This window comes from Streptomyces sp. NPDC039423 (assembly GCF_055598725.1).
In genome coordinates this window covers 479,490-529,876 of record NZ_JBVKAH010000006.1, presented here as the reverse complement: position 1 = coordinate 529,876, position 50,387 = coordinate 479,490, and the positions used below count along the sequence as shown (strand labels likewise).

At 72.6% G+C, this 50,387-nt stretch carries 55 protein-coding genes (1 of these 55 only partly in view); 28 read left to right on the top strand and 27 right to left on the bottom strand.

All coding sequences use genetic code 11. The annotated features are described in order from the left end of the window. The first annotated feature begins 160 nt into the window (after positions 1 to 160). Together ACZ7LK_RS22275 and ACZ7LK_RS22270 are read left to right on the top strand one after the other, a co-directional pair. Positions 161 to 1,036, top strand: a complete 876-nt coding sequence (locus ACZ7LK_RS22275) for an aminoglycoside phosphotransferase family protein (protein ID WP_471142833.1) — start codon at positions 161 to 163, stop codon at positions 1,034 to 1,036. Between the two features lie 134 nt (positions 1,037 to 1,170). Next, entirely contained in the window at positions 1,171 to 1,737 is a 567-nt protein-coding gene (locus ACZ7LK_RS22270; RefSeq protein ID WP_471142830.1) for a GNAT family N-acetyltransferase, read from the top strand. Here the strand turns inward: ACZ7LK_RS22270 and ACZ7LK_RS22265 are convergent. The 7 genes from ACZ7LK_RS22265 to ACZ7LK_RS22235 form a co-directional block, all read right to left on the bottom strand. Further along, positions 1,727 to 3,391 carry a type VI secretion protein gene (locus ACZ7LK_RS22265; RefSeq protein WP_471142827.1) on the bottom strand — a complete coding sequence of 555 codons (1,665 nt, stop codon included), beginning with the start codon at positions 3,389 to 3,391 and terminating at the stop codon, positions 1,727 to 1,729. The genes ACZ7LK_RS22270 and ACZ7LK_RS22265 overlap by 11 nt on opposite strands. Before the next feature lies 1 nt (position 3,392). After that, positions 3,393 to 4,793: an ATP-binding protein gene (locus ACZ7LK_RS22260; protein ID WP_392274888.1), complete on the bottom strand. Its 1,401-nt coding sequence runs from the start codon at positions 4,791 to 4,793 to the stop codon at positions 3,393 to 3,395. A 15-nt stretch (positions 4,794 to 4,808) separates the two neighbouring features. Then, positions 4,809 to 6,362, bottom strand: a complete 1,554-nt coding sequence (locus ACZ7LK_RS22255) for an SCO6880 family protein (protein WP_392274889.1) — start codon at positions 6,360 to 6,362, stop codon at positions 4,809 to 4,811. Then, on the bottom strand, positions 6,359 to 7,738 hold the full coding sequence (locus ACZ7LK_RS22250; RefSeq protein WP_471142824.1) for a hypothetical protein: 1,380 nt from the start codon (positions 7,736 to 7,738) through the stop codon (positions 6,359 to 6,361). Before ACZ7LK_RS22250 ends, ACZ7LK_RS22255 begins: the two co-directional genes overlap by 4 nt. Continuing rightward, a complete protein-coding gene (locus tag ACZ7LK_RS22245) occupies positions 7,728 to 8,573 on the bottom strand; it encodes a DUF8175 domain-containg protein (RefSeq protein WP_471142822.1) in 846 nt (281 codons plus the stop codon). Before ACZ7LK_RS22245 ends, ACZ7LK_RS22250 begins: the two co-directional genes overlap by 11 nt. Positions 8,574 to 8,672: 99 nt before the next feature. Next, a complete protein-coding gene (locus tag ACZ7LK_RS22240) occupies positions 8,673 to 8,981 on the bottom strand; it encodes a hypothetical protein (protein WP_017945892.1) in 309 nt (102 codons plus the stop codon). Between the two features lie 269 nt (positions 8,982 to 9,250). Then, positions 9,251 to 9,820 carry a TetR/AcrR family transcriptional regulator gene (locus ACZ7LK_RS22235; protein ID WP_392274892.1) on the bottom strand — a complete coding sequence of 190 codons (570 nt, stop codon included), beginning with the start codon at positions 9,818 to 9,820 and terminating at the stop codon, positions 9,251 to 9,253. A 105-nt stretch (positions 9,821 to 9,925) separates the two neighbouring features. Here ACZ7LK_RS22235 and ACZ7LK_RS22230 point away from each other — a divergent pair, with 105 nt between their 5' ends. The 4 genes from ACZ7LK_RS22230 to ACZ7LK_RS22215 all read left to right on the top strand — a co-directional run bounded on the left by ACZ7LK_RS22230 (position 9,926) and on the right by ACZ7LK_RS22215 (position 13,617). Further along, the gene (locus ACZ7LK_RS22230) at positions 9,926 to 10,846 is read left to right on the top strand and encodes an NAD(P)-dependent oxidoreductase (protein WP_471142819.1); all 921 of its coding nucleotides are present in this window, start codon (positions 9,926 to 9,928) and stop codon (positions 10,844 to 10,846) included. A 24-nt stretch (positions 10,847 to 10,870) separates the two neighbouring features. Continuing rightward, entirely contained in the window at positions 10,871 to 11,656 is a 786-nt protein-coding gene (locus ACZ7LK_RS22225; RefSeq protein ID WP_471142816.1) for an SAM-dependent methyltransferase, read from the top strand. An 83-nt stretch (positions 11,657 to 11,739) separates the two neighbouring features. Then, a complete protein-coding gene (locus tag ACZ7LK_RS22220) occupies positions 11,740 to 12,753 on the top strand; it encodes a C40 family peptidase (protein WP_392275297.1) in 1,014 nt (337 codons plus the stop codon). A gap of 138 nt (positions 12,754 to 12,891) precedes the next feature. Further along, complete coding sequence (locus ACZ7LK_RS22215) at positions 12,892 to 13,617, top strand: phosphatase PAP2 family protein (protein ID WP_471142814.1); 726 nt, start codon at positions 12,892 to 12,894, stop codon at positions 13,615 to 13,617. Between the two features lie 154 nt (positions 13,618 to 13,771). Here the strand turns inward: ACZ7LK_RS22215 and ACZ7LK_RS22210 are convergent, their stop codons facing one another. Next, complete coding sequence (locus tag ACZ7LK_RS22210; protein ID WP_392274896.1) at positions 13,772 to 13,954, bottom strand: hypothetical protein; 183 nt, start codon at positions 13,952 to 13,954, stop codon at positions 13,772 to 13,774. A gap of 130 nt (positions 13,955 to 14,084) precedes the next feature. On the opposite strand from ACZ7LK_RS22210, the gene ACZ7LK_RS22205 reads away from it, so the two are divergent. Continuing rightward, entirely contained in the window at positions 14,085 to 14,897 is an 813-nt protein-coding gene (locus ACZ7LK_RS22205) for an SCO4651 family lipoprotein (RefSeq protein WP_392274897.1), read from the top strand. 100 nt (positions 14,898 to 14,997) lie between these two features. Beyond that, positions 14,998 to 15,183, top strand: coding sequence for a hypothetical protein (locus tag ACZ7LK_RS22200; RefSeq protein WP_392274898.1), 186 nt, complete (start codon positions 14,998 to 15,000; stop codon positions 15,181 to 15,183). Positions 15,184 to 15,205: 22 nt separating this feature from the next. Here the strand turns inward: ACZ7LK_RS22200 and ACZ7LK_RS22195 are convergent, their stop codons facing one another. Then, on the bottom strand, positions 15,206 to 15,559 hold the full coding sequence (locus ACZ7LK_RS22195; protein ID WP_392274899.1) for a metal-sensitive transcriptional regulator: 354 nt from the start codon (positions 15,557 to 15,559) through the stop codon (positions 15,206 to 15,208). 193 nt (positions 15,560 to 15,752) lie between these two features. On the opposite strand from ACZ7LK_RS22195, the gene ACZ7LK_RS22190 reads away from it, so the two are divergent. Then, a complete protein-coding gene (locus tag ACZ7LK_RS22190; RefSeq protein ID WP_064067618.1) occupies positions 15,753 to 16,373 on the top strand; it encodes a DUF47 domain-containing protein in 621 nt (206 codons plus the stop codon). Positions 16,374 to 16,378: 5 nt separating this feature from the next. Next, positions 16,379 to 17,377 (top strand): inorganic phosphate transporter, encoded by a 999-nt coding sequence (locus ACZ7LK_RS22185; protein ID WP_392274900.1) that lies wholly within the window; start codon positions 16,379 to 16,381, stop codon positions 17,375 to 17,377. A gap of 209 nt (positions 17,378 to 17,586) precedes the next feature. Here the strand turns inward: ACZ7LK_RS22185 and pstB are convergent, their stop codons facing one another. The 11 genes from pstB to mshD all read right to left on the bottom strand — a co-directional run bounded on the left by pstB (position 17,587) and on the right by mshD (position 29,277). Further along, the gene (gene pstB / locus ACZ7LK_RS22180; RefSeq protein WP_392274901.1) at positions 17,587 to 18,363 is read right to left on the bottom strand and encodes a phosphate ABC transporter ATP-binding protein PstB; all 777 of its coding nucleotides are present in this window, start codon (positions 18,361 to 18,363) and stop codon (positions 17,587 to 17,589) included. A 21-nt stretch (positions 18,364 to 18,384) separates the two neighbouring features. Next, positions 18,385 to 19,464, bottom strand: coding sequence for a phosphate ABC transporter permease PstA (pstA, locus tag ACZ7LK_RS22175; RefSeq protein ID WP_471142808.1), 1,080 nt, complete (start codon positions 19,462 to 19,464; stop codon positions 18,385 to 18,387). Continuing rightward, entirely contained in the window at positions 19,464 to 20,453 is a 990-nt protein-coding gene (gene pstC / locus ACZ7LK_RS22170) for a phosphate ABC transporter permease subunit PstC (protein ID WP_392274903.1), read from the bottom strand. The genes pstA and pstC overlap by 1 nt, the downstream gene beginning before the upstream one ends. A gap of 112 nt (positions 20,454 to 20,565) precedes the next feature. Next, on the bottom strand, positions 20,566 to 21,696 hold the full coding sequence (pstS, locus tag ACZ7LK_RS22165) for a phosphate ABC transporter substrate-binding protein PstS (protein ID WP_392274904.1): 1,131 nt from the start codon (positions 21,694 to 21,696) through the stop codon (positions 20,566 to 20,568). Positions 21,697 to 22,293: 597 nt separating this feature from the next. Next, positions 22,294 to 22,683 carry an NUDIX hydrolase gene (locus ACZ7LK_RS22160; RefSeq protein ID WP_392274905.1) on the bottom strand — a complete coding sequence of 130 codons (390 nt, stop codon included), beginning with the start codon at positions 22,681 to 22,683 and terminating at the stop codon, positions 22,294 to 22,296. Next, complete coding sequence (locus ACZ7LK_RS22155) at positions 22,680 to 23,639, bottom strand: CHAD domain-containing protein (RefSeq protein ID WP_469461008.1); 960 nt, start codon at positions 23,637 to 23,639, stop codon at positions 22,680 to 22,682. Before ACZ7LK_RS22155 ends, ACZ7LK_RS22160 begins: the two co-directional genes overlap by 4 nt. Beyond that, positions 23,626 to 25,851, bottom strand: coding sequence for an RNA degradosome polyphosphate kinase (locus ACZ7LK_RS22150; RefSeq protein WP_469461009.1), 2,226 nt, complete (start codon positions 25,849 to 25,851; stop codon positions 23,626 to 23,628). The genes ACZ7LK_RS22155 and ACZ7LK_RS22150 overlap by 14 nt, the downstream gene beginning before the upstream one ends. A 174-nt stretch (positions 25,852 to 26,025) precedes the next feature. Beyond that, positions 26,026 to 26,973, bottom strand: coding sequence for a hypothetical protein (locus ACZ7LK_RS22145; RefSeq protein WP_469461011.1), 948 nt, complete (start codon positions 26,971 to 26,973; stop codon positions 26,026 to 26,028). After that, a complete protein-coding gene (locus tag ACZ7LK_RS22140) occupies positions 26,970 to 27,863 on the bottom strand; it encodes an ABC transporter ATP-binding protein (RefSeq protein WP_471142802.1) in 894 nt (297 codons plus the stop codon). The genes ACZ7LK_RS22145 and ACZ7LK_RS22140 overlap by 4 nt, the downstream gene beginning before the upstream one ends. After that, the gene (locus ACZ7LK_RS22135) at positions 27,860 to 28,246 is read right to left on the bottom strand and encodes a GntR family transcriptional regulator (protein WP_392275298.1); all 387 of its coding nucleotides are present in this window, start codon (positions 28,244 to 28,246) and stop codon (positions 27,860 to 27,862) included. Before ACZ7LK_RS22135 ends, ACZ7LK_RS22140 begins: the two co-directional genes overlap by 4 nt. 92 nt (positions 28,247 to 28,338) lie before the next feature. Next, on the bottom strand, positions 28,339 to 29,277 hold the full coding sequence (mshD, locus tag ACZ7LK_RS22130; protein WP_392274910.1) for a mycothiol synthase: 939 nt from the start codon (positions 29,275 to 29,277) through the stop codon (positions 28,339 to 28,341). A gap of 131 nt (positions 29,278 to 29,408) precedes the next feature. Here mshD and ACZ7LK_RS22125 point away from each other — a divergent pair, with 131 nt between their 5' ends. Beyond that, positions 29,409 to 31,217, top strand: a complete 1,809-nt coding sequence (locus ACZ7LK_RS22125; RefSeq protein WP_471142799.1) for a bifunctional metallophosphatase/5'-nucleotidase — start codon at positions 29,409 to 29,411, stop codon at positions 31,215 to 31,217. Between the two features lie 101 nt (positions 31,218 to 31,318). Further along, the gene (locus ACZ7LK_RS22120; RefSeq protein ID WP_471142796.1) at positions 31,319 to 32,233 is read left to right on the top strand and encodes a phosphatidylinositol-specific phospholipase C; all 915 of its coding nucleotides are present in this window, start codon (positions 31,319 to 31,321) and stop codon (positions 32,231 to 32,233) included. A 196-nt stretch (positions 32,234 to 32,429) separates the two neighbouring features. Here ACZ7LK_RS22120 and ACZ7LK_RS22115 read toward each other — a convergent pair whose 3' ends face one another. The 5 genes from ACZ7LK_RS22115 to ACZ7LK_RS22095 form a co-directional block, all read right to left on the bottom strand. Continuing rightward, a complete protein-coding gene (locus tag ACZ7LK_RS22115; protein WP_392274913.1) occupies positions 32,430 to 33,857 on the bottom strand; it encodes a HAMP domain-containing sensor histidine kinase in 1,428 nt (475 codons plus the stop codon). Then, positions 33,854 to 34,573 (bottom strand): response regulator transcription factor, encoded by a 720-nt coding sequence (locus ACZ7LK_RS22110; RefSeq protein ID WP_471142793.1) that lies wholly within the window; start codon positions 34,571 to 34,573, stop codon positions 33,854 to 33,856. The genes ACZ7LK_RS22115 and ACZ7LK_RS22110 overlap by 4 nt, the downstream gene beginning before the upstream one ends. Positions 34,574 to 34,592: 19 nt before the next feature. Beyond that, entirely contained in the window at positions 34,593 to 35,576 is a 984-nt protein-coding gene (locus ACZ7LK_RS22105) for a S1C family serine protease (protein ID WP_392274915.1), read from the bottom strand. 184 nt (positions 35,577 to 35,760) lie between these two features. Next, the gene (locus ACZ7LK_RS22100) at positions 35,761 to 36,789 is read right to left on the bottom strand and encodes a LacI family DNA-binding transcriptional regulator (RefSeq protein ID WP_392274916.1); all 1,029 of its coding nucleotides are present in this window, start codon (positions 36,787 to 36,789) and stop codon (positions 35,761 to 35,763) included. Between the two features lie 24 nt (positions 36,790 to 36,813). Then, positions 36,814 to 37,608, bottom strand: a complete 795-nt coding sequence (locus ACZ7LK_RS22095) for a winged helix-turn-helix transcriptional regulator (RefSeq protein WP_392274917.1) — start codon at positions 37,606 to 37,608, stop codon at positions 36,814 to 36,816. A gap of 268 nt (positions 37,609 to 37,876) precedes the next feature. Here ACZ7LK_RS22095 and ACZ7LK_RS22090 point away from each other — a divergent pair, with 268 nt between their 5' ends. The 8 genes from ACZ7LK_RS22090 to ACZ7LK_RS22055 all read left to right on the top strand — a co-directional run bounded on the left by ACZ7LK_RS22090 (position 37,877) and on the right by ACZ7LK_RS22055 (position 43,051). Then, a complete protein-coding gene (locus ACZ7LK_RS22090; protein ID WP_392274918.1) occupies positions 37,877 to 38,695 on the top strand; it encodes an alpha/beta hydrolase in 819 nt (272 codons plus the stop codon). Between the two features lie 42 nt (positions 38,696 to 38,737). Continuing rightward, the gene (locus ACZ7LK_RS22085) at positions 38,738 to 38,992 is read left to right on the top strand and encodes a MoaD/ThiS family protein (RefSeq protein WP_392274919.1); all 255 of its coding nucleotides are present in this window, start codon (positions 38,738 to 38,740) and stop codon (positions 38,990 to 38,992) included. A gap of 10 nt (positions 38,993 to 39,002) precedes the next feature. Beyond that, positions 39,003 to 40,184 carry a hypothetical protein gene (locus tag ACZ7LK_RS22080; RefSeq protein ID WP_469461021.1) on the top strand — a complete coding sequence of 394 codons (1,182 nt, stop codon included), beginning with the start codon at positions 39,003 to 39,005 and terminating at the stop codon, positions 40,182 to 40,184. Between the two features lie 107 nt (positions 40,185 to 40,291). Further along, a complete protein-coding gene (locus ACZ7LK_RS22075; protein WP_471142786.1) occupies positions 40,292 to 40,984 on the top strand; it encodes an LmeA family phospholipid-binding protein in 693 nt (230 codons plus the stop codon). A 274-nt stretch (positions 40,985 to 41,258) separates the two neighbouring features. Next, positions 41,259 to 41,339, top strand: a complete 81-nt coding sequence (locus ACZ7LK_RS22070) for a putative leader peptide (protein WP_350497993.1) — start codon at positions 41,259 to 41,261, stop codon at positions 41,337 to 41,339. A gap of 177 nt (positions 41,340 to 41,516) precedes the next feature. After that, positions 41,517 to 42,362 (top strand): sulfurtransferase, encoded by an 846-nt coding sequence (locus ACZ7LK_RS22065; RefSeq protein WP_392274922.1) that lies wholly within the window; start codon positions 41,517 to 41,519, stop codon positions 42,360 to 42,362. Positions 42,363 to 42,401: 39 nt separating this feature from the next. Further along, complete coding sequence (locus ACZ7LK_RS22060; RefSeq protein ID WP_064067594.1) at positions 42,402 to 42,689, top strand: DUF1416 domain-containing protein; 288 nt, start codon at positions 42,402 to 42,404, stop codon at positions 42,687 to 42,689. 101 nt (positions 42,690 to 42,790) lie between these two features. After that, the gene (locus ACZ7LK_RS22055) at positions 42,791 to 43,051 is read left to right on the top strand and encodes a DUF3099 domain-containing protein (protein ID WP_392274923.1); all 261 of its coding nucleotides are present in this window, start codon (positions 42,791 to 42,793) and stop codon (positions 43,049 to 43,051) included. Positions 43,052 to 43,097: 46 nt separating this feature from the next. Here the strand turns inward: ACZ7LK_RS22055 and ACZ7LK_RS22050 are convergent, their stop codons facing one another. Then, the gene (locus tag ACZ7LK_RS22050) at positions 43,098 to 43,460 is read right to left on the bottom strand and encodes a DsrE family protein (RefSeq protein ID WP_392274924.1); all 363 of its coding nucleotides are present in this window, start codon (positions 43,458 to 43,460) and stop codon (positions 43,098 to 43,100) included. A 257-nt stretch (positions 43,461 to 43,717) separates the two neighbouring features. Here ACZ7LK_RS22050 and ACZ7LK_RS22045 point away from each other — a divergent pair, with 257 nt between their 5' ends. From ACZ7LK_RS22045 to ygfZ, 3 genes are read left to right on the top strand one after another with little or no spacing between them, the layout of a single operon-like run. Next, positions 43,718 to 44,290 (top strand): heme-binding beta-barrel domain-containing protein, encoded by a 573-nt coding sequence (locus ACZ7LK_RS22045; RefSeq protein ID WP_392274925.1) that lies wholly within the window; start codon positions 43,718 to 43,720, stop codon positions 44,288 to 44,290. A 50-nt stretch (positions 44,291 to 44,340) separates the two neighbouring features. Next, on the top strand, positions 44,341 to 44,814 hold the full coding sequence (locus tag ACZ7LK_RS22040; RefSeq protein WP_392274926.1) for a Fur family transcriptional regulator: 474 nt from the start codon (positions 44,341 to 44,343) through the stop codon (positions 44,812 to 44,814). A 9-nt stretch (positions 44,815 to 44,823) separates the two neighbouring features. Continuing rightward, positions 44,824 to 45,804 (top strand): CAF17-like 4Fe-4S cluster assembly/insertion protein YgfZ, encoded by a 981-nt coding sequence (gene ygfZ, locus ACZ7LK_RS22035; protein WP_471142779.1) that lies wholly within the window; start codon positions 44,824 to 44,826, stop codon positions 45,802 to 45,804. Between the two features lie 42 nt (positions 45,805 to 45,846). Here ygfZ and dtd read toward each other — a convergent pair whose 3' ends face one another. Then, positions 45,847 to 46,272: a D-aminoacyl-tRNA deacylase gene (gene dtd / locus ACZ7LK_RS22030; RefSeq protein ID WP_471142776.1), complete on the bottom strand. Its 426-nt coding sequence runs from the start codon at positions 46,270 to 46,272 to the stop codon at positions 45,847 to 45,849. Positions 46,273 to 46,416: 144 nt separating this feature from the next. Here dtd and ACZ7LK_RS22025 point away from each other — a divergent pair, with 144 nt between their 5' ends. From ACZ7LK_RS22025 to ACZ7LK_RS22005, 5 genes are all read left to right on the top strand, one after another. Further along, on the top strand, positions 46,417 to 47,013 hold the full coding sequence (locus ACZ7LK_RS22025; protein WP_392274929.1) for an RsiG family protein: 597 nt from the start codon (positions 46,417 to 46,419) through the stop codon (positions 47,011 to 47,013). Positions 47,014 to 47,053: 40 nt separating this feature from the next. Continuing rightward, on the top strand, positions 47,054 to 48,016 hold the full coding sequence (locus ACZ7LK_RS22020; protein WP_392274930.1) for an asparaginase: 963 nt from the start codon (positions 47,054 to 47,056) through the stop codon (positions 48,014 to 48,016). 151 nt (positions 48,017 to 48,167) lie between these two features. Beyond that, a complete protein-coding gene (locus ACZ7LK_RS22015) occupies positions 48,168 to 49,409 on the top strand; it encodes a GNAT family N-acetyltransferase (RefSeq protein ID WP_392274931.1) in 1,242 nt (413 codons plus the stop codon). Positions 49,410 to 49,540: 131 nt separating this feature from the next. Further along, complete coding sequence (locus ACZ7LK_RS22010) at positions 49,541 to 50,023, top strand: HAD family hydrolase (protein WP_392274932.1); 483 nt, start codon at positions 49,541 to 49,543, stop codon at positions 50,021 to 50,023. A gap of 63 nt (positions 50,024 to 50,086) precedes the next feature. After that, a protein-coding gene (locus ACZ7LK_RS22005) for a TetR family transcriptional regulator (protein ID WP_392274933.1) crosses the window boundary here: on the top strand, positions 50,087 to 50,387 show its start. It continues 323 nt past the right edge of the window; only the first 301 of its 624 coding nucleotides appear in the window; its start codon is at positions 50,087 to 50,089; its stop codon lies beyond the right edge, outside the window.

Genomic DNA, 50,387 nt, shown 5'->3' with positions numbered 1-50,387 from the left:
GTACTGCAGGGGGGACCCTGTGGGAGAGTAGGACGCCGCCGAACAATCATTGTGGGAAAGCCCCGCACCTTCTGGTGCGGGGCTTTTCTGCGTTCCGGGGTCGGAATTCCGTGCAATAAATGTTTGACGGCCGGTGGCGGGCGCCGGTCGGATGGCGGGCATGGATTTCGAAGTGATCGACGAAGATCTCGTCCGCCAGCTGGTCGAGGGACAGTTCCCGCAGTGGCGGGGACTGGCGGTGCGGCGGTTCGCGTCCGGAGGCACCGTGAACGCGGTGTACCGGCTGGGGGCGGACATGGTCGTACGGCTGCCGTTGCGGGAGGGCGGGGCCCAGGACGTGGTGATGGAGCGGGAGTGGCTGCCGCGACTGGCGCCCCTGCTGCCCACGGCCGTCCCCGAGGTGCTCGGAGCCGGTGAGCCCGCCGAGGGGTTCCCGTGGGCGTGGTCGGTGTACCGGTGGCTGGAGGGGGAGAACCCCGTGGCCGGGGCGCTGGAGGAGCCCGGGCCACTGGCGGAGGACCTGGCGCGGTTCGTCACCGGAATGCGCGAGGTGTCCTTGTCCGGGGCGCCGGCGGCGTACCGCGGCGGGCCGGTCGGGACGCTGGACGCGGCGACGCGGGCGGCGATCGAGGAACTGCGGGGGATACCCGAGGAGGGCGTCGACTGCGACGCGGTGACCGCCCTCTGGGAGGAGACGCTGCGGGCGCCGGAATGGGACGGGCCGCCCGTGTGGCTGCACGCCGACCTGATGCCGGGCAACCTGCTGGTGCGGGACGGCAGGCTGGCCTCGGTCATCGATTTCGGCTGCATGGGTGTGGGGGACCCGGCCTGTGATCTCTTCCCGGCCTGGAACCTGCTGCCTCCGGACGCGCGGGAGGTCTTCAGAAAGCACCTGGGGGTCGACGACGCGACCTGGGTGCGCGGCCGGGGCCGGACGCTCTCGCAGGCGCTGCTGGCGCTCCCGTACTACCGGCGCGGAAACCCGGCGATGGCGGACAACGCGCGGCACGTGATCCGGGCGGTCCTGGGCGCGTAGGGCGGATGGGGCGTGCGGGGCCCAGCGGGGCGGCGTCCGGGCGGAGTTGTGGACGGCCGGGCTCTCCTCGGGCGGGGACCGGGTGTGAGGTGTATTGCGTTGCCGACGGCGGGCGGCCCCGTCAGGATCAGCTCATGGAACACCGCATACGAACCGTCCGCGCCGACGAGTGGCGCAAGGCTCGGGACATCCGGCTCGACGCCCTCCAGGACCCCCTCGCGCCCCTGGCCTTCCTGGACACCTATGAGGCGGCGGCGGCCCGGGACGACGCGCACTGGGAGCAGTGGGCCGGCCGGGCGGCGGAGGGCAGCGCCGACGCCCGTCAGTTCGTGGCCGAGGCGCCGGACGGCTCGTGGGACGGCACGGTGACCGTGCTGGTGGAACGGGCCGGTGAGGAGACCCTGTTGGGTTCGGTGCCGGAGGCCGACCAGACGCATGTGGTGGGGGTGTTCGTACGTCCCGGCGCGCGCGGCAAGGGCGTGGCGGACGCGCTGTTCCGGGCGGCCCTGGACTGGTCGTGGTCGTTGGGGGACGGGTCCGTGCGGCGCGTACGGCTGCACGTGCACGAGCGGAACGGGCGGGCGGAGTCCTTCTACCAGAAGGCCGGGTTCGTGCCGACCGGGGAGAGCCTGCCCGTGAAGGGTGATGCCAGCGGGGCGCGTGAGGTGGAGTACGAGTTCCGGCGGCCCGTCACGGCGTGAGCGGGCGGTCCGGCCAGCGGGCGCGGCCCTGCTCGGCCGAACGGAGCAGGACATGGGCCGGCAGGCCCAGTTCCTGACCGGAGTCGAGCAACTCGGGGAGCGCCGGGAGCGGGGCCACGGCGGCCACGTCGTCGAGGACGAGCGTGAGTGGTGGGTCGAGCCGACCGTCGGATGACCGTGCGGCCATGCGGCGGCCGTGCTCGACCACGTCTGAGGCGAGCGCGGTCAACAGGGGCATCGCGCCCGGGTGGGTCCTCGGGTCCTCGATCGGTTCACCCACCACATAAAGGGTGCCCGTTTCGGCGATGAATGATTCCAGTGCCAGCGAATCAGTTCGATTCGGTGTGCAGGCCTCGCGGATGTGGACCGAGGACAGCGAGGCCAGGGCCCGTACCGCCAACTCCTGGGCGACCTCCCGGCGTTCCGGATAGGCCGTGAGGGCCGATTCGAGCAGGCCGGCGTGGCTGTTGGTGGCCTTGGGGTGCGTGCGGAGGATGCGTACGGGTTCGTGGGCGCCGTTGTTCTGCGCCCAGCGCTGGACCTGCTTGAAGGGCCGCCCGTCTACAGCCGCCGCGTGCAGCCAGCAGCGGAGGAGCGTTTCGGCGGTGTCCGCGACGGCGGCGTCCATCCGGGCCCGGGTACGCACGGGCGCCAGGAGCGCGGCGGCACGGGCGGCGGCCGTGGTGGTGTCCTCGCAGCCCTGGATGGGCGCCCAGTGGAGGCGGGCGGGCGTGTCGCACAGGTGCCCGGGGTCGTAGACCAGGACGGGGCCGAGCTTGGCGCGGGCGTCCTTGGTGCCGGCCCACAGGTCCGGGTCGGAGGTGACGACCAGGACGGGCCCCTCGGCCTCCTCGACCGCCCGGCGGGCCACGGGGCGGCGGGCGGCCGCGTTTCCGTGGAGGAGGCGCGGTAGGGGCTCGGCGCCGGGTACGGGGGCGGTGGGCGCCCCGGGGGCGGTGGGCAACCCGGCGGCCGGCGCGGCGGTGTCGGCGGCCGTGGAGGCCGGCGTGGCGGGAACGGCGGGCGCGGGCGCCGAGGCGTCTGGGGGCATGGGCGCGGGGCCCGGCAGGTGCGCGGCCGGCGGGACGGTGACGGTCGCGTTCGGGCGCACGCCATCGGGCTGGACCGCCGCGGGCGCCGCGCCCCGGGCCGCCGCGGACGGGGCGCCGTACGGGCCACCGGCGGTGGCCGGACCCGGGCCCCCGGCGGTGGCCGGACCCGGGCCCCCGGCGGTGGCCGGGCCCCCGGCCGGGACGCGCGCCGGGCCCCTCCGTACGGCCGTGGCCTTCGACGTCGCCCGGACCGCGCGCCAGCGGGCCAGCGTGCCGATCACGAAGACCGCCAGCACCACCAGCACCAGCAGCGCGCCGATGAACAGGCCCCAGAACAGCCCGTACCCCGACAACTGGCCCGGCGGCGCGGCGGGCCACGCCCCGGCGAGGTCCTGGGGTCGGGACACCAGGCTCCGTATCGCGGCGGGCGCCTGGGAGAACGTCACCCCGTCCGGCCACGCCCCGTGCGCGAACAGCCCGGCCAGGCCGGTCGCCGTCCACACCAGCAGCGTCACGCCCAGCAGGAACCCCAGCAGGCCCACCAGCAGACCGTCCGGGATGCCCCGCTCGGCACCGCGTTCCTGACCGCGCCCGCGCTCCATCTCATGCCACCGTCGACTGTGAGGACTCGTTCATCTGCTGCTCGATGAGGGCCGCGCGCTGCTCCGCCTCCCATTCCGCGGCCTGGATGTCATCGGGTACGGACGACTCCGTCATCGCCCGGTCGGTGTACACCAGCGGCCGTTCCGCCTCGGTGATCAGGTGCTTGACCACCTGCACATTGCCGTTGACGTCCCACACGGCGATACCGGGCGTCAGCGTGGGGATGATCTCGACCGCCCACCGGGGCAGGCCGAGCACCCGCCCGGTGGCGCGCGCCTCGTCGGCCTTCTGGGCGTAGATGGTCCGGGTGGACGCCATCTTCAGGATGGCCGCCGCCTCCCGGGCCGCCGCCCCGTCCACGACGTCGCTGAGGTGGTGCACCACCGCCACGAAGGACAGCCCGAGCCGCCGGCCGAACTTCAGCAGCCGCTGGAAGAGCTGGGCCACGAACGGGCTGTTGATGATGTGCCAGGCCTCCTCCACCAGGAAGATGCGCTTCTTGCGGTCCGGCCGGATCCAGGTGTGCTCCAGCCACACGCCGACGATGGCCATCAGGATCGGCATGGCGATCGAGTTGCGGTCGATGTGGGAGAGGTCGAAGACGATCAGCGGGGCGTCCAGGTCGATGCCGACCGTCGTCGGCCCGTCGAACATGCCCCGCAGGTCGCCGTCGACGAGCCGGTCGAGGACGAGCGCCACGTCCAGGCCCCAGGCCCGTACGTCGTCTATGTCGACGTTCATCGCGGCCGCCGACTCCGGCTCGGGGTGGCGTAGCTGCTCGACGATGTCGGTCAGGACCGGCTGGCGGTCGGTGATGGTCTCGGTCACGTACGCGTGCGCGACCTTCAGCGCGAAGCCGGACCGCTCGTCCAGGCCGTGCCCCATCGCGACCTCGATGATCGTCCGGAGCAGCGCGAGCTGACCGGTGGTGGTGATCGCCGGGTCGAGGGGGTTGAGCCGGATGCCGCCGTCGAGCGCGGCCATCGGGTCCAGGCGGATGGGAGTTATCCCCAGCTCCTGGGCGATGAGGTTCCACTCGCCGACCCCGTCCTCGCCCTGCGCGTCGAGGACGACGACCTGGCGGTCGCGGAAGCGGAGCTGGCGCAGTACGTAGGTCTTCTCCAGCGCGGACTTGCCGTTGCCGGACTCGCCGAGCACCAGCCAGTGGGGGGCCGGGAGCTGCTGGCCGTAGAGCTGGAACGGGTCGTAGATGTACCCCTTGCCGCTGTACACCTCGCGCCCGATGATCACGCCGGAGTCGCCGAGGCCGGGCGCGGCGGTCGGCAGGTAGACGGCCTGGGCCTGCCCGGTCGACGTACGGACGGGAAGCCGGGTCGTCTCGACCTTCCCGAAGAGGAAGGAGGTGAAGGCCTCGGTGAGGGCCGACAGCGGATCTCGCATCAGAATCAGGCGCCCCTAACGGCGGATGCCGGTCGCGAACGGCAAGGTGTTCACAAAGGCCCGGTGGTGCTCGCGGTCGCACCACTCCAGCTTCAGATACGACTTGCCGGCCGATGCCCTGATCGTCCGCTTGTCCCTGGCCAGGGCCTCGGGCGTGCGGGACGACACAGTGATGTACCCGACGAGGTTCACTCCCGCCGCGCCGCTGGCGAGATCTTCACCCCGCTGGTCGAGCCGGCCGTGGGCGGCGATGTCACGCGGGTCGACGGTGCGGTTCATCTTGGCGGCGCGGCTGGCCTCCGCCTCGTCGTTGGTCTTCTCCGTCAGCATGCGCTCGATGGCGACCTCGGTGGGCTCCAGGTCCATGCAGACGGCGACGGTGCGGATGACGTCGGGGGTGTGGACCAGGAGCGGCGCGAGGAAGTTGACCCCGACGGGGGTCATCGGCCACTCCTTGACCCAGGCGGTGGCGTGGCACCAGGGGGCGCGGGTCGAGGACTCGCGGGTCTTGGCCTGGAGGTACGTCGGCTCGACGGCGTCCAGCTCGGCGGGCCAAGCGTTTCGTTTCGTCATCGCCTGGATGTGGTCGATGGGGTGGTCCGGGTCGTACATGGAGTGCACGAGGGACGCGAGCCGGGACTGGCCCAGCGGCTGGCGGACGCGGATGTCGGCCTCGGCGAGGCGGGCGCAGATGTCGGTGAGCTCACGGGCCATCACGACCGCGAGGCCGGCGTCCTTGTCGAGCTTGCGGCCGCCGGTGGCCTGGCGGGCGGCGCGGGCCATGGTGTGGGCCTCGGCGGCCAGTTCACGGGTGTAGTGCATGCAGGCGACCAGGTACGCGCGGTGCTGCTCGCTGGAGGTGGACACCATGGACTGGAGCTGCTCGTAGGAGTCGCGGAGCCAGCCGGGGGCGCCCGGGTCGCCGCGCTGGGCGACGTCCTTGGCGTGGGCGTCGGGGTCGGCGGGGAGGGTGCGGGCCAGCATCTGGAGGCGGGTGACGAAGCCGTCGCCGTTGGCCACGTGCTTGAGCAGGGTGCCGAAACGGTCCACCAGGGCTTCCTGGTCCTCGCTGTCGCGCAGGCCGACGCCGGGGCCCTCGATCTCGATGGCGGCGGTGACGGTGCGGCGGTCGGCGTGCAGGAGGACGGCGATCTCGTCGGGCCCGAAGGGCGCGGCGAGCCAGTTGATGCGGCCGATGCCGGGCGGCGGGCCCACCTCGATCTCGCGGCCGTCGAGCCGGGTGCCCGCCTCCATGGCGGTGGAACGGTAGGTGGTGCCCTGGCGGAGGACCCGCTTGTAGCTGCGGTTGATCTCGAACCACTTGTAGAAGGTGCGCCCCCTGTACGGGACGTACACGGCGGCGAGCGCGAGCATGGGGAAGCCCATGAGCGACACGATCCGCAGGGACAGGACGGGGACCAGCAGCCCGCTCATCATGCCGAGGAACGCGCCGACGATGATCAGTGCGATCTCGCCGGTCTCACGGTTCTTGCCGACGATCGCGTTCGGCCGGGCCCGGCCGATGAGGTACGTACGGCGGGGCGTGATCGGGTGGGACTGGGTCGTCAACGCCCTCCACCTCCTGTGTTTCCGGTGCTGCCTGTGCCTGAACCGCTCTTACGGTGGCTGTGCGGGGTGCCGGTGGTGCCGGGGCTCCGTGGCGGGGGTGCGGCGGAGGGGACGGATCCGCCGCCACCGCCGCCGCTTCCGCCGCCGCTCCCGCCGCCGGGCGGCTGGTTGCGGGAGCTGTGGGCGGCGACGCCGCCGGACATCGCGTTCGCGGGCCGGCCGCCGCCGCCCGTGCCGCCGTGCTGGTGGCTCCGGCTGCTGTGGGTCTTGATGCCCTGGGAGACGAGGGCGGCGGGGGAGGAGATGACGGCGGCGGCCTGGGAGCCGTCGGTGGCCTGCTTGCGGTTCGTCCGGGCGGAGGCGATCTCGTCGCCGAAGCCGGGGACGAAGCGGTAGATCATCGCGGAGGCGAAGATGGCCAGGAGGATGATGGCGAGCCCGGAGACGACGGCCGAGAAGGCGTCGGGGCCGTCGTCGGCGGACAGCGCCCCGGCGAGGCCGAGGACGATGACGATGACGGGCTTCACCAGGATCACCGCGATCATGATCCCGGCCCAGCGGCGGACGTGCCCCCACATGTTCTTGTCGACCAGTCCGGCGTAGACGACGGTGCCGAGCAGGGCGCCGACGTAGAGCAGGGCGGCCCGGATGACGAGCTCCAGCCAGAGGATGCCGGCCGCGAGGACCGACACCAGGGAGACCACGATCAGCATGATCGGCCCGCCGCCGATCCCGTCGCCCTTCTTGAGCGCCTCGGCGAACGTCCCGAAGAACGTGTCCGTCTGCCCGCCCGCGGCGCCGGCGATCACTTCCGTGACGCCGTCGGTCGCCGAGACGACGGTGTAGAGGATCAGCGGCGTGAACGCGGACGCCAGGACGGTGAGCCACAGGAACCCGATGGCCTCCGACATCGCCGTCGCCAGCGGTACGCCCCGGATGGCGCGCTTGGCGACGGCCAGGAGCCACAGGACGAGGGTCAGGACGGTGGAGGCGGCGAAGACGACGGCGTACTGCTGCAGGAACTTGGGGTTGGTGAAGTCCACCTCGGCGGTGTTCTTCACGGCCTCACTGAGCTTGCCCACGATCCACGCGGCGGCGTCGCCGCAGCCCCGGGCCAGGGAGGCGAGGGGGTCGAGCGCGGTGGTGGGGTCGGTGGGGGTGGAGCGGGCGCCGGAGCCGTTGGCGGCCTTCTCGCCGTCCTCGCAGTAGTCGCGCGCGAGGCCGACCACCAGGTCGCAGGGGTTGTTGCTGCCACTGGGCGAAGGCGTCGGCGCCGGGGGCGTCGGCGCCGCCGCGGCGCGTGTCGCGAAGACGAGGAGCACCGCTTGTACGGCCGCCGACGCGGCGGCGTATCGGGTGAGAGGGCTACCGCGCATAGGTGAAGCCTCCGTATCCGGCGACGGCACCGGCGATCTCGTCTGCGGTGGAGGCGCGGTTGTCACCGTTGACCGGTGTCGGCCCCTCCTTCTGGCTCGATGAGTCGATCTTCCAGTCGTTGCCGGTCCACTTCAGCTTCTCGGTGATGGTGAACCACGTCTCCGTCACCGGCTTGGTGGAGCCGTCCCCGGCGAGCCCGACCAGTCCGGTGCACCAGACCTCGACGGTGGCCGCGTCCGCGCTGTGCTCGACCACTTTGGTGCCGACCGGGACGGTCCGGGAGACGAAGGTCAGCCCCTCGGGGGTGGAGCCGTCCTGATTGAGGCCCACGTTCCGGAGGAACGCACCGGAGTAGGCGCTGTCCAGCTTGGTCAGCAGACCGTCGACGACGGCGGGGTCGTGCACGGCACGCACGATCTCGTGCCGCGTCGCCTGCCGGAACATCCCGTCCGAACCGAGCGCCACCGCGTAGTTCGCCGCCGCGCTCTGGGCGCCCTGCTCGTCGTGGGCGTAGCCCGACGGGACGGTGCCGTTCCTGCCGGCCACCGGTTTGACGCCCGTCGCGGCCGTGGGTGCGGCGTCGCGCCGGGCGGAGGCGTCCGAGGGGGTGTCGTCGCCGCCACCGCCGCGGTTCGCGAAGGCGATGGCGGCGATCAGCAGCACCACCACGCCCACCACCGTGATCAGCGACCGCGAGTTGCGGGCCGGGCGGCGGGCACCGCCGTAGACGCCGCCGTGGACGTCGCCGGCGCCGCTGTCGGGCAGGCGGGTGCGGGTCTGGCCCGTACCGCCTCCCGTGCTGCTGGCGCCGTCGTGCTCGTCGCCGAGGCTCATGACGGGTACGCCCCCTCAACCGGTTGCTGATCTGTATGGTGACTGGACATCAGGTGACGCGCCCTCAAGGACGGGGCCGGGGCGAAGCGGCTGACGGGGTCAGACGGCCATCCCGTACACGATGGTGAACAGCGTTCCCAGCGATCCGATGATGAAGACCCCGGTCAGGCCGGCCACGATCAGCCCCTTGCCCTGCTCGGCGCTGAACGTGTCCCGGAGGGCGGTCGCGCCGATGCGCTGCTTGGCCGCTCCCCAGATCGCGATGCCGAGGCACAGCAGGATGGCCACGGCCATCACCACCTCGATCATCACGCGGGCCTCGTTCCCCAGGCTCCCGAAGGGCCCCCAGTTGGGGGCGATTCCGCCAATGATGGTGGTGATGTCGCCTTTTTCGGCCGCCAGGTACATGTAACTCACCGCCCCTGTTGGGTAGTTCGACGCCCCTGCCCCATGGCACGGGTCACCGCACTATCTTCGCTGATGAAACCGCCCATGTGCGCAGACTTGGCGGGTCTCTTTACCCGATCACCGCAGCTTTGACCGGTCCGGGCGCCCTGACCTGCGAAGGCGGCGGATCGGATGTATGCGGGTACGCGTATCGTCACTCTGTGTATCACGGGGGGTGACTTCGGGCAATGACTGTCGTTTGTGCACTCTTGGGGCGGTTGAGCTACGGCTCAGCGGTACGTGGCCACCAGGCGCGCGAGCTGCCGGCCGGCCTGGAGCAGGGGCTCCTCGCTGCGGGTGACCTGGGCCGTCACCTCGGCGCCCTCCAGGGTGCTGATGACGGTGCCGGCCAGTTCGCGGGCGGCCGTCCGGTCGAGGCCGGAGCGGAGCAGCTTGTCGGCGACGAGGTCCTGCCAGCCGCGCAGCGCGTCGGCGCACGCCCGCTGGATCTCCGAGTCGGTGCCGAGCGTCTCGAGGGCGGTGGCGGTGACCGGGCAGCCGTCGAGCCAGTCCGAGGCGCGCAGGGCGGTGGCGAGGAGGCGGGCGCAGGCGTCGACCGCCGCGGCGGGGTCGTCCTCGCCGTCCAGCGCCTGGCGCAGGATCGCCGCGAACTCCTCGCCGCTGTGCCGGAGGGCGGCGACGGCCACGGCTTCCTTGCCGCCGGGGAAGAAGTGGTAGACGGAGCCGAGGGTGGCGTCGGCCTCCTTGGCGATCTGCTTGATGCCCGTGCCGACGTATCCCTGCCGCTGTACGAGGCGGGCGGCGGCGACGACGATGCGGTCGCGGGTGCTGGTCTGCATGACGGGATCCTACCGATCCGCTGAGTAGAGCGTTCGTTCTAGAGCTGTGCTACGGTCGGCCGTGCTCTGGATAGAGCGTTCGTTCTAGACAGCGGGGAGACTTCCATGAACGGCACCACCGGCATGACCACCGGCACCACCGGGACGATCAGCACCACCACCGCACCCGTCACCGTCATCGGCCTCGGCCCCATGGGCCACGCCATGGCGAGCACCTACCTCGACCGCGGCCACCGGGTCACCGTGTACAACCGCACCGCCTCCCGCGCCGACGACCTCGTCGCACGCGGCGCGCACCTCGCCGCCGGCGTGGAGGAGGCCCTCGCCGCCGCCGAGCTGGTGGTGCTGAGCCTGACCGGCTACGAGGCGATGCACGCCCTCCTGGACGGGGCCGACCCCGCCGCGTTCACCGGACGGGTCCTGGTGAACCTGAGCTCCGCCACCCCCGACGAGGCGCGCACCGCGGCGGCGTGGGCCGCCGAACGGGGCGCCACCCACCTCACCGGCGGCGTGCTCACCCCGCCCTCCGGCATCGGCGACCCGGCCTCGGCCACCTTCTACAGCGGCCCCCGCGCCGCCTTCGACGCCCACCGGGCCACCCTGGAGGTCCTCACCGCCGCCGACCACCGGGGCGAGGACCCGGGCCTCGCCGCGCTGCTCTACCAGCTCAACATGACCATGTTCTGGACCGCCCTGACGGGCTATTGGCAAACCCTCGCCATGGCCGGCGCCCACGGCCTGAAGGCCGCCGACGTCCTGCCCTTCGCCGTCGACGCCCTGGACCTCACGCGGTTCCTGGAGTTCTACACGCCCCGCGTCGACGCCGGCGACCACACCGGCGACGTCGACCGCCTGGCCATGGGCACGGCCAGCGCCGAGCACGTCCTGCACACCGCCCGGGACGCGGGCGTCGACACCTCCCTCCCGGCCGCCGTCCTCGGCGTCTTCCGACGCGGGATGGCCGCCGGCCACGCCGCCGACAGCGCGTCCAGCCTCGTGGAGATCCTCAAGCGGCCCGCCGCGTAGGCGCTTTGGTCCTACGTTGGTGCCGTGACCGACATCGAATCGAGGATCGACACCAGCCGCCCCCACACCGCCCGCATCTGGAACTACTGGACCGGCGGCAAGGACAACTACCCCGTCGACCGGGAAGCCGGCGACCGGATCCGCGAGCTCCACCCCGGGATCGGCGCCTACGCACGCGCCGACCGCCTCTTCCTGGGACGGGCCGTGCGGCACCTGGCCCGGGACGCCGGCATCCGCCAGTTCCTGGACATCGGCACCGGCCTGCCGAGCGCCGACAACACCCACGAGGTCGCCCAGCGCGTCAGCCCCGACGCCCGTGTCGTCTACGTCGACAACGACCCGCTCGTCCTCGCCCACGCGCGCGCCCTCCTCGTCGGCACCCCCGAGGGCCGCACCGACTACCTGGACGCCGACCTCCGGGACGCCGACGGCATCCTGGAGGCGGCCGCCAGGACCCTGGACCTGGACCGGCCGGTCGCCCTCATGCTGCTGGGCGTCGTCATCTTCATCGAGGACGACGCCGAGTCGTACGACGTCGTCCGCCGCCTCATGGACGCCCTGGCGCCGGGCAGCCACCTCGTCCTGTCCCACACGGTCGTCCACCCGTCGATGCCCGACGTCGACGCGGCGGTCGCCTTCTGGAACGAGCACGGCACCCCCCGGCTCACCCAGCGCTCCCCGGAGGCCGTCACCCGCTACTTCGACGGCCTGGAACTGCTGGATCCGGGCGTCGTCCCCTGCTCCCGCTGGCGCCCCGACACCCCGGCGGACGACGTCGCCATGTACGGCGGTGTCGGGCGCAAGCCGTAGCGGCCCGGATCACCCCCTGAAAGGGGGACCCGCCACCTACACTGTCGCTCGGTGGACTGCCACACGGCGAGGGGTGGTTGACGGTGCGTAAGGCGTGGCTGATCGCCGGGGTGTCCGTCGGGGCGTGCCTGAGCTTCGTCGCGCTGCTGGTCGTCGGGACGTACTCCGCCGCCGCGGGGCTCCTCGGCGGGGCCGGAGGCGCCCTCAACGGGGCCGTCGGGCTGGCCAAGGGCGCCGTGCCCGCCGCGTACCAGCCGCTGGTGCAGAAGTGGGGCAACCTGTGCCCCGCCATCAACCCCGCGCTGCTCGCCGCGCAGCTCTACCAGGAGAGCGGGTGGAACCCCCGGGCGGTCAGCCCCGCCGACGCCCGGGGCATCGCCCAGTTCATCCCCGGCACCTGGGCCGGGCACGGCATCGACGGCGACAAGGACGGCGACCGGGACGTGTGGGACCCGGCGGACGCCATCCCGTCCGCCGCCTCCTACGACTGCGAGTTGGCCGGGTACGTGAAGGACGTGCCCGGCGACCGCACCAACAACATGCTCGCCGCCTACAACGCCGGCGCCTACCGGGTGATAAAGGCCGGCGGGGTGCCCGGCATCAGCGAGACGCGGAACTACGTCCGGATCATCCGCTCCCTGGAGACCAGCTTCGCGCGGCCCGTCGGCCGGGTGGAACCCTCGCGCCAGGCGGCCGGGGCGATCCACTTCGCCCAGCAGAAGCTCGGCACGCCCTACCTCTGGGGCGGCAACGGAACGCCCGAGCAGCAGGGGCGGTTCGACTGTTCGGGGCTGACGCAGGCCGCGTTCCGTACGGTGGGCATCGACCTGCCGCGCGTCGCCAACGACCAGTACAACGCCGGTCCGCACCCCTCGCGGGAGGAGCTGCTGCCGGGCGATCTGGTTTTCTTCTCGGATGACTTGAACGATTCGCGCGCCATCCGCCACGTCGGGCTCTACGTCGGGGGCGGGTACATGATCAACGCCCCGTACACCGGGGCCGTCATCCGGTTCGACAAGATCGACACACCCGACTACTTCGGGGCCACCCGGGTGACCGAGGATGGCGCGAAAGCGCTCCCCACGGCACGGCCCTGAGCTGCGCCGTCGCATCACTCTTCGATAACGTCATGGTGATCGTTCCGTGGAGAGTGGAACGTACCCCTCCCGCGGGTCGTTCCCTGGACTGACCATGACGACACTGACCAGGTGACACAAGGCAAGGGGCCGCGGCAGATGGCTGGACTCGCATCGGACGGTTCGAACCCCGATGTCGGCCTGCTCTACGACATCAACGGCCTGGCGAAGGACGCCCCTTCCTGGTTCGACCGCGTCATGGAGTTCACCGGCGAGTACGGGATCATGCTGGCGATGGTGCTGGTCGTGCTCTGGTGCTGGTGGAGCGTGCGCCGCCGGGGGACGGCGGAGGACTCCGTCGCCGCCGTCGCGGGTCTCGTCTGGGCGCCTCTCGCCGCCGGTCTCGCCCTGCTCGTCAACATCCCGATCCGCGGGTTCGTGGAGCGTCCGCGGCCGTTCAAGGACCACCAGGGACTGGAAGTGCTGGTGGCCGGGAAGACCGACTTCTCGTTCGTGAGCGACCACGCCACCATGGCGATGGCCATCGGTGTCGGGGTGTTCGTCGCCGACCGCCGCTTCGGCTTCGCCGCGATCGGCCTCGCCCTCCTCGAGGGCTTCTGCCGCGTCTACATGGGCGTGCACTACCCGACGGACGTCGTCGGGGGCTTCGCCCTCGGTACGGCGGTGGCGCTGCTGCTGGCGCCCGTCTCCCTCGCGCTGCTGACGCCGCTGGTGTCGGCCGTCGCCCGCTCCGGGCGGGCCGCCCGGCTCGTACGGTCGCGGAAGGCGCCCGTGCGGGAGCGGCACGAGACGCTGGACATCGCCGAGCCGCGGATCGGCTCCGGCTCCGCCTCGGCCACCGGCGAGAACGACCTGGCGGCCTAGGGGGTTCTCGCCTGGCCCGCGGCGCCCTGTACGCGCGCTGACGCGGCCCCCACCCGGGCCCCCGGCGCACAGCCACGGGCCCGCTCGGTCCCGGCCCGCCCCGGGCCCCCGGTCCGGTCGCCTCGCCCGCCCCGCGGCGCGGACGCGCCGGTGCTCAGCCGGACGGGGGCGGGGGCGTCGCCGCGTGCGTGGCCGCGTCCAGCCGGGCCCGGTCCCTCGACCGCCTCGCCGGCCCGCTCCAGCCGCAGGTGCAGCGGGCGACGGCGAACGAACCGCGTTCCGTGGTCGTGGTGTTGTGGACGTCCTGGACGGCGGGCGTCTGGTCATGCGCGTGCACGGCTCCACGGTACCGGCGTGACGGGGCGCCCGTGCGGTCGTTAACCGGGTGCGGTATCCCCGACCCTCGGGGCGTGGGGAGGGGCGGGGGTCCCGGGCAGCCGGCGGCACGTGTTGGGGGTTGGCAGGCGATGGTGGTGCAGCAGGGGCGCAGGAGCGGCGCGATCGCCGTCGCTGCCGCCGTGATGGGCGCGATGGTCACCGGGTGTTCGGCCGCGGCCGACGCCTCGCCGGGTGCGGACCCGGGCGACGCGGTGCGCGAGGCCCCCGGGGCGCTGACGCGGGCGGGCACGTCCCAGGCGCGTACGTCCATGGAGATGGCGACCGGCGGGACGCGGGTCACCATCCGGGGCGAGGGCGCCTACGACTTCGTCCGGCGGTACGGGCAGCTCAAGGTCGTGCTGCCCGAGGACCCCTCCGGGGCGGACGGGCACCGTCCGATCACCGAGCTCCTCGTCCCCGGCGCGCTCTACATGAAGAACCGGGGTGCCGGCGTCCCCGCCGACAAGTGGGTCCGTGTCGACACCACCGCCCTGGCGGACGGCAACCTCGTCACCGGCGGGGCGACCGACCCGGCGGCCGCCGCCGAGCTGCTGCTCGGCGCGCGCGAGGTGACGTACGTCGGCGAGGAGGAGCTCGCGGGGGTGCCGGTCACGCACTACCGGGGCGTGAGCGACCTGGGCCGGGCCGCGCGGGCCGCCTCCCCGCAGGTGCGCGGGGCGCTGGCGGCGGCGGCGAAAGGGTTCGCCAGGGACACGGTGCCGTTCGACGCGTACCTGGACGCCGAGGGGCGGCTGCGCAAGGTGCGCCACCAGTTCAGTTTCACCAACCAGGGGCGGACGGTCGCGGTCGCCTCGACGACGCTTCTGTACGGGTTCGGCGCCCCCGTCACCGTACGGCTGCCGCCCCGCGAGGACATCTACGCGGGCCGGATCAAGGCCTGAGCGTCAGGGCCTGACCATCGGAAGAATGGTCCGGACGTGCCATGCGCGGTCCGTGTCGCGCTCCCTACGCTGGGAAGCCGACACCCGGCAGGAAGAGGTGATGCGCGTGGCCCCGCCCACTCCGACGACAGTCCAGGACCACGTGGCCCTCGCCGAGATCGAGCTGTGCGGTGAGCTGATGATCGCGGCCTCCGCCACGGACGGGGAGCGGCTCAGCGCGGACCTCATCGACGAGGTGCTCAAGGTGATACCCGAGGGGCGCGGCGGGTCCGCCGCGCCCCGGTGACGTCCGGCCCGCCCGCCCGGCTTCAGGTGCGCAGCATCCTCGCGATCGCCTTCGTGGCCTCCTCGACCTTGGCGTCGATCTCGTCCCCGCCCTTGACGGCGGCGTCGGCGACGCAGTGCCGGAGGTGCTCCTCCAGGAGCTGGAGCGCGAAGGACTGGAGGGCCTTGGTGGACGCGGAGACCTGGGTGAGTATGTCGATGCAGTAGACGTCCTCGTCGACCATGCGCTGGAGGCCCCGGATCTGGCCCTCGATGCGGCGCAGGCGCTTGAGGTGCTCGCCCTTCTGCTCGTGATAGCCGTGCACGCCGTGGTCGTGCTCCGTCCCGGCGGCGCCGGGCTCCGTGACCGGAAGGCCGGCCGCCTCGGTGGTCGTCATCGCGTCCTCCCGTTGTACGTAAGGGTTTGTATACCCCTCATGGGTATATGGTACCGATCCTTTGCCGAAGGTGGCGGGGGCCGGTTCTGTTCACTGTGCCTGATGGGCGACACTGAAGAACGCCGGTTAGCCGTGGCCGGATGATGCGCCTAGCATCAGCCTGACCGAAACCCATGCACCTAGAGGACCCCACGTGCGCTTTCGTCTGACCCCCAGGGAGACGAGCTTCTACGACATGTTCTCCGCGTCCGCGGACAACATCGTCACGGGCTCCAAGCTCCTGATGGAACTGCTCGGAGCGGAACATTCCGCCCGGGCCGAGATCGCGGAGCGGATGCGGGCAGCGGAGCACGCGGGCGACGACGCGACCCACGCGATCTTCCACCAGCTCAATTCCTCCTTCATCACGCCGTTCGACCGCGAGGACATCTACTCCCTCGCCTCGTCGCTCGACGACATCATGGACTTCATGGAGGAGGCCGTCGACCTGGTCGTCCTCTACAACGTCGAGGAACTGCCCAAGGGCGTCGAGCAGCAGATCGAGGTCCTGGCGCGGGCGGCCGAGCTGACCGCCGAGGCCATGCCGCACCTGCGGACGATGACCAACCTCACCGAGTACTGGATCGAGGTCAACCGGCTGGAGAACCAGGCGGACCAGATCCACCGCAAGCTGCTCGCCCACCTCTTCAACGGCAAGTACGACGCCATCGAGGTGCTCAAGCTGAAGCAGATCGTGGACGTGCTGGAAGAGGCCGCCGACGCGTTCGAGCACGTGGCCAACACGGTGGAGACCATCGCGGTCAAGGAGTCCTGAGCTTCGTGGACACCTTCGCACTGGTCGTGACCATCGGTGTCGCGCTCGGCTTCACATATACGAACGGCTTCCACGACTCGGCGAACGCCATCGCCACGTCGGTCTCCACCCGGGCCCTCACCCCCCGCGCGGCGCTCGCCATGGCCGCGGTGATGAACCTCGCCGGTGCCTTCCTGGGCAGCGGCGTCGCCAAGACCGTGAGCGAGGGCCTGATCGCGACGCCCGAGGGCTCGCGGGGCATGGGCATCCTCTTCGCGGCGCTGGTCGGCGCGATCGTCTGGAACCTGGTCACCTGGTACTTCGGCCTGCCCTCGTCGTCCTCCCACGCCCTGTTCGGCGGCATGGTGGGCGCGGCGCTGGCCGGCGGTACGGAAGTGATCTGGTCGGGCGTCGTCGACAAGGTCGTCATCCCGATGTTCGTGTCGCCGGTGGTCGGCCTGGTGGTCGGCTACCTGGTGATGTGCGTGATCCTGTGGTGCTTCCGCAAGTCCAACCCGCACAAGGCCAAGCGCGGCTTCCGTATCGCGCAGACGGTCTCGGCGGCCGGCATGGCCCTGGGCCACGGCCTCCAGGACGCCCAGAAGACGATGGGCATCGTCGTCATGGCGCTCGTCATCGCCGATGTGCAGGACGCGGGCGACGCGATCCCGATCTGGGTCAAGATCGCCTGCGCGGTGATGCTGTCGCTGGGTACGTACGCGGGTGGCTGGCGCATCATGCGCACCCTGGGCCGCAAGATCATCGAGCTGGACCCGCCGCAGGGGTTCGCCGCGGAGACCACGGGCGCGTCGATCATGTTCGGCTCGGCGTTCCTCTTCCACGCGCCGATCTCGACGACGCACGTCATCACGTCCGCGATCATGGGCGTGGGGGCGACGAAGCGGGTCAACGCGGTGCGCTGGGGCGTCGCCAAGAACATCATCCTCGGCTGGTTCATCACCATGCCGGCGGCCGCCCTGGTCGCGGCGGCGAGCTACTTCGTGGTGCAGCTGGTCTTCGGCTGACGTTCCCGCGAGCGTGACGTCAATGGGCCCGCCCCCGGGACAGGGGGCGGGCCCTGCGCCGTGCGGTGGCACCGCCATGCAGCACCGCAGGACGTGTGGGGGCCTTCGGGCGGGTGGGGCGGACGCACCCGCGCGCACCCCCCGCCCGCCACGGCCCGGGACGCCCCCGGCCCGCAACGCCCGGTCCGGGACGACCCCGGGGGCGGCGCCTACCCGAAGCGGCCCGAGATGTAGTCCTCCGTGGCCTGGACCGACGGGTTGGAGAAGATGCGCTCCGTCTCGTCGATCTCGACCAGCTTGCCCGGCTGGCCCACCGCCGCCAGGTTGAAGAAGGCGGTACGGTCCGACACGCGGGCCGCCTGCTGCATGTTGTGGGTCACGATGACGATCGTGAACCGCTCCTTCAGCTCGCTGATCAGGTCCTCGATGGCGAGCGTGGAGATCGGGTCCAGCGCCGAGCACGGCTCGTCCATCAGCAGGACGTCCGGCTCCACCGCGATCGCCCGGGCGATGCACAGGCGCTGCTGCTGGCCGCCGGAGAGGCCGGAGCCGGGCTTGTTGAGGCGGTCCTTGACCTCGTTCCACAGGTTCGCCCCCTTGAGGGACCGCTCGACGACCTCCGCGAGCTGGTTCTTGCGGTACGAGCCGTTGAGCCGCAGCCCCGCCGCCACGTTGTCGAAGATCGACATGGTGGGGAAGGGGTTGGGGCGCTGGAACACCATGCCGACCGTACGGCGCACGGCCACCGGGTCGACGTCCCTGCCGTACAGGTTCTCGTCGTCCAGCATCACCTTGCCCTCGACGCGGCCGCCGGGGGTGACCTCGTGCATCCGGTTCAGGGTGCGCAGGAAGGTGGACTTGCCGCAGCCCGAGGGGCCGATGAAGGCCGTCACGGAGCGGGGCTCGACGGTCATGGAGATGTCGTCGATCGCCTTGTGGGAGCCGTAATAGGCGGTGAGGCCGCTGACGTCGATTCGCTTGGCCATTTCACTCACTTCCGGGTGGCCTCAGCGGCCGGTCTTCGGGGCCTTCCAGCGGGCGATGCCGCGGGCGACCAGGTTGAGGATCATGACGAAGGCGATCAGGACGAGCGCGGCGGCCCAGGCGCGGTCGTACGACGCCTCACTGCCGACCCTGTACTGCTCCCAGATGTAGAAGGGGAGCGAGGACTGAGCGCCTTCGAAGGGGTTGGTGTTGATCAACTGGCTGCCGAAGACCAGGAGCATGATCGGGGCGGTCTCACCGGCGATACGGGCGATCGCGAGCATCACACCGGTGGTGATGCCGCCGATCGCGGTGGGGATGACCACCTTCAGGATGACGCGCCACTTCGGTACGCCGAGCGCCAGCGCCGCCTCCCGCAGCTCGTTCGGGACGAGCTTGAGCATCTCCTCCGTGGAGCGGACCACGACCGGGATCATCAGGATCGCCAGCGCCAGCGCGCCCATCAGGCCGGACGGCGCCAGCCCTGCGATCAGCATGATCGAGAGGATGAACAGGCCGGCGACGATCGACGGGATGCCCGTCATGACGTCGACGAAGAACGTCACGGCCTTGGCGAGCGTGCCCCTGCCGTACTCGACCAGGTAGACGGCCGTCAGCAGGCCGATCGGCGCCGAGACGAGGGTGGCGAGGCCGACCTGCTCCAGGGTGCCGATCAGGGCGTGGTACACACCGCCGCCGGCCTCGAAGCCGGGGACGCCGGCCATGGAGTGGCTGAGGAAGTACCCGTCGAGGACCTTCAGGCCCCGGCTGACCGTCGTCCAGATCAGCGACAGCAGCGGGACGACCGCGAGCAGGAAGCACACCCAGACGACGCTGGTGGCGAGCCGGTCCTTGGCCTGGCGCCGGTTCTCGACGGCCGAGGTCACGGTGTATGAGACGACGACGAACAGCGCGGCGGCGATCAGGCCCCACTGGATACGGCTGTGCAGCCCGGCGCCCGCGCCGATGCCGATGCCGAGGGCGACCGCCACGGCGGCGAAGCCGGCCGGCGCCCAGCGCGGCAGGTGGCGCTGGCTGAGGGTGCCCTTGCGCGGGGCCGTGGCGGCCTGGGCGGGTACCGCGTCCTGGATCACGTCGCTCATCAGGCGTTCGCCCCCGAGTACTCCTTGCGGCGCGCGATGATCAGGCGGGCCGCGCCGTTGACCAGCAGGGTGAGGACGAAGAGCACCAGGCCGGAGGCGATCAGGGCGTCCCGCCCCAGCTCGTTGGCCTCGTCGAACTTCGCGGCGATGTTCTGGGCGAACGTACCGCCGCCCGGGTTGAGCAGGTGGAGCGAGATCACGAAGCTCGGGGAGAGCACCGTCGCGACGGCCATCGTCTCGCCCAGCGCGCGGCCGAGGCCCAGCATCGAGGCGGAGATGACGCCGGAGCGGCCGAACGGCAGCACGGACAGGCGGATGACCTCCCAGCGGGTGGCGCCGAGGGCCAGCGCGGCCTCCTCGTTCATGCGCGGCACCTGGAGGAAGACCTCACGGCTGACACTGGTCACGATCGGCAGGATCATGATGGCCAGCAGGATCCCGACGGTGAACAGCGACCGGGCGACGCCGACCTCGGTCTTCTCGAAGAGGTACGTCCAGCCCAGGAAGTCGTCCAGCCAGAGGTTCAGGCCCTCCAGGTACGGGACGAGGAAGAGGGCGCCCCAGATGCCGTAGATGATCGACGGCACGGCGGCCAGCAGGTCGACCACGTACGCGAGGGGCGCGGCGAGCTTGCGGGGCGCGTAGTGCGAGATGAACAGCGCGATGCCGACGGCGATCGGGACCGCGATCACCATCGCGACGACCGAGCTCACGATCGTGCCGAAGAGCAGCACCGCGATGCCGAAGACGGGGGGCTGCCCGGCCGGGTTCCAGTCGAAGGTGGTGAGGAAGTTGCCGTCGTTCTCGGCGAGGGCCAGCGAGGCGCGGTAGGTGAGGAACACGGCGATCGACGCCATGATCACCAGGAGGAGGATGCCCGAGCCCCGGGAGAGGCCCACGAAGACCTTGTCGCCCGCGCGGCCGGTGGAGGTGGGGCCCGGCTTCCCGGCGACCGGTGGGGCCGGTGCGTTGTCAGTCGTTATAGCCATGGTCTTTCCGGTCTGTGTGGGGGAAGTCCGCCGTGGCGGCTCCCCTGGCGGCGGTGCACCGGATGGGGTGGGGGCCGGCCCGGCGAGCGGCCGGGCCGGCCCGTGCGGACGGTTACTTCAGGCCGTTGACCGTCTCGCGGACCTTGGAGTTGATCTCGGCGGGGATCGGGGCGTAGCCGGCCTCGGAGAGGACCTTCTGGCCCTCCTCGGAGGCGGTGTACGTCAGGAAGGACTTGACCGTGGAGAGGGTCTCGGCCTTGTTGCCGGTGTCGCAGACGACCTCGTAGGTGACCAGGACGATCGGGTACGCGCCCTCGGCCTTGGTCGTGTAGTCCAGGTCGAGCGCCAGGTCCTTGCCGGTGCCCTTTACCTTGGCGGCGGCGATGGCCTTGGAGGCGTTCTCCGAGGTGGCCGCGACGGGGGCGGAGGCGCCGGTGGCGATCTGGACGGTCGGGATGTTCTGCGAGGCGGCGTAGCTCAGCTCGAAGTAGCCGATGGCGCCCTCGGCCTGCTTCACCTGGGCGGCGACGCCGGAGGAGCCGGACGCGGCCTGGCCGCCGGGGGCGGGCCACTTCTTCTCGGCCTCGTAGGCCCAGTCGGCCTTGGCGGCCTTGCCGAGGTACTTGCCGAGGTTCTGGGTGGTGCCGGAGTCCTCGGAGCGGTGGAAGGCCTGGATCGGGGTGCTGGGCAGCTTGGCGTCCGGGTTGAGCTTGGCGATCGCCTCGTCGTCCCACTTCTTGATCTTGTCGTTGAAGATCTTGGCGATGGTGGGGGCGTCCAGGACGAGGTCCTTCACGCCGGGCAGGTTGTAGCCGATCGCGATCGGGCCGCCGACCATCGGCAGGTTGATGCCCTGCCCGCCCTTGCAGACCTTCTTCGACTCGGCGACCTCCTCCGGCTTGAGCGCGGAGTCGGAACCGGCGAAGCCGACGGTGCCCTGGTTGAACGCGACGATGCCCTCACCGGAGGAGGAGGACTTGTAGTTGATCTCCACACCGGTGCAGGCGGCCATGTAGTTCTTGACCCACAGGTCCATGGCGTTCTTCTGCGCGGAGGAACCGGAGGCCAGGAGCTGGCCCTTGGCGCCCTCGCACGCGATGTTCGACGCGGCCCCGGTCTTCTTGCCGCCGTCGGCGGTGCCGGTGTTGTCGTCCGAACCACACGCCGTGAGGACCAGGGCGCCGGAGACGGCGAGGGCGCCGAGCGCGGTGGCGCGAAGCCCGGTCTTGCGCTGAAGCTTCACTTTCGGGTGTTCCTTCCAGGAGCCGCCGGTCCGGTCTGGCGTCGCGGGGCGGCGTGTGTCGGGGAGTGGGTGGTGGGTGGCGCCCTGAGCGGAGCGGCGTCATTCACCGTGCACGGCTGAAATTAGGCAGAACAGGTGAAGCGGCCGACGGAGGAGAGTGAACGGCAGGTGAACCGTGCCGGAAGCCGTGGTGAGGGGGTGCGCGGCTCATTGTCCGGCGGCGCCGGGCCGCCCGGCGGTGCCCCTTGTGCGGGGCGGGGCCGTGTGCTGCGGGCCGCGCGGGGCGTCGCGGGACGGCCGCGACGGGGGCGTGCGCCCCGCGCGTGCGGTGCGCGGTTCGGTACCCGCGCCACCCGGGCGGGGGTCGGGCCCGTGGACGGGGCGTAACCCGCGGGTGTGACCCGGGCGCGTGGCCCCGGCGGGCGGGGGCGTGGCGTGGCCGGTGGGGCGTGTGGCCTTACGGCGGGTTGGGTTGCGCTGGGTGGGCCACACCCCCCCACCCACCGGCAGGCACCGCGCACGGGCCCCGGGCACGGGTGGGGTGCCGGGGCGCCGCGCACCGGGCACGGTGGGGCCGGACCGGGGCGGTCGTCCGGGTTATCGGGTCAGGAGGGCGGCGACCAGGGCCTTGTCCTTGGCGTAGGTGAGGCGGGCCCGGGCGGCGTCGGGGGCGAGCCAGAGAAGCTCGTCCACCTCGCGGTTGGGGCGGAACGTCCCGCCCGTCGCCTCGGCGGCCCAGTAGCGGACCTCCTTGGGGCGGCCGTTCACCTCGTACCGGGCGGTGGGCAGTTCCGCCCCCGGGGCGCACGTCATGCCGGTCTCCTCCAGCACCTCGCGGATCGCGGCCTGCCGGGATTCCTCGCCGGGCTCCAGTTTGCCCTTGGGCAGCGACCAGTCCTTGTGCTTCCGGCGGTGGATGACCGCCAGTTCGATGCCGTCGCCGGACGGGGCGTGGCGCCACAGTACGCAGCCCGCCGCCCGGATCACGTCGTCACCGCCGTGCGCTGCCAGGCGCGCTGGAAGGCGTACCGCGCCGCCTCCACGTCGTGCCGCTGGTCCGCGTGGAGCACGCCGAGCGCGTACGCGGTCGCGGGGGCGATGCGCGGCGTGCGCGCGGCGGTCGCGGCGGCGGCGGCCGCCTCGGCGGCGTCCCGGTGGCGGTCCAGCGCCCGCCCCGCCTCGTACAGCCGGGGCTCGGCGCCCCGCACCTCGCCCGCGTACCGGTGCAGTCGCAGCAGGAGGCGGGTGTGGTGCCAGGGCCCGTCGAGTTGTTCGCCGCCCACGGCGGGGGCCATGGGCAGGGCGGCCACCGCGTCCAGCAGGCGCCGCTCGACGGCCTCGGCGGGCGGGCCGAGCACCTCGGTGGCGGGCGCGGCAGCGGCGGGGCCGAGCGGCACGTCGGAGGCGAGCAGTGCCACGGCGTCGGCGACCGCGTGGAACCGGGACGAGCCCAGCGCCTGGAGCGCGGCGGAGTGGGCACGGGTCCGGGCGAGGGTGAGCTGCCGTTCCAGCAGCGCCCCGGCCCGCGCGGCGCCCACGGACAGGGCCTCGGCGCCGGATCCGTCGCCGCGGGGCGTCCGGGGCGTCCGGGGCGACGGGACCGTCGCCGTACCGCCGGAGAGCCGGGCGAGCGCGTCGACGAGCCGGACCAGCCGTGACGTGCAGGCGTGCTCGGCGGCGAGGGTGCCGGAGAGCCAGGCGAGTTCGGTGCGGAGCTGGTCCGCCCAGGCGGCGTCCAGCAGGGGCCGGAAGGTGTGCAGCGTCCCGCTGATGCGCCGGGCGGCGGCGCGCAGCCCCCGGGCGGCCTCCTCCGCGCCGGCGGTGTCGGCGCCGCACTCGGTGTGGTGGCGCAGGCTGCGGAGGAAGTCGGCCGCCCGGGCGTGGAGGTAGGGCGAGAGGACCTCGGCGGCGGAGCCGGCGGGGATGCGGTCAGGGTTGAGCACGTCGGCGCCTCCGCGCGTCGATCAGCATCTCCTGGACGTGCCGCAGGGGCTGGCCGTCGTGGTCGGTCGCGTGCCGCGTCCAGTCCCCGTCCGGTCCGAGGTGCCAGGACGAGGTGGTGTCGGACATGCCGGTGTCCAGCAGGTGGTTGAGGGCGGCCCGGTGGGCCGGGTCGGACACCCGCACCAGGGCCTCTATGCGGCGGTCGAGGTTGCGGTGCATCATGTCGGCGCTGCCGAACCAGACTTCGGGCTCGCCGCCGTTGCCGAAGGCGAAGATGCGGGAGTGTTCCAGGAAGCGTCCGAGGACCGATCGGACGCGGATGTTCTCCGACAGGCCGGCCACCCCGGGCCGTACGGCGCAGATGCCGCGTACCCAGATGTCCACCGGTACGCCGGCCTGCGAGGCGCGGTAGCAGGCGTCGATGACGGCCTCGTCGACCATCGAGTTGACCTTGATGCGGACGTGGGCGGGCCGTCCGGCCCGGTGGTGGACGATCTCCTTGTTGATGCGGGAGACCAGGCCGTCGCGCAGCGACTTGGGGGCGACGAGGAGGCGGCGGTAGGTCTCGCGGCGCGAGTAGCCGGAGAGCCGGTTGAACAGGTCGGACAGGTCGGCGCCGACCTGGGGGTCGGCGGTCAGCAGGCCGAGGTCCTCGTACAGCCGGGCGGTCTTGGGGTGGTAGTTGCCGGTGCCGACGTGGCTGTAGCGGCGGAGCGTCTCGCCCTCCTGGCGGACGACCAGCGACAGCTTGCAGTGGGTCTTGAGGCCGACGAGTCCGTAGACGACGTGGCAGCCCGCCTCCTCCAGCTTGCGGGCCCACTTGATGTTGGCCTGTTCGTCGAAGCGGGCCTTGATCTCCACGAGGACGAGGACCTGCTTGCCGGACTCGGCGGCGTCGATGAGGGCGTCGACTATCGGGGAGTCGCCGGAGGTGCGGTAGAGCGTCTGCTTGATGGCGAGGACGTCGGGGTCGCCCGCGGCCTGTTCCAGGAAGGCCTGGACGGAGGTGGAGAAGGAGTCGTACGGGTGGTGGAGCAGGACGTCCCGTTCGCGCAGGGCGGCGAAGATGTCGGGGGCGGACGCCGATTCGACCTCCGCCAGGTCGCGGTGGGTGCCGGCGACGAACTTGGGGTACTTCAGCTCCGGCCGGTCCAGGGCGGAGATCCCGAACAGGCCGGTGAGGTCCAGCGGGCCGGGCAGCGGGTAGACCTCGGCGTCGGAGACCTTCAGCTCGCGGACGAGGAGGTCGAGGACGTACGGGTCTATCGACTCCTCGACCTCCAGGCGCACCGGGGGCCCGAAGCGGCGCCGCATGAGCTCCTTCTCCAGGGCCTGGAGGAGGTTCTCGGCGTCGTCCTCCTCGACCTCCAGGTCCTCGTTGCGGGTCACCCGGAACATGTGGTGCGCGAGCACCTCCATGCCGGGGAACAGCTCTTCCAGGTGCGCCGCGATGACGTCCTCCAGGGGGACGTACCGGTGCGGGGAGGCCTCCAGGAAGCGGGAGAGCAGCGGCGGGACCTTGACGCGGGCGAAGTGGCGGTGGCCGCTGACGGGGTTGCGGACGACGACGGCCAGGTTGAGGGAGAGGCCGGAGATGTACGGGAAGGGGTGGGCGGGGTCGACGGCGAGCGGGGTGAGGACCGGGAAGATCTGCTGGCGGAACAGGGTGAAGAGGCGGGCCTGCTCCTTCTCGGTCAGCTCGGGCCAGCGGATGAGGTGGATGCCCTCGTCGGCCAGGGCGGGGGCGATGTCCTGCTGGAAGCAGGCGGCGTGCCGGGCCATGAGCTCGCGGGAGCGGGTCCAGATCAGGTCCAGGACCTCGCGGGGCTGGAGCCCGGACGCGGAGCGGGTGGCGACGCCGGTGGCGATGCGGCGCTTGAGGCCGGCCACGCGGACCATGAAGAACTCGTCGAGGTTCGAGGCGAAGATCGCGAGGAAGTTCGCCCGTTCGAGGAGGGGGGTCGCCGGGTCCTCGGCGAGCTCCAGCACCCGTTCGTTGAACGCCAGCCAGCTCCGCTCGCGGTCGAGGAACCGGCCGGAGGGGAGTTCGGCCCCGGCGCCGTCCTCCTCGTACGGGTCGAGATCGGCGTCGAGGTCCCGGGCCAGGTCGGACACGGGCGCGTGGGCGACGGTGTGCGGCCGGTGCGCGGCGATGGAACCGACGGACGGCTGGGAGTGCGGGACCTGGACCTCGGCGGGCTGCTGGCTCATGGCACCATTCTTCCGCGCGATGGGCTGGTCAAGCGCGTCGGAGGGGGCCGCGGACACGGCGGGCTTCATTGAGCGAGCTTCGCAAGCGTGTCTGAATGGTCGGTAACGGTGACGTGACGTGCTGGGGGCGGCCGCCCGGACCCGGGCCCTGGCCGTCCGCCCCCGCCGGCGAGGTCACGCGTGGTGACGGCGCAGCGCGCGGAAGGCGATCAGGGTGGCCAGGGCCGCGAGGGCGAGGACGATGCCGGTCTCGACGAGCTGGAGGGGCCAGAAGTGCGAGCCCGGGTGGTACAGCTCGTACCACTGGCGGGCGGAGCGGGCCTCGTAGCACCACGCCTGCCCCGGGGTGCCGGCCTCGAGGCACTCCGGGATACGCCGGCCGGTCGGCGTGACCAGCCCGTGTTCGAGCCCCCAGGATCCCCCTCCGACCTCCCCCCGCGAGTTCTTCCACACGACCTCGGCGGGCGGCCACAGCCGGTCACGCCACCGTTCGCCGAGCACCATGACGAGTCCGGTGACGGCGAGGGCGATGCCCCCGGCGGGCAGCACCCGCCGCGTCAGCAGGGCTCCGAGCGCTCCGAGGGCGAGGGCGAGCAGCGCGTACGCCGGGAGCGCGGGGCCCAGTGCCACGAAGACGTCCGGGTAGTACCACCGGTCGCCCAGCGCGGCGGCGTCGGTGCCCCGGGCGCGGCGGTAGAGCAGGGAGAGCGCGGTCAGCCCGGCGGCGATGCCCACGGCGGGCACCAGGAGTTCGGTGGCGAGCCAGCGGCGCGGGGTGACGGACTGCGTCCAGACCAGGCCGGCGGTACCGCGCCGGAGTTCCCCGCAGATCAGCGCCGCGCCCGCGAAGCCGGCCAGCAAGGGCGGGGCCCAGGCGAGGAGGGTCGCCGCCCGGCTCATGTTTCCGGAGAAGTCGTCCAACAGCCCGGGAGGGAAGGGGGAGCAGGACGGCAGGCCCGTCGAGCCGCATGGGGTGTCGGTCCGCGCGGCCTCCTGGCCGGCCCCGTACAGCCACACCAGTGCGGCGGCGGACAGGGCGAAGAGGGCCGTGCCGGCGAGCAGGCCGGCGCGGTGCACCCGCAGCACGGTCCAGGTCAGCCCCCGCGGGGCGAGCGCGCTCATGCCGCCACCGCCCCGTCCGCGACCGGGGTCGCGTCGGGGGTGAGGAGCGGCGGGGCCTCGGGTGCGCGGAGGTGGGCGAGCAACAGGTCCTCCAGGGACGGTGCGGTGGTGTGCCAGGACGTGCGGTCGACCGGGCCGTCGTGGCGGACGAGCGCGGTGAGCTGGCGGCCGGTGACGCGGCACTCCACGACCGTGTGCGGGGCGAGGTCGGCGACCGGGCCGGTGAGCAGGGTGTGGGCGGCGAGGATGTCGTCGATGCCGCCGCCGAGGCGGACCCGGCCGCCGTCGACGAGGAGCAGGTGGTCGCAGACGTCCTCGAGTTCGCCGAGGATGTGCGAGGACATCACCACGGTCGTGCCGCGCTCGGCCGCGTCCGCCATGAGCAGGCCCATGAGCTGATGACGGGCGAGCGGGTCGAGGTCGGCCATCGGCTCGTCGAGCAGGAGCAGTTCGGGTCGCTTGCCAAGGGCGAGGGCGAGCGCCAGGCGGGTGCGCCGGCCGCCGGAGAGGGTGCGGACGCGGGCGTCGCGGTCGAGCGGGCCGGCGACGCGGTCCGCCGCCTCGGCGTCCCAGCGGCCGGGGTTGAGCCCGGCGCCCATGCGGAGCGTCTCGGCGACCGTGAGGTGCGGGTACAGCGGCTTGTCCTGGGCGACGTACGCCAGGCGGTGGCGGGCGGAGCCGGGGTCGGTGCCGAGGACCCGGACGGTGCCGGTGGTGGGCCGGGTGAGGCCGGCGGCCAGGGCGAGGAGCGTGGACTTGCCCGCGCCGTTGGGCCCGACGAGCGCGCAGATCCGGCCCGCGGGGAGCCGGAAGGCGCAGTCGCGCAGGGCGGGGTCGCGCCGCCGGCCGAAGCGTTTGGTGAGGCCGTGGGCCTCCAGGGCGCTGGTCATGTGTCGTCCCCCTCGTAGAGCTGTTCCAGTACGGAGGCGAGGAGCGCCGTCAGGTCGTCCCGCTCCAGTCCGGCCGCGCGGGCGCGGGCGGCCCAGTCGGCGAGTTCGCCGCGCAGCGGGGAGTCGGCGGGGGCGCTGCCCAGGGTCTTCCGTACGAAGGTGCCGAGGCCCCGGCGGGCTTCGACGAAGCCCTCCCGTTCCAGTTCGCGGTAGGCCTTGAGCACCGTGTTCGGGTTGATGGCGGTGGCTTCGACGACCTCGCGGGCTGTGGGCAGCTTGTCGCCGGGTTCCAACAGGCCCAGGCGCAGCGCCTGTTTGGTCTGCTGGACGATCTGGAGGTAGGTGGCGACGCCACTGCGCCGGTCGATGCGGTACTCGACCATGTCGTGCACCACCCTTTCACTAATCAAGTAGTGAAAGGGTGGTGCAAGAGAGGGCGAGGTGTCAACACCCCGCCCCGCTCAGGCCGCCCGCGTCACGTCTCCGAGCGGTACATCAGGTCCACCTCGTGCGTCGTGAAGCCCATGCCCTCGTAGACGCGGACCGCTGCCGTGTTGTCGGCGTCGACGTAAAGCATCGCCGTGGGGACGCCCTCCGCGGCCAGGTGGCGGAGGCCGGTGGCGGTCAGGGCCTTGCCGAGGCCGCCGCCCTGGGCCTCGGGGCTGACGCCGACGACGTAGACCTCGCCGAGCTGCTCCTCGGCGTGCACCTTCGTCCAGTGGAAGCCCATGAGGGCGCCGTCGTCCTCGCGTACGGCGAGGAAAAAGCCCTTCGGGTCGAACCACGGCTCGGCCTTGCGGTCGTCGAGGTCCCGCTGGGTGAGTGAGCCCTGCTCGGGGTGGTGGGCGAAGGCGGCCGCGTTGACGGCGAGCCAGGCGGCGTCGTCCTGGCCGGGGACGAAGGTGCGGACGGTGATGCCCGGGGGGTACAGCGGCTCGGGGACGTCCGACAGGTCGGTGAGCGGCCGGCGCATCTGCCGCAGTTCGCGGAACAGGGTCAGCCCGAGCACCTGGGAGAGGTGGCGGGCGGCCGACTTGCCGCCGTGCGCCCAGACCCGCAGCCGCTTGCCCGAGGCGGCCAGCAGCGCGGAGCCCAGCGCCCGGCCGTGGCCGCGGCCGCGGTGGGAGGGGTGGACGACCAGCTCGGCGGCCGGGGCCTCGACCGGGTCGGTGTCCTCGAGCTGGGCGTAGCCGACGAGGTCGCCGCGGACGCTGAGCAGCAGATGGGACACCCCTTCGCGCCGCCCGCCGCGGAGCTGGAGCCGCCCTTGTTCGGAGACGGCCTGCATGCCGTCGGTGCGGGCGGCTTCGGCGAGGAGGGCGAGGACGTCCTGGGCCTGCTCATGGGTGAGCTCGTCGAAGGTGTCGATGCGGCGGCCGGGTTCGAGCGCCGGTACGGGGGCGTCAGTCGTCATGCGTACGAGCCTACGACCGGGTGACGCCACCGAGGAGCAACGACCTTGTGACCCGCCACCCCTGTTGCGCTACGCGCGTTGACCCTAGGCTGCGCTGGGCCACCCACAACTTGTTGACCACGAGGGGACAGATGTCAGCGACACCCAAGAAGAATCGTGCGGCACGGCGGATACTCGCCGGCGCCGCCGGACTGGCCACCGTCGGCGCCCTGGTCGCCGCCCTGCCGGCCGGCGCCGACGACCGGGGGCGCACCACCGCGCACCACCCGGGCCGCACCGTCGACGTGCAGCTGCTCTCCTTCAACGACCTGCACGGCAACCTGGAGCCGCCGGCCGGTTCGTCCGGGCAGGTCACCCGCACGAACCCGGACGGCACGACCACGAAGACGGACGCGGGCGGCGTGGAGTACCTCGCCACCCACCTGCGTACCGCGCGCTCGGGCAACCCGTACTCCATCACCGCCGCCGCCGGCGACATGATCGGCGCCTCGCCGCTGATGTCGGGCCTCTTCCACGACGAGCCGACCGTCGAGGCGCTCAACAAGCTGAAGCTCGACGTGACCTCCGTGGGCAACCACGAGTTCGACGAGGGGGCCAAGGAACTGGCCCGGATGCAGAACGGCGGCTGCCACCCGACCGGCGGCTGCTACGAGGAGGGCAAGACCTTCCCCGGCGCGAACTTCCCGTACCTCGCGGCGAACGTGACCAGCGAGAAGACGGGCCGGCCGATCCTGGACCCGTACTTCATCTGGGAGCGCAAGGGCGTCAAGATCGGTTTCATCGGGGTGACCCTGGAGGGCACGCCGAACATCGTCACCGCCGAGGGCGTCAAGGGCCTGAAGTTCGGTGACGAGGTCGAGACGATCAACAAGTACACCAAGGTCCTGGAGCGCAAGGGCGTCAAGTCGATCGTCGCCCTGATCCACGAGGGCGGCGCCCCGGCCTCGGGCTCGTACAACTACGACTGCGACAGCCCGGGCGCCGGCGACGGCATCTCCGGCCCGGTCGTCGACATCGCCAAGAAGCTCAGCCCGCAGGTCGACGCGCTGGTCACCGGCCACACGCACCAGGCGTACGTGTGCACCATCCCGGACCCGTCCGGCAAGCCGCGCATGGTCACCTCGGCGGCCTCGTACGGCAAGCTCTACACGGACACGACCCTGACGTACGACCGCCGCACCAAGGACATCGTGCGCACGTCGGTGAAGTCCGCGAACCGCGTGGTCTCGCGTGACGTGCCGAAGGCCGCCGACATGACCTCGCTGATCCAGCGGTGGAACACGCTGGCCGCGCCGATCGCCAACAAGCCGCAGGGCTACATCTCGGCCGACATCAACGGCCGTGGCTCCACGGACTACGAGAAGCCGCTCGGCGACCTGATCACCGACGCGCAGCTCGCCGGGCTCGCCCCCGCCGACAAGGGCGGGGCGCAGATCGCCCTGATGAACCCGGGCGGCATCCGCTCGGACCTGGTGTACAAGGCGTCCGGCGCCGAGGGCGACGGGGTGGTGACGTACGGGGAGGCGTTCACCGTGCAGCCGTTCACCAACATGATGAACGTGGTCGACCTCACCGGCGCCCAGCTCGTCGCCGCCCTCCAGCAGCAGGTCAGCGGCGCGAACGAGGCCTCGCCGAAGATCCTCCAGGTCTCGAAGGGGTTCACGTACACCCTGGACATGACCAAGACGGGCGCGGCCCGGGTCGTGGACGGCTCGGTGAAGCTGAACGGTGAGGCGCTCGACCCGGCGAAGACCTACCGCGTCGCGATGAACGAGTTCCTCGCGGGCGGCGGCGACGGCTTCCCGGCCCTGGCGCAGGGCAAGAACAAGCTGGTCGGCGCGTCCGACCTGGACGTCTTCAACGCCTACCTGGCGGCCAACTCGTCGGCGGGCGCGCCGATCGCGCCGCCGAAGGCCGACCGGATCACGGTCGTCAAGTAGCGGGTGTCCGGGGGCGGGGCGGCGGGCCGGTGAGCGGTCCCGTCGCCCCGTTTCCGTTCTCCCGCTTCCCTGGCTGACGTGTACGCGACATACTCCCGCGCATGGAACCGGACCTGAGCCGCCGGAGCTTCCTCGGGGGCACCGCCGCCGTCTTCGCGACCGCCCTGCTGGTCACCCCCGCCCGCGCCCGCACCCGGGCGCTCGGCACCCAGGACTGGATGGCCGCGCTCCCCGGCACCACCCCGCTGCGGGCCATGACCATCCCCGGCACCCACAACTCGGGCGCGCCCGCCGGCGGGCCGTGGGTCGCCTGCCAGAACACCACCGTCGCCCAGCAGCTCGGCAGCGGCATCCGCTACCTGGACGTCCGGTGCCGGGTCACCGGCGACTCCTTCGCCATCCACCACGGGGCGTACTACCAGAACCAGATGTTCGGCGACATCCTCATCGCCTGCCGCGACTTCCTCGCCACGCACCCCTCCGAGACCGTTCTGATGCGGCTGAAGCAGGAGTACTCCGAGGAGTCCGACGCCGCCTTCCGGCGGATCTTCGACCTCTACCTCGACGCCAAGGGCTGGCGCCCCCTCTTCCGCATCGGCGACGGCCTGCCCTCCCTCGGCGAGGCGCGCGGCAAGGTCGTGCTCCTCGCGGACAACGGCGGCCTGCCCGGTGTGCGGTACGGGGACGGCGCGCTGTTCGACGTCCAGGACGACTACATGGCCGAGCCCTTCGCCAAGTACCCGAAGATCGAGGCGCACTTCCGCAAGGCCGCCGCGCAGCCGGGGAAGCTGTACGTCAACCACGTCTCCACCGCCGCGCTGCTGCCGCCCCGCTGGAACGCCGACCGCCTCAACCCGCGCGTGCACGGTTTCCTCGACGGAGCCGAGGCGAGCGGCTGGCAGGGCCTCGGCATCGTCCCCATGGACTTCCCCACCACCCGCGCGGGACTCGTCGCCTCGCTGATCCGCCACAACGCAGGGGATTTCGCGGCCGGAGGTTCCCCCGGAGCGCGGTGAAAAACGTCATGGCGGATACCGGCCCCCTGAGTTTGCGCCACGAGATCGTGGCCGGATAGCTATGGAGGCACACACCCGGCCGGGACCGAGGGGGAACCGGCCCCGGCCGGGGACCGTACGCCGTGTCAGGCCGTGCCGGGCCGTCTTAGGCAGGCCGGGCCGCGTCGGGCCGCGTCGGGCCGCGTCCGGCGCGTTGTCAGGACGTGCCCGGTGCGGGCGGCGGCGGGGTCGGCGCCCCCGGCAGCCGGATCACCGCCCGCGTACCGCCGCCCTCCGCCGCCGTGAGCGCCACCTCACCGCCCGCCCGCCGCACCGTCCGCGCCACGATCGACAGACCGAGCCCCGACCCGGGCAGGCTCCGCGCCGACGGCGACCGCCAGAACCGCTCGAACACATGCGGCAACTCCTCGGGCGTGACGCCCGGACCGTGGTCCCGCACCGTCAGCTCGCCGCCCACCAGGGCCACCTCCACCGTGCCGCCGGGCGGCGAGAACTTCACCGCGTTGTCCAGCACGTTCACAAATGCGCGCTCAAGCCCGGCCGGCTCGGCCCGCACGTACCAGGGCCGCACGTCGTCCGCCGAGACGGTCAGCTCCGGGCCCCGCAGCCGGACCCGCGCCAGCGCCGTGCCGAGCACCTCGTGCAGCGCCACCACCTCCAGTCGCCCGGGGGCGGCCGCGTCCGGCCGGGACAGCTCCTGCAAGTCGCCGATCAGCGCCGCCAGTTCCGTCATCTGGGCCTTCACCGACGCCATCAGGGCCCGCCGGTCCTCCGGCGGGATCGCCCGCCCGGTGTCCTCGCTGCGCGCCAGCAGCTCGATGTTGGTGCGCAGCGACGTGAGCGGGGTGCGCAGCTCGTGCCCCGCGTCGGCGATCAGCCGCGCCTGCCGGTCCCGCGAGGACGCCAGCGCGGCCGTCATCGCGTTGAACGACCGCGACAGGCGGGCGATCTCGTCCTCGCCGTCGACGGGGATGCGTACGGTCAGGTCCTCCGTGCGCGCCACGTGCTCCACCGCCCCGGTCAGCCGGTCCACCGGCTTCAGCCCGGTCCTGGCCACCCACAGACCGGCGACGCCCGCCCCGACGACCCCGACGCCGGCGACCAGGCCCAGCACCAGGGTGAGGGTGTTCAGCGCGTCGTCCACCTCGTTGAGCGGCCGGGCGACGGACACCGCGCCGGAGTAGCCCGGCAGGGGATAGGTCAGGACCCGGTAGTCCGAGCCGTCGGAGGCCCGCGCGTCGTGCGCCGTCTCCTCCGCGCGCCCGTTGGCGACCGCCAGGTCGTCGGCGGTCACCCGGACCGACTGCCGGCCGACGATGACGCAACTGACGCCCTTGGCGTCGACCACCTGGATGGTCTGGTCGAACAGGTCCTGGTTGGGGCGCTCGGGCGGTACCGAACCCGGCGCCCGGCAGTTGCCCGCCCGCACCTCCGCGACCACCGACGCGGGCAGCACCCGGTTCTCGCGCAGGGCGTCGTCCAGCGACCCCACCAGCGCGTCACGCACCATGAACCAGCACGTCACCGCCACCGCCGCGACCGCCACCGCGACCGCCGTGGCCGTCAGCAGGGCGAGGCGCGAGCGCAGCGGCAGCGCGCGGAAGCGGCCGGCCGGTCCGGTCACTCGGCGCTCCCCCCGCGCAGTACGTAGCCCACGCCCCGCACGGTGTGCACCAGGCGGGACTCGCCGCCCGCCTCGGTCTTGCGCCGCAGGTACATCACGTACACGTCCAGGGAGTTGGAGCTCGGCTCGAAGTCGAAGCCCCAGACGGACTTGAGGATCTGCTCCCGGGTCAGCACCTGCCGGGGGTGCGACAGGAACATCTCCAGCAGGGTGAACTCCGTACGCGTCAGCTCCACCTGCCGCCCGCCCCGCGTCACCTCGCGCGTCGCCAGGTCCATCCGCAGGTCGGCGAACGCCAGCACGTCGCCCTCGGGTTCCTGACCGCCGGACACCACCGCGTACGAGCTGCGCCGCAGCAGGGCCCTGATCCGGGCGAACAGCTCGTCCAGCTCGAACGGCTTGACCAGGTAGTCGTCCGCGCCCGCGTCCAGGCCCGTCACCCGGTCGCCGACCGTGTCGCGGGCGGTGAGCATCAGGATCGGGACGGTCGAGCCGGCGGCGCGGATGCGGCGGGCGGCGGTCAGGCCGTCCATCCGGGGCATCTGGACGTCCAGGACGACGAGGTCGGGGGCGTACGCGTCGATCCGGGCGAGCGCGTCGGCGCCGTCGACGGCGACGTCCGTCCCGTACCCCTCGAAGGCGAGACTGCGCCGGAGCGCCTCGCGGACGGCCGGCTCGTCGTCGACGATCAGGATGCGGTCGGCGTCAGTGTTCATGGGGCCAGCGTCGCACGCGTCACGTTCCCGCCCCGGACCCCGACCGGAGGTCGTCCAGGTCCGCCTTGACGGTGTTCACCGGGATCGCGAAGCCGAGGCCGACGCTGCCGGCGGTGGAGCCGGTGGCGGCGCTCGGCGCGTACATGGCGGAGTTGATCCCGATGACCCGGCCGTTCATGTCGATCAGCGCGCCGCCGGAGTTGCCGGGGTTGAGCGAGGCGTCGGTCTGGAGGGCCTTGTAGGTGGTCCTGGAGTCGCCCGTGTCCCCGTTGAACCGCTGTCCGCCGAACTCGAAAGGCCACTGGCCGCTCGGGCCGGACCGCTGCCCGCCGTCCTGCCCTCCGTCCTCCTTGGCCACCGTCACGTCCCGGTCCAGCGCGGAGACGATCCCGCTGGTGACGGTGCCGGTCAGACCCTCCGGCGACCCGATGGCGACGACCTGGTCGCCGACCCGGACCTCGGCGGAGTCGCCGAGCGTGGCGGCCTTCAGTCCGGACGCGCCCCGCAGCCGGATCAGCGCCAGGTCCTTGCCGGGGTCGGTGCCGACCACCGCGGCGGTGTGCGTCCGGCCGTCGCCGAGCCGGACTTTGATCTCCGAGGCGCCGGCGATGACGTGGTTGTTGGTGATGATCTCCCCGTCGGCGGTGATGATCACGCCCGAGCCGGTGGAGGCGCCCGCGGTGGACGTCGCGTTGATCTCCACGATGCTCGGGGACACCTCCTGGGCCACCCCGGCGACGGTGCCCCGGCTGGACCGGGACACGCCGGTGCCGGTCACCCCGCCGCCGCCGGCGGCAGACGGGGCCGGGCCGTCGTCGCCGAGCTCGGCCACGAGGGCGGAGGCGCCGCCGCCGACGAGAGCGGCGACCAGGGCCACGGCCGCGACCAGCGCCACCGGCTTGCGGGGGCGGCGGTGGGCGGTGGGTGTGTGGGGCGGGTACGCGGGAGGCGGCGGGTACGCGGCGGGGGCCTGGCGCGGCTCGCCGGAGAAGTGGTCCGTCATGGGGACGACTCTCGGAGCCGTCCATGAGAAACGTCTGAGGACGTCCTGAGAGTAGGGGCAAAGTCTCGTATGCCCGATGTAAGGGCGCCACTCGGGGGCGGGGGCTCCCGGGACACCGGGGGCTCCCGGGGCGGCGGCACCGGGGCCGCCGGGGCACCGGGCTGCCGGGACCACTGGCCGTCGACTACTCGCCGTCGCAGCCGCAGGAGCGGCGTACCACCAGCGCCGAGGGGAACTGCTTGACCCGCTCCCGGCGCGACCCGGCCACCCGCAGCCCGTCGTCCAGCACCAGGTCCACCGCCGCGCGGGCCATCGCCGGGCGGTCGGAGGAGATCGTCGTCAGCGGCGGGTCCGTGAGCGCGGCCTCCTTGACGTCGTCGAAGCCCGCCACGGCCAGGTCGCCCGGCACGTCCAGCCGCAGTTCGCGCGCCGCGCGGAGCACGCCGATCGCCTGGTCGTCAGTGGAGCAGAAGATCGCCGGCGGCCGGTCGGGGCCGGACAGGATCTTCAGTGCCACCTGGTAGGCGTCGTAGCGGTTGTACGGGGCCTGGAAGAGCCGGCCCTCCACCGAGCGGCCGGACTCCAGCATCGCGCGGCGCCAGCCCTCCTCGTGGTCGGCCACCGGGTCGCCCACGGCCGGGGTGGACTCGACGCCGCCGAGACAGGCGACGTACTCGTGGCCGTGCTCCAGGAGGTGGCGGGTGGCGAGCTGGGCGCCGCCGATGTCGTCGGTGACCACGGCGACGTCGTCGAGGGCCTCGGGCCGCTCGTGGAGCAGCACCACCCGGGCGTCCCAGGCCTCGATCTCCTGGGCGGCCCGCGCGCTCATGCCCTGGCTGACCAGGATCAGTCCGGCGACCCGCATGCCGAGGAAGGCCCGCAGATAGTGGATCTCGCGCTCGTCGCGGTAGTCGGAGTTGCCGACGAGGACCATCTTCCCGCGGTCGGCGGCGGCCCGTTCGACCGCGTGCGCCATCTCGGCGAAGAACGGCTGCCGGGCGTCGGGGACGATCATGCCTATGAGGTCCGTGCGCCGCGAGGCCATGGCTTGCGCGACGCGGTCGGGCCGGTAGCCCAGCTCCTTGATCGCCGCGAGTACGCGCTCGCGGGTGGCCGGGGCGACCGGCCGGGGTCCGTTGTTGATGACGTAGCTCACGACCGCGGTGGAAGTACCCGCCAGTCGCGCCACGTCGTCCCGCGTCACCTTGGCCACGCGCGGCAGTCTACGCGGGGTGACCTACCTCTGGGCAGGTCGTACGGCGGCTTCCCGCTCCTCATCGGTGTCCTCCGCACGGGTGACGGAGGGCGCCTTGGCCGCCTTCGCCTCTTTCGTCCGGGCCTCCTCGGCCGCGCGCTCCACCTTCTCGGGCGTCACGAAGCGGTAGCCGACGTTGCGCACGGTGCCGATCAGCGACTCGTGCTCGGGGCCCAGCTTGGCGCGCAGCCGCCGTACGTGGACGTCGACCGTCCGCGTACCGCCGAAGTAGTCGTACCCCCACACCTCCTGGAGGAGCTGCGCCCGGGTGAAGACCCGGCCCGGGTGCTGCGCCAGGTACTTCAGCAGCTCGAACTCCTTGAAGGTCAGGTCCAGGACCCGGCCCTTGAGCTTGGCGCTGTAGGTGGCCTCGTCGACCGACAGGTCGCCGTTGCGGATCTCCATGGGGGAGTCGTCGGCGGTGATCTGCTGGCGGCCGGTGGCCAGCCGCAGCCGCGCCTCGACCTCGGCCGGACCGGCGGTGTCGAGCAGCACGTCGTCGATGCCCCAGTCGGCGGTGACGGCCGCGAGACCGCCCTCGGTGACGACCAGGATCAGCGGGCAGCCCGGCCCGGTGGAGCGCAGAAGCTGGCACAGCGACCGCACCTGGGGCAGGTCGCGGCGGCCGTCGACGAGGATCACGTCCGCGCCGGGGGTGTCCACCAGGGCCGGGCCCTCGGCGGGGGCCACGCGCACGTTGTGCAGCAGCAGTCCGAGGGCGGGGAGCACCTCCGTCGACGGCTGGAGGGCGTTGGTCAGGAGCAGCAGAGAGCTCATCGGGCGTCCCCTCCCAGGGGCCGGCGGTCCCGGTCCGGTGGGCCGGACCTCGTGGTCCCGGTCGTCGTCCTGTGGTCGTCGTGCACGGTTCGCCGGCCCATAACGTCGGTTCCTCCTCGGTCCCTGCGAGGACGCCTGTGGCACTGCTTCGTACGTGGCTCCCCGCGCCCTGAGAGCCTTTGTTCACCTGCCTGTAACAACGGGCGGAAAACACAAAAGGATCCGGGGGCTGCGTCGCCCGGATCCTCTGCCCAGCACAATAGCCCACATGAGTTCCGAGGAAGAGGGCGCATTTCACATGGTGGATGTTCCCTCGCTCACGCCCGGACCCCTCCGCGCAACATTGCGGACGTCAGACGGGGTCCGGATCGAGGCGGTCCACTCGCCGTCCACGGCACCGCACACAGCCAGTGTCACCGACACGGCCATCGTTGTCGCGCACGGTTTCACGGGCTCGGTGGACCGGCCGGCGGTACGGCGGGCGGCCCAGGTGTTCGCCCGGCGCGCCGGGGTGGTGACCTTCTCCTTCCGCGGCCACGGCCGGTCGGGCGGCCGCTCCACCGTGGGTGACCGCGAGGTGCTGGACCTGGCGGCGGCGGTGGGCTGGGCGCGGAGGCTCGGGTACGCGCGCGTGGTGACGGTCGGCTTCTCGATGGGCGGGTCGGTGGTGCTGCGGCACGCGGCGCTGTACCGGGACGTGCCCGGGGCGCGTACGGACGCCGTGGCCGCCGTGAGCGCACCCGCGCGCTGGTACTACCGGGGCACGGCCCCCATGCGGCGCGTCCACTGGGTGATCACCCGGCCCGCCGGGCGGCTGGTGGGCCGCTACGGGCTGCGCACCCGCATCCACCACCGGGACTGGGACCCGGTGCCGATGTCGCCGGTGGAGGCGGTGCCGCTGATCGCGCCGGTGCCGCTGCTGGTCGTGCACGGCGACAGCGACCCGTACTTCCCGGTGGACCACCCGCGGTCGCTCGCGGCCGCCGGACCGGCCGAGCTGTGGCTGGAGGAGGGCATGGGGCACGCCGAGAACGCGGCGGACGACGACCTGCTCGCCCGCATCGCGGACTGGCTGTCGGCGCCATAGCCCATGATGGATGCCGACGAGGCCGACGAAAGGAGTGCCGCTATGGCAGCGGGGACCATCCGCTACTGGGCCGCGGCCAAGGCCGCCGCCGGGACCGCCGAGGAGCCGTACGCCGCGGAGAACCTGGCCGAGGCGCTGGACGCGGTGCGCGAGCGGCACCCCGGCGAGCTGACGCGGGTGCTCCTGCGGTGCTCGTTCCTGGTCGACGGTGACCCCGTCGGGACCCGGGACCATGAGACCGTACGGCTGGCCGAGGGCGGCACGGTCGAGGTGCTCCCGCCGTTCGCAGGAGGGTGAACCGCACAGCATGAGCAGCGATCAGCAGTACCCCTACGGGTACGGGAACGGCCACCAGGACCCGGACGTCGCGCAGACGTGGGAGGGCCAGACCTGGGACACCCAGTACCAGCCGGCCGTCCAGCCCTCGCCCTGCCCGCCGTCCCCCGCCGAGCACACGAGCCCGTACCCGGACCCGTACCAGCAGCCGGCGCAGCCGTACGCGGCCGACACCGCGTACCTGCCGGTGCAGGGGGCGGGGGAGCCGGGCGCACCGGGCTCGTACCCGCTGCCGCCCGAGGTGCCGTACGAGCAGGGACCCCCGGACACCCCGACCGCCTACCTGCGGGCGGTCGCCCCGGAGCCGGCCCCCGCCGGACCCGTGGCGGAACCGGCGCCCGCGCCCGCCGGCGCCGGGCCGGGGTACGGCGCGCCCACCACCTCCGGGCACGTCCGGCTGACCGACGCCCAGCGTGCCCGCGCCGAGGGCCGCTCGCCGATCATCGACCCGGGCATGCAGCCGGCCGTGCTGACCGCCGCCCTCGGCGGCCTCCTCGCGGCGGGCGCCGCCCTCGGGCCGTACGGACTGCTCGTCCCGCTCGTCCTGCTCCAGGCCGTCACCGCCGCCGGCTGGTTCCGGCTCAACGGCATGTGGCCGGCCCGCCAGGGCATCGCGCTCGCCTTCGCGGGCGGCCTCGTCGCGGACGTGGCGCTGCTCGCCACCGGCAAGGAGCACGCCCCGGCCGCGATCCTCGGCACGCTCGGCGTCTGGGTGCTGCTCGTGCTGGTCCTCCAGCTCCGCAGCCACGCGGGCTCCGACGAGCGCCAGTACGGCCTGATGGCGACCGTCGCCTCGTCGGCGCTCGCGGTCGTCGCGGCCGGGCACCTGGCCGCGACGTCCGACGCGGTCGTCGTCGGCGGCCTCGCGGTCGCCGTCACGGTCGTGGCGCGCGCCCTGCCGCTTCCGCAGCCCGCCTCGCTCGTGGTGGCGCTGCTCGCCGCGGCGGGTGCCGGGGTGGCCGCCGGCGGGATGACCGGCCTGGGGGCGAACGGCGCGCTGCTGGGCCTGGGCGCCGGGGTGTGCGCCCTGGTGGGGCACCGGGTGGCCGCCTACGACTACCCGTCGCGCTTCGTCCACTTGACGGCCGGGGTGGCGCTGCCGCTCGCCCTCGCCGCGCCCGCCGTCTATGTGCTGGGACGCGCGCTGGCCTGAGTGACGCGCGTGGGGGAAGTGGCCGAAGAGGAACCAATGACCGGCTCCGCACGTCGATCATGACGTGACGGGGGGCCGGTCGCGGACAGGGTGGGGGACACCGAGCAATGCGAGCACTGCGAATACTGCTGATCACCGCTGTGATCCTCGGTGGTCTGTTCACCATCGCGGACCGTCTGGCGGTGAACTACGCCGAGGGTGAGGCCGCCGACCGCATACGGGCCAACCAGGGCCTGACCGGCTCGGCCGACGTGTCGATCAAGGGCTTCCCCTTCCTGACCCAGGTCATGGGCAAGGAACTGGACCAGGTCGACGTCACCCTCACGGGCGTGGAGGCGTCGGCCGGCGGCCGCAAGGTCCGGGTCACCGAGATGAAGGCCGCGCTCCAGCGGGTGCGGCTGGAGAACAACTTCTCCCGCGCCGTCGCCGCGTCCGCCTCCGGCACCGCCCGTATCTCCTACGCCGACCTCGGCAAGGCCTCCGAGGAGGACGTCACCGTCGGCTACGGCGGCAACGGCAAGGTCAAGGTCACCGGCAGCATCGAGATCCCGGTCCTGGGCAAGGTCACGCGCAGCGTGCTGTCCTCGGTCAGCCTGGCCGGCGACGACACCATCCGGGTGCACGCCGACAAGGTGCCCGGTGAGGGCCTGCCGGGTGTGGAGGAGCGCATCCGCGAGCGCACCGACTTCGACCGCCAGGTCGGCGGGCTGCCGACCGGGCTGAAGCTCCAGAAGGTCGAGGCGACGCCCGAGGGTGTCGTGGTCACCGTCACCGGCACGAACGTCGTCCTGACGGGCTGAGTCACCGGCGGGGTCGCCGGAAGGCCCGACCGGAAGGCCGCCGTTCTTCCCGGGGCACCGCCGCCGTACCCGCTCGCGGAACCGCTGAATCCCCCGCCCTGGCCACATGGTGAGACGGACCCGTCCGATCCGCAGATGGGGGGCGGGGAACGCCGTGTCCGGGAGCGGCCCGGCCGCCCGCTCCACCGCCCCTCGTCCCGCATTCCGGACGATCGTGTCTCACCATGCGACACGCCGGTGACACGGCCACCCGTCCGTCCCTACGATCGGCGTCATGAAGCGACAGGCGGATCTCACGAAGCGGCGGGCAGTAGACCTGTGCCGCGTCGCCGCCATGCTCTGTCGCTCCGTCTGAGCGGGAGCCCGACCTCCCGCGTCCCCGGGCCCGTCGACCGCATCGAGGCCCACCCCCGTGCCGAACCCGCCCCGGACCCGTACAGCCGTACCCCCGTACGGAAGACGCGAGACGCGAAGAGCACGCCGGCACCACCCCGCCACACCCCGCCGCACACTGCCCCGGAGGAGAAACAGCATGAGCCGCAGCGACGTCCTGGTAGACGCCGACTGGGTCGAGGCCCACATCGACGACCCGAAGGTCGTCATCGTCGAGGTCGACGAGGACACCTCGGCGTACGACAAGAACCACATCAAGAACGCCGTCCGGATCGACTGGAAGCAGGACCTCCAGGACCCGGTCCGCCGCGACTTCGTCGACCAGGAGGGCTTCGAGAAGCTCCTCTCCGCGAAGGGCATCGCCAACGACGACACCGTCGTCCTCTACGGCGGCAACAACAACTGGTTCGCCTCGTACGCCTACTGGTACTTCAAGCTGTACGGCCACGAGAGCGTCAAGCTCCTCGACGGCGGCCGCAAGAAGTGGGAGCTGGACTCCCGCGACCTGGTCGACGGCTCCGAGGTCCCCAGCCGCCCGGCCACCCAGTACAAGGCCAAGGCCCAGGACACCTCCATCCGCGCCTTCCGCGACGACGTCGTGGCCGCGATCGGCAACCTGAACCTGGTCGACGTGCGCTCCCCCGACGAGTTCAGCGGCAAGCTGCTCGCCCCGGCGCACCTCCCGCAGGAGCAGTCGCAGCGCCCCGGCCACGTGCCGAGCGCCCGCAACATCCCGTGGTCGAAGAACGCCAACGACGACGGCACCTTCAAGTCGGACGAGGAGCTCAAGGCGCTGTACGCCGACGAGCAGGTCGACCTGTCGAAGGACACCATCGCCTACTGCCGCATCGGTGAGCGCTCGGCCCTGACCTGGTTCGTCCTGCACGAGCTGCTCGACCAGGGGAACGTCAAGAACTACGACGGCTCCTGGACCGAGTACGGCTCCCTCGTCGGCGTGCCGATCGAGCTCGGCGCCAACAAGTAATCCCGGACCTCCCGTCCCCTCGACCCCTCAGGAGTACCCATGTGTGGAGCACAGGCCGGTGGCCCGGACGCTTCGACGATCAAGCCCGGTGAGACCACGATCCAGGGCCAGGTGACCAAGGACGGCGAGCCCGTCGTCGGTTACGTGCGCCTGCTCGACTCGACCGGCGAGTTCACCGCCGAGGTCCCGACCTCCGCGACCGGCCAGTTCCGCTTCTACGCGGCCGAGGGCACGTGGACCGTCCGCGCCCTCGTCCCGGGCGGCACCGCCGACCGCACGGTCGTCGCCCAGCAGGGCGGCCTGGCCGAGGTCGCCATCGCCGTCTGACGGCGACGCTGTACCGGCCGAAGGGCCGCGCCTCCTGGGGGTTGGACGCTTACCGGGACCGAGGCGCGGCCCTTCGGTCGTTCCCGCCCTACGCTGGAGGTATGTACGCCCGCCGTCGGCACGTCTACTTCGGGATGATGACGGCCTGCCTGGTGCTCTTCGTGGGCGCCTGGGCCGTCGTACGGCTGTGGTCCACCCCGGCCGCCATCGCCATGTGCTTCGTCGCCATGGTCATCCCGCCGGTCGCCGCCATGGTCGCCAACCGGAGGGGGCCGGAGGACCGCTGGTGGGACGACCCCAGCGGCGACCCGAAGTCCGACGAGTGGTGGGACGAGCTGGACGGCAAGCGGAGACGCCGGTGACGGCCGGTCCCCGGACCGCGGGCCGGCGTGCCTCCGCGCGCGGACGTCAGTAGACGAGCGCCTGCGTGCCGTCGGCCAGCGCCTCGCTCACGAAGACCTGCGCCCCCGCGATCCGTACGCCTTCCAGGACGTCCTTCTCGGTGATCTCGCGCCGTGCCGCGCACTGGGTGCACAGCGTGATCCGCCCGCCCGCCAGCAGCGAGTCGATCAGGTCCGGCAGCGGCGCCGCGTGCGGCAGCTCGAACTCGGCCGCCCGCCCCGGCAGCGCGAACCACGCGGACTCACCGGTCAGCCAGAGCGAGACCTCCACCCCACTGGCCACGGCCACCGCCGCCACCGTGAAGGCCTGCGAGCAGCGCTCGGGGGCGTCGGCCCCGGCGGTCACCTTGATCACGAGCTTCTTCGCCATGGGGGCACTGTAGTGCGCCCTCCTGCGCCGAAGCTCACGCCGAACCTCACTCGGAGAGCCGGAGTCCCACCCATTACGCTGGGACCCGGCCCTTTCTTCGCCCGTACCGCTCACCGAGGAGCACCCTGTGCTTGAGGCTTTCTTCTCCGCCCTGCTGGTCCTGGTCTGCGTCGGCGTTCTCGGCTTCGCCGCGCTGACCGTGAAGAAGCTGTACCAGGGCCAGCGCTGACCCCTCCTACAGATCGACTGAGCTGCTCATGATCGAGATTCCGTCCGACCTGAACCCGGACCTCGTCCCCCTCGCGTTCCTCCTCGGCACGTGGGAGGGCGCGGGCGTCTCCGACTTCCCCGGCGCCGAGAAGTGCAACTTCGGCCAGTCCGTGACCTTCAGCCATGACGGCCGGGACTTCATCGAGTACACCTCCCGCACCTGGGTGCTGGACGCCGAGGGCAACAAGGTGAAGCCCCTGGAGTCGGAGAGTGGCTACTGGCGCATCGACAAGGAGCGCAAGGTCGAGATCGTGATGGTGCGCGACCAGGGCATCGTCGAGGTCTGGTACGGCGAGCTCGCCGACCAGAAGCCGCAGATCGACCTGGTCACCGACGCCGTCGCGCGCACCGCCGCCTCCGGCCCGTACAGCGGCGGCAAGCGGCTGTACGGCTACGTGAAGGGCGACCTGATGTGGGTCGGCGAGAAGTCGACGCCCGACGTCCCGCTGCGGCCCTACATGTCGGCCCACCTGAAGAAGGTCGTCACGCCCGAGCAGGTCGAGGCGTGGGCCAAGGACCTCGGAGATCTGCCGGACGACGGCATCGCTTTCTTCAAGTAGGCCTCCCACGGCCCTCGGGTCGCGCGGTCGGTGCTCCTACACTGGAGCGCGTGGTGAGCACCGACTGGAAAAGCGACCTGCGGCAGCGCGGCTACCGGCTGACTCCCCAGCGCCAGCTCGTCCTGGAGGCGGTGGACGTGCTGGGGCACGCCACTCCCGACGACATCCTCGGCGAGGTGCGCAAGACGGCCTCCGGCGTGAACATCTCCACCGTCTACCGGACGCTGGAGCTGCTGGAGGAGCTCGGTCTGGTCAGCCACGCCCACCTGGGGCACGGCGCCCCCACCTACCACCTCGCCGACCGGCACCACCACCTGCACCTGGTGTGCCGGGACTGCACGAACGTCATCGAGGCGGACGTCGAGGTGGCCGCCGACTTCACCGCGAAGCTCCGCCGTACCTTCGGCTTCGACACCGACATGAAGCATTTCGCGATCTTCGGCCGGTGCGAGGACTGCACCGCGAAGGCGGAGGAGGCCGCGGCGGCCCCGGAGGGGGAGGCTTCGTCCGGCGGCGAGTCGTAGGCTGATCACATGCTGCGACAATCACCGACCAGCCCTCTGTTGTCCCTGCCCGGCGCCGTCCCCGCCGAGGGGCGGGACGAAGGTGTCGCCGCGCACTACGGCGACCTGTTCCGCGAGCAGCGCGCCCTCGCCGCGGGCACCGGCCTGGTCGACCTGAGCCACCGCGGTGTCGTCACCGTCACCGGCGAGGACCGGCTGAGCTGGCTGCACCTGCTGCTCACGCAGGCCGTGAGCGACCTCCCCGCCGGGCACGCCACCGAGGCGCTGATCCTCTCGGCGAACGGCCACATCGAGCACGCCCTGTACCTCGTCGACGACGGCGAGACGGTGTGGGCGCACGTGGAGCCGGGCACGCAGGAGACGCTGATCGGCTACCTGGAGTCGATGAAGTTCTTCTACCGGGTCGAGGTCGCCGACCGCACCGGGGACATCGCCGTCGTGCACCTCCCGGCCGGTTCCATCGCCGCCGTGCCGGACGGTGTCGTCGTACGGGAGACCTCCCACGGCCGGGACCTGTTCCTGCCGCGCACCGGCCTGGAGGCGTACGCCCGGGACAACGGGCCGCTCGCCGGGATCCTGGCGTACGAGGCGCTGCGGGTGGAGGAGCACCGGCCCCGGCTCGGCTTCGAGACCGACCACCGCACCATCCCGCACGAGATCGGCCTCATCGGCAGCGCCGTCCACCTCCAGAAGGGCTGCTACCGGGGTCAGGAGACCGTGGCGCGCGTCCACAACCTGGGGAAGCCGCCGCGCCGGCTGGTGTTCCTGCACCTGGACGGCAGCGAGGTGCACCTGCCGCCGCATGGCACGCCGATCCGGCTGAAGGCCGACGGCGAGGAGGGGCGGCAGCTCGGCTTCGTCACCACCTCCGTACGCCACCACGAACTGGGCCCGATCGCGCTCGCGCTGGTGAAGCGCAACGTGCCGGTCGACGCGGAGCTGCTGGCGGGCGGCACGGCCGCCGCCCAGGAGGTCGTGGTCGAGGCCTGACCCGTCCCGGACCGGGCGGGCAGGGCCCCGCCGGGCGCGGGCTCAGACGTCGATGACGAGGGTGAACGGGCCGTGGTTGGTGAGCGAGACCCGCATGTCCGCCCCGAACCGGCCCGTCGCCACCGTCGCGCCCAGCTCACGCAGCCGCGCCACGACCTCGTCGATCAGCGGCTCGGCGACCTCACCGGGCGCGGCGGCGTTCCAGGTGGGGCGGCGGCCCTTGCGGGCGTCCCCGTAGAGGGTGAACTGCGAGATCACCAGCAGGGGCGCGTTCACGTCCGAGCAGGACTTCTCGCCCTCCAGGATCCGTACCGACCACAGCTTCCGGGCGAGCTGTGCCGCCTTCTCGGGGGTGTCCTCGTGGGTGACCCCCACGAGCACGCACAGGCCCTCGCCGACGATGTTCCCGACCGTTTCCCCGGCGACGACGACCTCGGCCCCGTCGACCCTCTGTACCACTGCACGCATACGGACCAACCTATCCGCGTCCGAACGGGTGCAGGCGCCTGCACCGGCACCGGCACAAATGGCACCATGCCTCTCAGGCGGTGCTGTCCCTCGGCCCTTCGGGCCCGGGGAGACCCCATGCACCGGTCGAGGGGACGGATTCCTATGAGCACACCTGGCGCCGGGCAGACGCCACATCCCGTACCGATGACATGCGCCGGTGGCAGAGGGGCACTGCGGCCTCCGGCACAGCGGAACGGTGACGCCGTCCTGCCCGAGGCGCGGCAGCACGACCTGAGGGCCATGCGGCTGCCGGAGCTGCGCGCGCTGCGCCGGGACTCCCACGGCGACGAGGCGGACCTGAGCTACGTACGGAGGCTGCTCCAGGGCCGGATCGACATCCTGCGCGCCGAGCTGGCGCGGCGCGGCGGAACGGCGGTCCCGGTGGTGGACCGGCTCTCGGAGATCCTCGCGGACACGCCGTCGCGGCACCGGTCGTCGGCCCGGCACGTGACGCTCACCACCCCGCGCGGCGAGGAGTACCGGCGGCTGGCCGCCGAGATGCTGTCCGAGGTCGAGCTGTCGGACCTGACCGCCCGAACGGACGAAGAGCTGCACGCCGCCATGGGGCGGCTGGCCGGCTACGAACAGCAGGTCTCGCGGCGCCGGCAGCAGCTCCAGCGGACGGCCGACGATTGCAGCGCCGAGATCGCCCGCAGGTACCGTGAAGGCGAAGCACAAGTAGACGACCTGCTCCGCTGAGTACGCGGCGGCGGGTCACCGTCCCGGAAGGCCGGCCGTCATGACCTCCTCCGCCACCGCCGTCATACCCCCGGTCCTCGCCGAGGTCGTCCGTTCGGGCTTCGTCGAGGGCCACCACCGCGGGTCGCTGGTCCTGCTGGCGGCCGACGGCACCGTCGAGACGTCGGCCGGCGACCCGACGGCGCCGGTCTTCCCGCGCTCCTCCAACAAGCCCATGCAGGCCGCGGCGCTGCTGCGGGCCGGTCTCGACCTGTCCGGGGAGCGGCTGGCGCTGGCCGCCGCGAGCCACTCGGGCGAGCCGTTCCACCTGGACCTGGCCCGCAAGCTGCTCGCCGAGCACGGGTTCACCGAGGCCGACCTCCAGACGCCGCCCGACCTCCCGCTGGACCCGGTGGAGGCCGAGGCGTACCTGGCCGCCGGCAACGTCCGGGAGCGGATCACCATGAACTGCTCGGGCAAGCACGCGGCGATGCTGGCCGCCTGCGCGCTGAACGGCTGGGACCCGGCCTCCTACCTGGACCCGGGGCACCCGCTCCAGCGGCTGGTGCTCGACGAGGTCCGGGCGGCGTCCGGCGAGACGGTGACGGCGGTCGGCACGGACGGGTGCGGTGCGCCGCTGATGGCGATCAGCCTGGTGGGCCTCGCCCGCGCCTTCCGCTCCTACGTGCTGGCCGAGCCGGGGACGCCGCAGCGGCGGGTCGCCGACGCGATGCGCGCGCACCCGGAGTACGTGGCGGGGACCCGGCGCCCGGACACCTGGCTGATGCGTGAGCTGCCGGGGGCGCTGTCCAAGATGGGCGCCGAGGCGGTCCAGGCGGTCGCCCTGCCGGACGGCCGGGCGCTCGCCTTCAAGATCGACGACGGTTCCGGGCGGGCGCTGGGCCCGGTCCTCGCGCGGGCGCTGCGGATGCTGGACGTCGACGCACCCGTGGTCGGCCGTATCGCCGACACCCCGCTGCTGGGCGGCGGGCAGCGGGTGGGCGAGATCCGCGCGGCGTTCTGACGTCGGGGCCGCCCGGGCCGTGGGCGGGGCCCTTGTGGACGGCCGCCCGGCCGTGGGCGGGGGCCTTCGTGGAGGGGCCGCCCGGGCCGTGGGCGGGGCCCGGCGGAAAACCGGGTGCGGCCGCCGCGGGGCGCGGCCTAGCGTGGCGCGCATGAGCGTCGACGTCCGCACGGTGACCGAGCCCGAGTTCCCCGACTGGCTGCGCGCCCGGCGCACCGGCTTCATGCAGCCGCCGGTGGTGCCGGACGAGGAGGTCGCCCAGCGCCTCCCGTACGTCGACCTCGCCCGTACGCAGGGCGCGTTCGACGACGGGCGCTGCGTGGGAACCTTCCGCTCGTTCGCGCAGGAGCTCACCGTGCCCGGCGGCGCCCGGGTCCCGGCGAGCGCGGTGACCAACGTGACCGTTTCGCCGACGCACCGGCGGCGCGGGCTGCTGAGCCGCATGATGGCGACGGACCTCGCGGCGGCCAGGGAGCGCGGTGACGCGGTCTCGACGCTGATAGCCGCCGAGTACCCGATCTACGGGCGGTACGGGTACGGCCCGGCCGCCTGGACCACCGAATGGACCGTCGACGTGCGGCGCGCCGGTCTCGACCCGCGCTGGTCCGGCCCGGAGGACGGCGGCCGCGTCGACCTGGTCACGGCGGAGGACATCCGCAAGACCGGCCCCGGGCTCCACGACCGGGTCCGGGCCGTCCGGCACGGCATGGTCAGCCGGAACCAGCGCGGCTGGGACGTCGCCACGGGCGCGGTGCGCCTGGTGGACCACTCCTGGACCGAGCCGTTCCACGCCCTGTACCGCGGGGCGTCCGGCGAGGTGGAGGGGTACGTCAGCTACACCACCGACGACACCTGGGAGGCCAAGCGGCCGCAGTGCGGCGCGACCGTCCGCGACCTGATGGCCGTGACGCCGGCCGCCGAGCGCGCGCTGTGGCACTTCGTCTGCTCGATCGACTGGATGACCACGCTCACCACCGGGTACCGCGCCCCCGACGACCTGCTGCCGCTGCTGCTGCCCGACCCCCGGGCGGCGCGCGTCACGACGCACGCCGACCTGCTGTGGGTGCGGATCCTCGACGTCGTGCGCTGCCTGGAGGCGCGGACGTACACGGGCTCCGGCTCCCTCGTCCTGGAGCTGCGCGACCCGGCCGGCCTGTCCGGCGGCCGCTTCCGGCTGGACGCCTCGCCGGAGGGCGCGTCCTGCGCGCCGACCACCGCGCGGGCGGACCTCACCATGGACGTGCGGGAGCTGGCGACGCTGTACCTGGGCGACGAGTCCGCGGTACGGCTCGCGGCCCTCGGCCGGGTGGAGGAGACCGTGCCCGGCGCGGCCGCCGCGGCCGACGCGCTGCTGCGCACCCCGCGCCGGCCGTGGTGCCCGGACATCTTCTAGAGCGGTCCCCCGTTCCAAGGCCGGTCCGGGGACTGCCCGGGGCCGTCCCGGGACCGGTCCGGGGCCTGTGCGGGCCCGGCGGGATCTGGCACCCTCGTGCTACCCCTGACCCCGAGCTCCGGGCGGAAGCTGTGTACGACGACCTCATCGACGTCATCGGCGGCACCGAACACGTCCTGTTCGCCTTCGACGGGCCGCTCTGCCGGCTCCGTCCCCCCGGGGCCGCGTGGCCCACGCCGTACGCCGATCCGCTGGTCCGCACCCTGGCGGCGATCGGCACGGGCCTCGCCGTCGTCGCGGAGGCGCCCCCGGCGGCGGTGCGGCGCTACCTCGCCGGGCGGGGCCTGGCCGGGTGCTTCGGCGCGCACGTGCACGGCCGGGTCGACGGGGCCCTCGCCTCGCTGGGCGCCGCGCCCGGTGCGTCCCTGCTGATCGGCGCCACGCCCGCCGACCTGGCCGCCGCCCGGGAGGCGGGCGTGCCGTTCCTGGGCCACGGCGCCGACGAGGACCGCGCCGAACTGCTGCGCCGGGCCGGGGCGGAGCGGGTGGTGACGTCGCTGGAGCCGGTGCTCACCGCCGTACGGGCCGCGGCCCGCCGCGCCTCCCCGGCCTGAGGCGCGGGGGACCCAGGAACGTCACGGCCGGGCGAGCGGCGGGGGGTGCGTAGGCTCGGCGCCATGAGCGGCGAGATGGGCTTGCGCGAGCGCAAGAAGCAGCGGACGTACCGGACGATCTCCGAAGCGGCGATCACCCTCTTCCTGGAGCGGGGTTTCGACCGCGTCTCGGTCGCCGAGGTCGCCGCCGCCGCCGAGGTCTCCAAGCCGACGCTCTTCCGGTACTTCCCGGCCAAGGAGGACCTGGTCCTGCACCGGTTCGCCGATCACCGCGAGGAGGCGGCGCGGGTCGTCAGGGGGCGGCCGGCGGGTGTCGGGCCCCTGGAGGCGCTGCACCGCCACGTCACCGACGGACTCGCCCGCC

What these genes read in the sequence shown, in the direction of transcription:
- ACZ7LK_RS22275 (WP_471142833.1), top strand. Translation starts at nt 161, where the DNA reads ATGGATTTCGAAGTGATCGACGAAGATCTCGTCCGCCAGCTGGTCGAG.
- ACZ7LK_RS22270 (WP_471142830.1), top strand. Translation starts at nt 1,171, where the DNA reads ATGGAACACCGCATACGAACCGTCCGCGCCGACGAGTGGCGCAAGGCT.
- ACZ7LK_RS22265 (WP_471142827.1), bottom strand. Translation starts at nt 3,391, where the DNA reads ATGGAGCGCGGGCGCGGTCAGGAACGCGGTGCCGAGCGGGGCATCCCG.
- ACZ7LK_RS22260 (WP_392274888.1), bottom strand. Translation starts at nt 4,793, where the DNA reads ATGCGAGATCCGCTGTCGGCCCTCACCGAGGCCTTCACCTCCTTCCTC.
- ACZ7LK_RS22250 (WP_471142824.1), bottom strand. Translation starts at nt 7,738, where the DNA reads ATGCGCGGTAGCCCTCTCACCCGATACGCCGCCGCGTCGGCGGCCGTA.
- ACZ7LK_RS22245 (WP_471142822.1), bottom strand. Translation starts at nt 8,573, where the DNA reads ATGAGCCTCGGCGACGAGCACGACGGCGCCAGCAGCACGGGAGGCGGT.
- ACZ7LK_RS22240 (WP_017945892.1), bottom strand. Translation starts at nt 8,981, where the DNA reads ATGTACCTGGCGGCCGAAAAAGGCGACATCACCACCATCATTGGCGGA.
- ACZ7LK_RS22235 (WP_392274892.1), bottom strand. Translation starts at nt 9,820, where the DNA reads ATGCAGACCAGCACCCGCGACCGCATCGTCGTCGCCGCCGCCCGCCTC.
- ACZ7LK_RS22230 (WP_471142819.1), top strand. Translation starts at nt 9,926, where the DNA reads ATGAACGGCACCACCGGCATGACCACCGGCACCACCGGGACGATCAGC.
- ACZ7LK_RS22215 (WP_471142814.1), top strand. Translation starts at nt 12,892, where the DNA reads ATGGCTGGACTCGCATCGGACGGTTCGAACCCCGATGTCGGCCTGCTC.
- ACZ7LK_RS22205 (WP_392274897.1), top strand. Translation starts at nt 14,085, where the DNA reads ATGGTGGTGCAGCAGGGGCGCAGGAGCGGCGCGATCGCCGTCGCTGCC.
- ACZ7LK_RS22200 (WP_392274898.1), top strand. Translation starts at nt 14,998, where the DNA reads ATGCGCGTGGCCCCGCCCACTCCGACGACAGTCCAGGACCACGTGGCC.
- ACZ7LK_RS22195 (WP_392274899.1), bottom strand. Translation starts at nt 15,559, where the DNA reads ATGACGACCACCGAGGCGGCCGGCCTTCCGGTCACGGAGCCCGGCGCC.
- pstB (WP_392274901.1), bottom strand. Translation starts at nt 18,363, where the DNA reads ATGGCCAAGCGAATCGACGTCAGCGGCCTCACCGCCTATTACGGCTCC.
- pstA (WP_471142808.1), bottom strand. Translation starts at nt 19,464, where the DNA reads ATGAGCGACGTGATCCAGGACGCGGTACCCGCCCAGGCCGCCACGGCC.
- pstC (WP_392274903.1), bottom strand. Translation starts at nt 20,453, where the DNA reads ATGGCTATAACGACTGACAACGCACCGGCCCCACCGGTCGCCGGGAAG.
- ACZ7LK_RS22150 (WP_469461009.1), bottom strand. Translation starts at nt 25,851, where the DNA reads ATGAGCCAGCAGCCCGCCGAGGTCCAGGTCCCGCACTCCCAGCCGTCC.
- ACZ7LK_RS22145 (WP_469461011.1), bottom strand. Translation starts at nt 26,973, where the DNA reads ATGAGCGCGCTCGCCCCGCGGGGGCTGACCTGGACCGTGCTGCGGGTG.
- ACZ7LK_RS22140 (WP_471142802.1), bottom strand. Translation starts at nt 27,863, where the DNA reads ATGACCAGCGCCCTGGAGGCCCACGGCCTCACCAAACGCTTCGGCCGG.
- ACZ7LK_RS22135 (WP_392275298.1), bottom strand. Translation starts at nt 28,246, where the DNA reads ATGGTCGAGTACCGCATCGACCGGCGCAGTGGCGTCGCCACCTACCTC.
- mshD (WP_392274910.1), bottom strand. Translation starts at nt 29,277, where the DNA reads ATGACGACTGACGCCCCCGTACCGGCGCTCGAACCCGGCCGCCGCATC.
- ACZ7LK_RS22125 (WP_471142799.1), top strand. Translation starts at nt 29,409, where the DNA reads ATGTCAGCGACACCCAAGAAGAATCGTGCGGCACGGCGGATACTCGCC.
- ACZ7LK_RS22120 (WP_471142796.1), top strand. Translation starts at nt 31,319, where the DNA reads ATGGAACCGGACCTGAGCCGCCGGAGCTTCCTCGGGGGCACCGCCGCC.
- ACZ7LK_RS22110 (WP_471142793.1), bottom strand. Translation starts at nt 34,573, where the DNA reads ATGAACACTGACGCCGACCGCATCCTGATCGTCGACGACGAGCCGGCC.
- ACZ7LK_RS22105 (WP_392274915.1), bottom strand. Translation starts at nt 35,576, where the DNA reads ATGACGGACCACTTCTCCGGCGAGCCGCGCCAGGCCCCCGCCGCGTAC.
- ACZ7LK_RS22095 (WP_392274917.1), bottom strand. Translation starts at nt 37,608, where the DNA reads ATGAGCTCTCTGCTGCTCCTGACCAACGCCCTCCAGCCGTCGACGGAG.
- ACZ7LK_RS22090 (WP_392274918.1), top strand. Translation starts at nt 37,877, where the DNA reads ATGAGTTCCGAGGAAGAGGGCGCATTTCACATGGTGGATGTTCCCTCG.
- ACZ7LK_RS22085 (WP_392274919.1), top strand. Translation starts at nt 38,738, where the DNA reads ATGGCAGCGGGGACCATCCGCTACTGGGCCGCGGCCAAGGCCGCCGCC.
- ACZ7LK_RS22080 (WP_469461021.1), top strand. Translation starts at nt 39,003, where the DNA reads ATGAGCAGCGATCAGCAGTACCCCTACGGGTACGGGAACGGCCACCAG.
- ACZ7LK_RS22075 (WP_471142786.1), top strand. Translation starts at nt 40,292, where the DNA reads ATGCGAGCACTGCGAATACTGCTGATCACCGCTGTGATCCTCGGTGGT.
- ACZ7LK_RS22070 (WP_350497993.1), top strand. Translation starts at nt 41,259, where the DNA reads ATGAAGCGACAGGCGGATCTCACGAAGCGGCGGGCAGTAGACCTGTGC.
- ACZ7LK_RS22065 (WP_392274922.1), top strand. Translation starts at nt 41,517, where the DNA reads ATGAGCCGCAGCGACGTCCTGGTAGACGCCGACTGGGTCGAGGCCCAC.
- ACZ7LK_RS22060 (WP_064067594.1), top strand. Translation starts at nt 42,402, where the DNA reads ATGTGTGGAGCACAGGCCGGTGGCCCGGACGCTTCGACGATCAAGCCC.
- ACZ7LK_RS22055 (WP_392274923.1), top strand. Translation starts at nt 42,791, where the DNA reads ATGTACGCCCGCCGTCGGCACGTCTACTTCGGGATGATGACGGCCTGC.
- ACZ7LK_RS22050 (WP_392274924.1), bottom strand. Translation starts at nt 43,460, where the DNA reads ATGGCGAAGAAGCTCGTGATCAAGGTGACCGCCGGGGCCGACGCCCCC.
- ACZ7LK_RS22045 (WP_392274925.1), top strand. Translation starts at nt 43,718, where the DNA reads ATGATCGAGATTCCGTCCGACCTGAACCCGGACCTCGTCCCCCTCGCG.
- ygfZ (WP_471142779.1), top strand. Translation starts at nt 44,824, where the DNA reads ATGCTGCGACAATCACCGACCAGCCCTCTGTTGTCCCTGCCCGGCGCC.
- dtd (WP_471142776.1), bottom strand. Translation starts at nt 46,272, where the DNA reads ATGCGTGCAGTGGTACAGAGGGTCGACGGGGCCGAGGTCGTCGTCGCC.
- ACZ7LK_RS22025 (WP_392274929.1), top strand. Translation starts at nt 46,417, where the DNA reads ATGAGCACACCTGGCGCCGGGCAGACGCCACATCCCGTACCGATGACA.
- ACZ7LK_RS22020 (WP_392274930.1), top strand. Translation starts at nt 47,054, where the DNA reads ATGACCTCCTCCGCCACCGCCGTCATACCCCCGGTCCTCGCCGAGGTC.
- ACZ7LK_RS22015 (WP_392274931.1), top strand. Translation starts at nt 48,168, where the DNA reads ATGAGCGTCGACGTCCGCACGGTGACCGAGCCCGAGTTCCCCGACTGG.